The sequence below is a fragment of the Actinoplanes sp. NPDC023714 genome (assembly GCF_040639855.1).
In the GTDB taxonomy this organism is placed as follows: Bacteria; Actinomycetota; Actinomycetes; order Mycobacteriales; family Micromonosporaceae; genus Actinoplanes.
On record NZ_JBFAAR010000001.1, the window covers coordinates 307,267 to 362,862 of the forward strand.

The 55,596-nt window shown below is 72.1% G+C and carries 55 protein-coding genes and 3 pseudogenes (2 of these 58 cut by a window edge); 23 read left to right on the plus strand and 35 right to left on the minus strand.

Annotation, left to right across the window (positions count from 1 at the left end; genetic code table 11):
- A protein-coding gene (locus AB0G10_RS01560; RefSeq protein ID WP_360914837.1) for a (deoxy)nucleoside triphosphate pyrophosphohydrolase crosses the window boundary here: on the plus strand, positions 1–164 show its end. Its footprint begins 259 nt before the window's first position; 164 of the gene's 423 nt are visible here — the last part of the coding sequence; its start codon lies beyond the left edge, outside the window; it ends in the stop codon at positions 162–164.
- Here AB0G10_RS01560 and AB0G10_RS01565 read toward each other — a convergent pair.
- The gene (locus AB0G10_RS01565; protein ID WP_360914840.1) at positions 153–1,694 is read right to left on the minus strand and encodes a long-chain fatty acid--CoA ligase; all 1,542 of its coding nucleotides are present in this window, start codon (positions 1,692–1,694) and stop codon (positions 153–155) included. The two genes, AB0G10_RS01560 and AB0G10_RS01565, sit on opposite strands and share 12 nt — an antisense overlap.
- A gap of 117 nt (positions 1,695–1,811) precedes the next feature.
- Between AB0G10_RS01565 and AB0G10_RS01570 the strand changes: the two genes are divergently transcribed.
- From AB0G10_RS01570 to AB0G10_RS01590, 5 genes are all read left to right on the plus strand, one after another.
- Positions 1,812–2,444 (plus strand): TetR/AcrR family transcriptional regulator, encoded by a 633-nt coding sequence (locus AB0G10_RS01570; protein WP_360914843.1) that lies wholly within the window; start codon positions 1,812–1,814, stop codon positions 2,442–2,444.
- Positions 2,441–3,850 carry an aldehyde dehydrogenase family protein gene (locus tag AB0G10_RS01575; protein ID WP_360914846.1) on the plus strand — a complete coding sequence of 470 codons (1,410 nt, stop codon included), beginning with the start codon at positions 2,441–2,443 and terminating at the stop codon, positions 3,848–3,850. The genes AB0G10_RS01570 and AB0G10_RS01575 overlap by 4 nt, the downstream gene beginning before the upstream one ends.
- Positions 3,847–4,935 carry an alcohol dehydrogenase catalytic domain-containing protein gene (locus AB0G10_RS01580; RefSeq protein WP_360914849.1) on the plus strand — a complete coding sequence of 363 codons (1,089 nt, stop codon included), beginning with the start codon at positions 3,847–3,849 and terminating at the stop codon, positions 4,933–4,935. Before AB0G10_RS01575 ends, AB0G10_RS01580 begins: the two co-directional genes overlap by 4 nt.
- Positions 4,936–5,032: 97 nt before the next feature.
- Positions 5,033–5,278 carry a hypothetical protein gene (locus AB0G10_RS01585; RefSeq protein ID WP_360914852.1) on the plus strand — a complete coding sequence of 82 codons (246 nt, stop codon included), beginning with the start codon at positions 5,033–5,035 and terminating at the stop codon, positions 5,276–5,278.
- Positions 5,278–5,832 carry a DUF6886 family protein gene (locus tag AB0G10_RS01590; protein ID WP_360914855.1) on the plus strand — a complete coding sequence of 185 codons (555 nt, stop codon included), beginning with the start codon at positions 5,278–5,280 and terminating at the stop codon, positions 5,830–5,832. Before AB0G10_RS01585 ends, AB0G10_RS01590 begins: the two co-directional genes overlap by 1 nt.
- A 46-nt stretch (positions 5,833–5,878) precedes the next feature.
- Here AB0G10_RS01590 and AB0G10_RS01595 read toward each other — a convergent pair whose 3' ends face one another.
- The 18 genes from AB0G10_RS01595 to AB0G10_RS01680 form a co-directional block, all read right to left on the minus strand.
- Positions 5,879–6,460: a TetR/AcrR family transcriptional regulator gene (locus AB0G10_RS01595; RefSeq protein WP_360914858.1), complete on the minus strand. Its 582-nt coding sequence runs from the start codon at positions 6,458–6,460 to the stop codon at positions 5,879–5,881.
- The gene (locus AB0G10_RS01600; RefSeq protein WP_360914861.1) at positions 6,457–7,659 is read right to left on the minus strand and encodes an acyl-CoA dehydrogenase family protein; all 1,203 of its coding nucleotides are present in this window, start codon (positions 7,657–7,659) and stop codon (positions 6,457–6,459) included. Before AB0G10_RS01600 ends, AB0G10_RS01595 begins: the two co-directional genes overlap by 4 nt.
- Positions 7,660–7,664: 5 nt before the next feature.
- Positions 7,665–8,645: a phosphotransferase family protein gene (locus tag AB0G10_RS01605; protein ID WP_360914864.1), complete on the minus strand. Its 981-nt coding sequence runs from the start codon at positions 8,643–8,645 to the stop codon at positions 7,665–7,667.
- Positions 8,642–9,415, minus strand: a complete 774-nt coding sequence (locus tag AB0G10_RS01610; protein WP_360914867.1) for an SDR family oxidoreductase — start codon at positions 9,413–9,415, stop codon at positions 8,642–8,644. Before AB0G10_RS01610 ends, AB0G10_RS01605 begins: the two co-directional genes overlap by 4 nt.
- Positions 9,412–10,158: an SDR family oxidoreductase gene (locus tag AB0G10_RS01615; protein ID WP_360914870.1), complete on the minus strand. Its 747-nt coding sequence runs from the start codon at positions 10,156–10,158 to the stop codon at positions 9,412–9,414. Before AB0G10_RS01615 ends, AB0G10_RS01610 begins: the two co-directional genes overlap by 4 nt.
- A gap of 45 nt (positions 10,159–10,203) precedes the next feature.
- On the minus strand, positions 10,204–11,469 hold the full coding sequence (locus AB0G10_RS01620; RefSeq protein WP_360914873.1) for an ABC transporter substrate-binding protein: 1,266 nt from the start codon (positions 11,467–11,469) through the stop codon (positions 10,204–10,206).
- On the minus strand, positions 11,466–12,500 hold the full coding sequence (locus AB0G10_RS01625; protein ID WP_360914875.1) for a branched-chain amino acid ABC transporter permease: 1,035 nt from the start codon (positions 12,498–12,500) through the stop codon (positions 11,466–11,468). The genes AB0G10_RS01620 and AB0G10_RS01625 overlap by 4 nt, the downstream gene beginning before the upstream one ends.
- Positions 12,501–12,522: 22 nt before the next feature.
- Positions 12,523–13,401 (minus strand): branched-chain amino acid ABC transporter permease, encoded by an 879-nt coding sequence (locus tag AB0G10_RS01630; protein ID WP_360914878.1) that lies wholly within the window; start codon positions 13,399–13,401, stop codon positions 12,523–12,525.
- Positions 13,401–14,120, minus strand: a complete 720-nt coding sequence (locus tag AB0G10_RS01635; protein ID WP_360914881.1) for an ABC transporter ATP-binding protein — start codon at positions 14,118–14,120, stop codon at positions 13,401–13,403. The genes AB0G10_RS01630 and AB0G10_RS01635 overlap by 1 nt, the downstream gene beginning before the upstream one ends.
- 92 nt (positions 14,121–14,212) lie before the next feature.
- Positions 14,213–14,914: an ABC transporter ATP-binding protein gene (locus AB0G10_RS01640; protein ID WP_360914884.1), complete on the minus strand. Its 702-nt coding sequence runs from the start codon at positions 14,912–14,914 to the stop codon at positions 14,213–14,215.
- 392 nt (positions 14,915–15,306) lie between these two features.
- Positions 15,307–15,942 carry an alpha-ketoglutarate-dependent dioxygenase AlkB gene (locus AB0G10_RS01645; RefSeq protein WP_360914887.1) on the minus strand — a complete coding sequence of 212 codons (636 nt, stop codon included), beginning with the start codon at positions 15,940–15,942 and terminating at the stop codon, positions 15,307–15,309.
- Entirely contained in the window at positions 15,939–16,937 is a 999-nt protein-coding gene (locus AB0G10_RS01650) for a succinate dehydrogenase/fumarate reductase iron-sulfur subunit (RefSeq protein ID WP_360914890.1), read from the minus strand. The genes AB0G10_RS01645 and AB0G10_RS01650 overlap by 4 nt, the downstream gene beginning before the upstream one ends.
- A complete protein-coding gene (locus AB0G10_RS01655) occupies positions 16,934–18,817 on the minus strand; it encodes a fumarate reductase/succinate dehydrogenase flavoprotein subunit (RefSeq protein WP_360914893.1) in 1,884 nt (627 codons plus the stop codon). The genes AB0G10_RS01650 and AB0G10_RS01655 overlap by 4 nt, the downstream gene beginning before the upstream one ends.
- A 9-nt stretch (positions 18,818–18,826) precedes the next feature.
- On the minus strand, positions 18,827–19,636 hold the full coding sequence (locus tag AB0G10_RS01660; RefSeq protein ID WP_360914896.1) for a hypothetical protein: 810 nt from the start codon (positions 19,634–19,636) through the stop codon (positions 18,827–18,829).
- Positions 19,637–19,835: 199 nt separating this feature from the next.
- Complete coding sequence (locus AB0G10_RS01665; protein WP_360914899.1) at positions 19,836–21,239, minus strand: metallopeptidase TldD-related protein; 1,404 nt, start codon at positions 21,237–21,239, stop codon at positions 19,836–19,838.
- Positions 21,236–22,672, minus strand: coding sequence for a TldD/PmbA family protein (locus tag AB0G10_RS01670; protein WP_360914901.1), 1,437 nt, complete (start codon positions 22,670–22,672; stop codon positions 21,236–21,238). Before AB0G10_RS01670 ends, AB0G10_RS01665 begins: the two co-directional genes overlap by 4 nt.
- 31 nt (positions 22,673–22,703) lie before the next feature.
- The gene (locus tag AB0G10_RS01675) at positions 22,704–23,228 is read right to left on the minus strand and encodes a Uma2 family endonuclease (RefSeq protein ID WP_360914904.1); all 525 of its coding nucleotides are present in this window, start codon (positions 23,226–23,228) and stop codon (positions 22,704–22,706) included.
- A 14-nt stretch (positions 23,229–23,242) separates the two neighbouring features.
- Entirely contained in the window at positions 23,243–25,093 is a 1,851-nt protein-coding gene (locus AB0G10_RS01680) for a prolyl oligopeptidase family serine peptidase (protein ID WP_360914907.1), read from the minus strand.
- 93 nt (positions 25,094–25,186) lie between these two features.
- On the opposite strand from AB0G10_RS01680, the gene mshB reads away from it, so the two are divergent.
- The 3 genes from mshB to AB0G10_RS01695 are packed head-to-tail and all read left to right on the plus strand — an operon-like array spanning position 25,187 to position 27,095.
- Positions 25,187–26,062 carry an N-acetyl-1-D-myo-inositol-2-amino-2-deoxy-alpha-D-glucopyranoside deacetylase gene (gene mshB, locus AB0G10_RS01685; RefSeq protein WP_360914910.1) on the plus strand — a complete coding sequence of 292 codons (876 nt, stop codon included), beginning with the start codon at positions 25,187–25,189 and terminating at the stop codon, positions 26,060–26,062.
- Entirely contained in the window at positions 26,059–26,592 is a 534-nt protein-coding gene (locus AB0G10_RS01690) for a hypothetical protein (protein ID WP_360914913.1), read from the plus strand. The genes mshB and AB0G10_RS01690 overlap by 4 nt, the downstream gene beginning before the upstream one ends.
- Positions 26,593–26,627: 35 nt before the next feature.
- Positions 26,628–27,095 (plus strand): hypothetical protein, encoded by a 468-nt coding sequence (locus AB0G10_RS01695; RefSeq protein WP_360914915.1) that lies wholly within the window; start codon positions 26,628–26,630, stop codon positions 27,093–27,095.
- Here the strand turns inward: AB0G10_RS01695 and AB0G10_RS01700 are convergent.
- Complete coding sequence (locus AB0G10_RS01700) at positions 27,064–28,044, minus strand: GNAT family N-acetyltransferase (RefSeq protein WP_360914917.1); 981 nt, start codon at positions 28,042–28,044, stop codon at positions 27,064–27,066. The genes AB0G10_RS01695 and AB0G10_RS01700 overlap by 32 nt on opposite strands.
- A gap of 82 nt (positions 28,045–28,126) precedes the next feature.
- On the opposite strand from AB0G10_RS01700, the gene fdxA reads away from it, so the two are divergent.
- From fdxA to AB0G10_RS01720, 4 genes are read left to right on the plus strand one after another with little or no spacing between them, the layout of a single operon-like run.
- On the plus strand, positions 28,127–28,453 hold the full coding sequence (fdxA, locus tag AB0G10_RS01705) for a ferredoxin (protein ID WP_360914920.1): 327 nt from the start codon (positions 28,127–28,129) through the stop codon (positions 28,451–28,453).
- Entirely contained in the window at positions 28,450–29,550 is a 1,101-nt protein-coding gene (gene dapC / locus AB0G10_RS01710; protein WP_360917918.1) for a succinyldiaminopimelate transaminase, read from the plus strand. Before fdxA ends, dapC begins: the two co-directional genes overlap by 4 nt.
- Before the next feature lie 8 nt (positions 29,551–29,558).
- On the plus strand, positions 29,559–30,173 hold the full coding sequence (locus AB0G10_RS01715; protein WP_360914923.1) for an SIMPL domain-containing protein: 615 nt from the start codon (positions 29,559–29,561) through the stop codon (positions 30,171–30,173).
- Between the two features lie 34 nt (positions 30,174–30,207).
- Positions 30,208–31,533: a DUF4407 domain-containing protein gene (locus tag AB0G10_RS01720; protein ID WP_360914926.1), complete on the plus strand. Its 1,326-nt coding sequence runs from the start codon at positions 30,208–30,210 to the stop codon at positions 31,531–31,533.
- On the opposite strand, the gene AB0G10_RS01725 is transcribed toward AB0G10_RS01720, so the two are convergent.
- The 7 genes from AB0G10_RS01725 to AB0G10_RS01755 form a co-directional block, all read right to left on the minus strand.
- Positions 31,496–32,176 carry a hypothetical protein gene (locus AB0G10_RS01725; RefSeq protein ID WP_360914929.1) on the minus strand — a complete coding sequence of 227 codons (681 nt, stop codon included), beginning with the start codon at positions 32,174–32,176 and terminating at the stop codon, positions 31,496–31,498. The two genes, AB0G10_RS01720 and AB0G10_RS01725, sit on opposite strands and share 38 nt — an antisense overlap.
- 395 nt (positions 32,177–32,571) lie before the next feature.
- Positions 32,572–33,234: a hypothetical protein gene (locus tag AB0G10_RS01730; RefSeq protein ID WP_360914932.1), complete on the minus strand. Its 663-nt coding sequence runs from the start codon at positions 33,232–33,234 to the stop codon at positions 32,572–32,574.
- Positions 33,231–33,701 (minus strand): hypothetical protein, encoded by a 471-nt coding sequence (locus AB0G10_RS01735; protein ID WP_360914935.1) that lies wholly within the window; start codon positions 33,699–33,701, stop codon positions 33,231–33,233. Before AB0G10_RS01735 ends, AB0G10_RS01730 begins: the two co-directional genes overlap by 4 nt.
- A gap of 25 nt (positions 33,702–33,726) precedes the next feature.
- Positions 33,727–34,203 carry a hypothetical protein gene (locus tag AB0G10_RS01740; RefSeq protein ID WP_360914937.1) on the minus strand — a complete coding sequence of 159 codons (477 nt, stop codon included), beginning with the start codon at positions 34,201–34,203 and terminating at the stop codon, positions 33,727–33,729.
- Between the two features lie 440 nt (positions 34,204–34,643).
- Positions 34,644–35,393: a methyltransferase gene (locus AB0G10_RS01745; protein WP_360914940.1), complete on the minus strand. Its 750-nt coding sequence runs from the start codon at positions 35,391–35,393 to the stop codon at positions 34,644–34,646.
- Between the two features lie 113 nt (positions 35,394–35,506).
- Complete coding sequence (locus AB0G10_RS01750; RefSeq protein ID WP_360914943.1) at positions 35,507–36,562, minus strand: MerR family transcriptional regulator; 1,056 nt, start codon at positions 36,560–36,562, stop codon at positions 35,507–35,509.
- Between the two features lie 197 nt (positions 36,563–36,759).
- Entirely contained in the window at positions 36,760–37,359 is a 600-nt protein-coding gene (locus tag AB0G10_RS01755) for a LysE/ArgO family amino acid transporter (RefSeq protein ID WP_360914946.1), read from the minus strand.
- A 70-nt stretch (positions 37,360–37,429) separates the two neighbouring features.
- Here AB0G10_RS01755 and AB0G10_RS01760 point away from each other — a divergent pair, with 70 nt between their 5' ends.
- Positions 37,430–38,251, plus strand: coding sequence for a LysR family transcriptional regulator ArgP (locus AB0G10_RS01760; protein WP_360914949.1), 822 nt, complete (start codon positions 37,430–37,432; stop codon positions 38,249–38,251).
- Here AB0G10_RS01760 and dapD read toward each other — a convergent pair.
- Positions 38,248–39,195, minus strand: coding sequence for a 2,3,4,5-tetrahydropyridine-2,6-dicarboxylate N-succinyltransferase (gene dapD, locus AB0G10_RS01765; RefSeq protein ID WP_360914952.1), 948 nt, complete (start codon positions 39,193–39,195; stop codon positions 38,248–38,250). The genes AB0G10_RS01760 and dapD overlap by 4 nt on opposite strands.
- A gap of 66 nt (positions 39,196–39,261) precedes the next feature.
- Here dapD and dapE point away from each other — a divergent pair, with 66 nt between their 5' ends.
- Positions 39,262–40,344, plus strand: a complete 1,083-nt coding sequence (dapE, locus tag AB0G10_RS01770; RefSeq protein WP_360914955.1) for a succinyl-diaminopimelate desuccinylase — start codon at positions 39,262–39,264, stop codon at positions 40,342–40,344.
- Here dapE and AB0G10_RS01775 read toward each other — a convergent pair.
- Positions 40,341–40,529 (minus strand): hypothetical protein, encoded by a 189-nt coding sequence (locus AB0G10_RS01775; RefSeq protein WP_360914958.1) that lies wholly within the window; start codon positions 40,527–40,529, stop codon positions 40,341–40,343. The two genes, dapE and AB0G10_RS01775, sit on opposite strands and share 4 nt — an antisense overlap.
- 164 nt (positions 40,530–40,693) lie before the next feature.
- Between AB0G10_RS01775 and AB0G10_RS01780 the strand changes: the two genes are divergently transcribed.
- The 6 genes and pseudogenes from AB0G10_RS01780 to AB0G10_RS01805 all read left to right on the plus strand — a co-directional run bounded on the left by AB0G10_RS01780 (position 40,694) and on the right by AB0G10_RS01805 (position 49,822).
- Entirely contained in the window at positions 40,694–41,461 is a 768-nt protein-coding gene (locus AB0G10_RS01780) for a TIGR00730 family Rossman fold protein (RefSeq protein ID WP_360914961.1), read from the plus strand.
- Position 41,462: 1 nt separating this feature from the next.
- A complete protein-coding gene (locus AB0G10_RS01785; RefSeq protein ID WP_360914964.1) occupies positions 41,463–42,050 on the plus strand; it encodes a TIGR00730 family Rossman fold protein in 588 nt (195 codons plus the stop codon).
- A 117-nt stretch (positions 42,051–42,167) separates the two neighbouring features.
- Positions 42,168–43,340 (plus strand): annotated as a pseudogene (locus tag AB0G10_RS01790) (UvrD-helicase domain-containing protein); the annotation flags it as partial.
- A gap of 270 nt (positions 43,341–43,610) precedes the next feature.
- Positions 43,611–44,759: pseudogene (locus tag AB0G10_RS01795) on the plus strand (ATP-dependent helicase); the annotation flags it as partial.
- Positions 44,760–45,212: 453 nt separating this feature from the next.
- A pseudogene (locus tag AB0G10_RS01800) lies at positions 45,213–46,202 on the plus strand (PD-(D/E)XK nuclease family protein); the annotation flags it as partial.
- Positions 46,199–49,822, plus strand: coding sequence for an ATP-dependent DNA helicase (locus AB0G10_RS01805; protein ID WP_360914967.1), 3,624 nt, complete (start codon positions 46,199–46,201; stop codon positions 49,820–49,822). The pseudogene AB0G10_RS01800 and the gene AB0G10_RS01805, both read left to right, overlap by 4 nt.
- On the opposite strand, the gene AB0G10_RS01810 is transcribed toward AB0G10_RS01805, so the two are convergent.
- Positions 49,814–50,230, minus strand: coding sequence for a pilus assembly protein CpaE (locus tag AB0G10_RS01810; protein WP_360914970.1), 417 nt, complete (start codon positions 50,228–50,230; stop codon positions 49,814–49,816). The two genes, AB0G10_RS01805 and AB0G10_RS01810, sit on opposite strands and share 9 nt — an antisense overlap.
- Before the next feature lie 224 nt (positions 50,231–50,454).
- On the opposite strand from AB0G10_RS01810, the gene AB0G10_RS01815 reads away from it, so the two are divergent.
- Complete coding sequence (locus tag AB0G10_RS01815) at positions 50,455–50,658, plus strand: cold-shock protein (RefSeq protein ID WP_014447450.1); 204 nt, start codon at positions 50,455–50,457, stop codon at positions 50,656–50,658.
- Positions 50,659–50,809: 151 nt separating this feature from the next.
- Here AB0G10_RS01815 and AB0G10_RS01820 read toward each other — a convergent pair whose 3' ends face one another.
- Positions 50,810–51,523 (minus strand): lysophospholipid acyltransferase family protein, encoded by a 714-nt coding sequence (locus AB0G10_RS01820; protein ID WP_360914973.1) that lies wholly within the window; start codon positions 51,521–51,523, stop codon positions 50,810–50,812.
- Between the two features lie 102 nt (positions 51,524–51,625).
- Between AB0G10_RS01820 and AB0G10_RS01825 the strand changes: the two genes are divergently transcribed.
- Positions 51,626–52,498, plus strand: a complete 873-nt coding sequence (locus tag AB0G10_RS01825) for a hypothetical protein (RefSeq protein ID WP_360914976.1) — start codon at positions 51,626–51,628, stop codon at positions 52,496–52,498.
- 78 nt (positions 52,499–52,576) lie between these two features.
- Here AB0G10_RS01825 and AB0G10_RS01830 read toward each other — a convergent pair whose 3' ends face one another.
- The 4 genes in view from AB0G10_RS01830 to AB0G10_RS01845 are tightly spaced (at most 8 nt apart) and all read right to left on the minus strand, a layout consistent with a single transcriptional unit that may run on beyond the window.
- Positions 52,577–53,443 carry an ABC transporter permease gene (locus tag AB0G10_RS01830; protein WP_360914979.1) on the minus strand — a complete coding sequence of 289 codons (867 nt, stop codon included), beginning with the start codon at positions 53,441–53,443 and terminating at the stop codon, positions 52,577–52,579.
- Positions 53,433–54,179, minus strand: coding sequence for an ABC transporter ATP-binding protein (locus AB0G10_RS01835; protein WP_360914982.1), 747 nt, complete (start codon positions 54,177–54,179; stop codon positions 53,433–53,435). Before AB0G10_RS01835 ends, AB0G10_RS01830 begins: the two co-directional genes overlap by 11 nt.
- Positions 54,180–54,183: 4 nt before the next feature.
- Positions 54,184–55,260, minus strand: coding sequence for an ABC transporter substrate-binding protein (locus AB0G10_RS01840; RefSeq protein ID WP_360914985.1), 1,077 nt, complete (start codon positions 55,258–55,260; stop codon positions 54,184–54,186).
- A gap of 8 nt (positions 55,261–55,268) precedes the next feature.
- Positions 55,269–55,596: the 3' portion of an Rrf2 family transcriptional regulator gene (locus AB0G10_RS01845; protein WP_360914988.1), read on the minus strand. It continues 86 nt past the right edge of the window; only the last 328 of its 414 coding nucleotides appear in the window; its start codon lies beyond the right edge, outside the window; it ends in the stop codon at positions 55,269–55,271.

Sequence of the window (55,596 nt, forward strand, 5' to 3'; positions counted from 1 at the left end):
GCGCCGTGCTCCGGGTCTACGCCGCCGACCTCGTCGAGGGGGACGTCCCGGAGGCGCTGGAGCACACCTCCATGCGCTGGCTGGCCGTGGACCAGTTGGACAGCGTGGTGTGGCTGCCCGCCGACAAGCCGATCGTCGCCGAGCTGCCCTCCCTACTGGTCTGAGTACTGCTTGCGCAGCTCCCGCTTGAGCACCTTCATGCTCGGGCCGAGCGGGAGCGACTCGGCGAACCGGATCTGCCGGGGGTACTTGTGCTTGCCGAGGCGCTCCTTCGACCACTCGACCAGCTCGTCGGCGGTGAGGCGCTTGTCCTCGAGCACCACCACGGCGCAGATCTCCTCGCCGAGCGTGGCGTCCGGCACCCCGATCACCGCGACCTGCTGGATGGCCGGGTGCCGGGCCAGCACCTCCTCGACCTCGCGCGGGTAGACGTTGAACCCGCCGCGGATCACCAGGTCCTTGGTCCGGTCGACGATCCGGATGAAGCCGTCGGAGTCCCTGGCGCCCAGGTCGCCGGTGCGGAACCAGCCGTCGACGAGCGCCTCGGCGGTGGCCTCCGGCCGGTTCAGGTAGCCGGCGAAGACGTTGTGGCCGCGGATCACGATCTCGCCGAGCTCGCCGTCCGGCACGAACTCGATGCGCTCCGGGATCTCCGGGCGGGCGATCTCGACGTCGACGCCCCAGATCGGGTGCCCGACCGTGCCCGGCCTGGCGCCGAAGATCGGCTGGTTCGTGGTGGCGGTCGGGGACGTCTCGGAGAGCCCGTACCCCTCCCAGATCGGTGAGCCGAACGCCTCGGCGAACTTCTCCAGCACCGCGACCGGCAGCGACGCGCCGCCGGACACGCAGAGCTTCAGCTTCGGCAGCCGCTCGGCCTTCGGCGCCGCCTCGAGCAGGCCGATGTACATGGTCGGCACGCCGTGGAAGATCGTCACGTTCTCCCGGAGCATCAGCTCGATCGCGGCCTCGCCGGAGAACCGGGGCAGCAGCACGAGCGTGCCGCCGAGCCGGAAGGTCGCGTTCATGCCGACCGTCTGGCCGAACGTGTGGAACAGCGGCAGGCAGCCGAGCACCACGTCGTCGCCGGTGAGCGGGTGCACGTCGAAGACGTTGACGGCCGCGTTCATCACCAGGTTGAGGTGGGTGAGCAGGGCGCCCTTCGGCTTGCCGGTGGTGCCGCTGGTGTAGAGGATCACCGCGACGTCCTCGGCCTCGGTCGTCTCGTACGTGACCAGCGGCTCGACGCCCGCGGCGATCTCCTCGAGCCGGGGCGGCGTGGCCGGCAGGTCGGCCGGCAGCGGGCCCACGTTGACCAGCCGGGTGCCGGTGGCCTGCGCCGCCGCCGCGCCGGCCTGCAGGAACGCCGAGTGGGTGACCAGCAGGTTCGCCTGGCTGTCGGTCAGCACGTAGCCGACCTCCTCCGGCGTGAGCAGCAGCGAGACCGGCACGATCCGGGCGCCGACCGACAGGGCCGCGTAGTACACCCGGGGGAAGTCGGCGACGTTCGGGATCATCACGGCGACCGTGTCGCCCCGCTGGACGCCGAGCTCGCGGAGCCCGGCCGCGTACGCCCGGGTCTGCCGCCAGAGTTCGCGGTAGGTGATCCGGTCACCGCCGGCGTCGACGATCGCCACCTTCTCGGGGTGGCGGCGTGCGGCCTCGGCGAGCACGGTCGCCAGGGACAGCGTCGTCATGCGGAACTCCTTCGGCATCGCGAGTGATGTGCGTCGCAGTTCCGCCTAAACTAGCGGTGTAAGTTTTTACACGTCCAGTGCTGAATCCGTAATTCATTCGTTTCTCAGGGAGTTCCCATGGCCCGGCCCCGGCAGGCGCTGCTCACCCGGGAGCGCATCGTCGAGGCGGCGTCCGCGCTGATCGACGCGGAGGGCCTCGACGCGCTCTCGATGCGGCGGCTCGCGACCGAGCTGGGCGTGCAGGGCCCGTCGCTCTACAACCACTTCGCCACCAAGGCCGAGATCGTCGACGCGGTGGCCGACGCGGTCGTCGCGCAGGTCGACATCGACGTGTTCGGCAGCGGCGACTGGCGCGAGGCGCTGCGGCTCTGGGCGAAGTCGTACCACGCGGTGCTCACCGCGCATCCGAACATCGTGCCGGTGCTGGCCACCGGCCCGGGGCGGCGGCCGGCCGGCCTCGCCATGGCCGAGGCGGTCTACGGCGCGCTGATCGAGGCGGGCTGGTCCCGGGCCCGGGCCACCCACATCGGCGCGCTGATGCGCTACCTGATCACCGGTTCCGCGCTCGGCTCGTTCGCGCTCGGCTTCGAGGCCGACCCCGACCTCTACGACGAGCGCTATCCACATCTGCACCGCGCCCACGAGCTCGCGGCCCACCGTGCCGCGGTCGACGAGGGCGCCTTCGAACTGGGGCTGGACCTGTTGATCGCCGGCCTGACCGATCGCTACGACCAGGGGGTACGCCGATGACGTCGGTATTCCGTGATCAGCTCTACATCGGCGGCCAGTGGGTGCCGCCGGACTCCGCCGAGCGGATCGAGGTGGAGAACCCGTACACCGAGGAGGTCTTCGGGCACGTCCCGGCCGGCACCGCCGAGGACGTGAATCTCGCGGTCTCCGCGGCCCGCCGGGCGTTCGACGGCTGGGCCGGCACGCCCGCCGCCGAGCGGGGCGCGGCGCTCGGCCGCCTGCATCAGGCGCTCGCGGCGCGCGCCGACACGATCGCCGAGACGGTGGGCCGCGAGCTGGGGACCCCCCTCAAGGTCGCGAAGGCGGTGCAGGCCGGGCTGCCCCTCACGGTCCTTTCCGGGTACGCCGAACTCGCCGGGCGCGAGCCGACCCCCGAGACGATCGGGAACTCGCTCGTGGTGCACGAGCCGGCCGGCGTGGTCGGCGCGATCACCCCGTGGAACTACCCGCTGCACCAGGTCGTCGCGAAGGTCGGCGCGGCCCTCGCGGCCGGCTGCACGGTGGTCCTCAAGCCGAGCGAGCTGACGCCGCTGGTGGCCTGCCTGCTGGCCGACGCCGTGCACGAGGCCGGCCTGCCGCCGGGCGTGTTCAACCTGGTCACCGGCACCGGTCCGGTGGTCGGCGCGGCCATCGCCGGGCACCCCGACGTCGACCTGGTCTCGTTCACCGGCTCCACGGCGACCGGCCGGGCCATCGCGCACGCGGCCGCCGACCGGATCGCCCGGGTCTCGCTGGAGCTCGGCGGCAAGTCCGCCAACGTGATCCTCGAGGACGCCGACGTGGTCAAGGCCGTGAAGGTCGGCGTCGGCAACGCGTTCCTCAACTCCGGGCAGACCTGCACGGCGTGGACCCGGATGCTGGTGCACCGCAGCTACTACGACGAGGCCGTGGAGCTGGCCGCCAAGACCGCCGCCGGCTACACCGTGGGCGACCCGTTCGACCCGGCCACCCGGCTCGGCCCGCTGGTCTCGGCCGGGCAGCGCGAGCGGGTCCGCGGATTCGTCGAACGGGCTGGCGCCCGCCTGGTGGCCGGTGGTCTCGACGCGCCGCTGCCGGCGACCGGGCACTTCGTGGCGCCGACCGTCTTCGCCGACGTCGACCCGGCGAGCGAGCTGGCCCAGGAGGAGGTCTTCGGACCGGTCCTGTCGATCATCCCGTTCGGCGACGACGACGAGGCCGTGGCGATCGCCAACGACTCGAAGTACGGCCTGGCTGGCGGGGTCTGGGGCTCCGACGAGCGGGCCCTGGCCGTGGCGCGGCGGATCCGCACCGGCGCCGTCGACGTGAACGGCGGCTCGTTCAACCCGTTCGCGCCGTTCGGCGGTTACAAGCAGTCCGGCTTCGGCCGGGAGCTGGGCGCGTACGGCCTGGCGGAATTCCAGCAGGTGAAGGCCATTCAGCGATGACCCACTACATGTCCGGCCTCGTGGTCCGCGCCGAGGGCGTCCCGGCCGAGATCGCCGAGCTGCGGCTCCCCGAGATCGGCCCCGGCCAGGTGCGGGTCCGTATCCGCGCGGCCGGCGTCTGCCACTCCGACCTCTCGATGATCAACGGCACGCTCCGGCCGCCGCACCCGCTCGTGCTCGGCCACGAGGCGGCCGGCGAGGTCGTCGAGGTGGGTGCGCACGTCACCCGGGCCGCGGTCGGCGACCACGTGGTGCTGAACTGGCAGCCGGCCTGCCGCAACTGCTGGCACTGCGACAACGGCGAGCCGTGGCTCTGCTCCACCTCGCACGGCGTGGCGGCCCTGGAGAACGGCCTCACCCTGGACGGCGCGCCGGTCCACGTGACGCTCGGCGTCGGCGCGTTCGCCGAACAGGTCGTGGTCCCGGAGAACGCCGTCATCGCCGTACCCCCGCAGTTGTCCTTCGATCTGGCGGCGCTGCTCGGATGCGCGGTGCTGACCGGGACCGGCGCGATCCGCCACACCGCACGGGTCAAGCCGGGCGAATCGGTGCTGGTCATCGGCCTCGGCGGGGTCGGCCTCTCGGCGGTCGCGGCAGCCCGCGCGGCCGGCGCGGCCCAGGTCATCGCGGTCGACGTCAACGAGTCGAAGAAGGGCCTCGCCGAGGCGGCCGGCGCGACCGACTTCGTGGTGTCGTCCGACAACCTGTCGAAGGACATCCGCTCCCGCACCGACCGCCAGGGCGCCGACCACGCCATCGAGTGCGTCGGCCGGGCCGCCACGATCCGCGCGGCCTGGCGGGCCACCCGCACCGGAGGCCAGGTCACGGTCGTCGGCATGGGGGCGGCCGACGACATGGTCCAGCTCAGCGCCCTGGAGATCTTCAGCTCGGCCCGGGTGCTGCGCGCGTCCGTCTACGGCCAGGCCGACACCGACGTCGAGGTGCCGGCCCTGGCCCGCGAGATCCTCTCCGGCAACCTGGACCTGGGCTTCCTGGTCACCGACCGGATCACCCTGGCCGACGTCCCGTCCGCCTTCGACCGCATGTCCCGGGGCGAGGGCGCCCGCTCGGTCGTCATCCTCTAGCGCGGGCGCGGGGCGGGAGAAGCCGGCACGGCCCCTCCCGCCCCGCGCCGGTGGCTATCCTGGGGAGGCCGATCCGTCGCGCCCGGTGGAGGTCGCCATGAGCCAGCCCGAACCGCTCATCTCCGGCTATCCGGCCCGGCCGCAGACCACGCGACGGCTCGTCGAACCGTTGGCTGCTCGGCTGATCGGACGCCGGCCGCTGAGAAGCCGTCCTCGCCCCATGAACGACATGTGGATCGCGGCCTGTCGCCTGACCTACGACCTGCCCCTGGCGACCCTGAATCTTAGGGATTACCAGGATTTTCGGGAGCATCACGGTCTGCGGATCCTGGGCACCACCTGATGCGGCCGGTGGCGGGGGAGGTTCTGCACTTCTCGGAGGATCCGGGGATCACCCGGTTCGTGCCGCATGTGGCGGCCACCGCTCAGCAGCCCGAGGCGTACGTCTGGGCGGTCGATCACGAGCAGGCGCCCAGCTACTGGTTTCCGCGGCAGTGTCCGCGGGCGATGGCGTGGGTGGGCGGCGAGACGACGGCCGCCGATCGGGAGCGGATCGTCGGGGCCGGGTGCGGGGAGCGGGTGCACGCCGTCGAGTTCGGGTGGCTGGCGGCGATGCGGACCACGCGGCTGTATGCGTACCGGCTCCCCGCCGGGCCGTTCCGCCCGTTCGGGGAGCCGTATCCGCACGCCATGGTGGCCGTCGAGACGGTGGTGCCGCTCGGGCCGCCGGAACCGGTCGGTGACCTCGTGGACCTGCACGCCGCGGCCGGGATTCAGCTGCGGCTGCTCGGCGACCTGTGGCCGTTCTGGGACGAGGTCGTCGCGAGCTCGCTGCGCTTCAGCGGCATCCGGCTGCGCAACGCCCGGCCCAGAACGGCTGCGCAACGCGCGGCCTAGACCGGCTGCGCAACGCGCGGCCTAGACCGGCGGCGCCACGCCCGGCCTAGGCCGGCGTCAACAGGGCGCTGACGCTGCGCTGCAGGGCGGCCCGGGAGTCGTCCACCGACATCTCCATGACGTCCCGCCACGTCGCCCAGGTCGGCCACTGGCTGATCGACGTGAGGGCGTTCAGCAGTTCCTCGTCCTGACCGATCTCGGTCGCGAACGTGGTGGTCAGCTCGTCGCGGACGCGCGCGACGTGCAGCCTGCGGTAGTGCTGCAGGCCGGCCGAGAAGGGCTCCTTCAGCGCCGAGGCGCGGGCCGCCGGACCGATCTCCTCCAGCAGCCGCGCCCGCTGCTCGCAGTACGCCGCGATCCGCTCGCCGAGCGGCAGGTCGGCCCGGATCGGCCGGTACGAGGTGTCGCGCTGCTCCAGCACCCGCTGACCGCTCGCGGTCATCAGGGCCTCCATATCGGCGAAGTGGCTCCACAGTGCCCGCAGCGACACCCCGGCCAGCTTGGCGATCCGGTCCGCGGTGGGACGCAGATCGCCCTCGCCGATCAGGCGGAGATGGGCGTCGACGATCGCGTTGCGGGTCCTCTCGGACCGGGCGGTACGACCGTCGACGCGGGGCGGTGTCGTCACGAACCACTCCGGTAGCGCTTCAGCTCGCGGTGCGCCAGTGATCGCTTGTGGACCTCGTCCGGGCCGTCGGCGAGGCGCAGCGTGCGGGCGGACACCCAGAGCGCGGCGAGCGGCGTGTCCTGGCTGGTGCCGGCCGCGCCGTACGTCTGGATCGCCTTGTCCACGATCCACTCCACAGCCGACGGCACCACGATCTTGATGGCCTGGATCTCGGTGTGCGCGCCCCTGTTGCCGACCGTGTCCATGAGCCAGGCGGCCTTGAGGACGAGCAGCCGGGCCTGCTCGATGCGGACCCGGGACTCGGCGATCCAGTCCTGGATGACGCCCTGCTCGGCGAGGGGCTTGCCGAACGGGGTGCGGGTCAGCGCCCGGGTGCACATCAGCTCGAGGGCGCGCTCGGCCATGCCGATGAGCCGCATGCAGTGGTGGATGCGTCCCGGGCCGAGGCGGGCCTGCGAGATGGCGAAACCGCCGCCCTCCTCGCCGATCAGGTTCGTGGCCGGCACCCGGACGTTCTCGAAGAGAATCTCGGCGTGCCCGCCGTGGTCGCCGTCGGCGTAGCCGAAGACCGTCATGCCGCGCTTCACGGTGAGGCCCGGGGTGTCCCGGGGCACCAGGATCTGGCTCTGCTGCACGTGCCGCGGCGCGTCCGGGTCGGTCTTGCCCATCACGATGAAGATCCGGCAGTTCGGGTTCATCGCGCCGGTGATGTAGAACTTGCGGCCGTTGATGACGTACTCGTCGCCGTCCCGCTCGATCCGGGTGCCGATGTTGGTGGCGTCCGAGGAGGCGACCTGCGGCTCGGTCATCGCGAACGCCGACCGGATCTCGCCGGCCAGCAGCGGCTTCAGCCACTTCTCCTGCTGCTCGGGGGTGCCGAACTCGGCGAGCACCTCCATGTTGCCGGTGTCCGGCGCGGCGCAGTTCAGCGCGGCCGGGGCGATCGCCGGGCTGCGGCCGGTGATCTCGGCGAGCGGCGCGTACTGAAGGTTGGTCAGGCCGGCGCCGTGCTCGCCCGGGAGGAAGAGGTTCCAGAGGCCGGCCTCCTTGGCGGCGGCTTGCAGAGAGGAGAGGATCGCCGGCGGTTCCCAGCCGCCGTCGGCGTGGAAGGAGCCTTCGGCGGGGTAAACGTGCTCATCCATGAAGGCGAGCAGCCGCTTGCGGTAGTCCTCGGTCTTCGCGTCGAACTCGAAGTCCATGGGGTTCAGTGTCCTTCCAGCGCTCGGTGGCCCTGCTCGATCAGTGCGGGCACCATCGCGCCGACGGTGTCGAAACCGGCGCCGACGGTCTGCCCCTGGGTGTAGCGGTAGTGCACGCCCTCGAGGATGACGGCGAGCTTGAACGCGGCGAAGCCGACGTACCAGTGCAGGTCGCCGACGTCCCGGCCGCTGCGCTCGGCGTACCGGGCGGCCATCGCGTCGAGCGACGGGTGCCCGGGCAGGTCGATCGGCGCGACCGGCGTGCCGTCCCGGACGAGCAGCGGGCGCCCGGCGTAGACCAGCATCAGGGCGAGGTCGCTCAGCGGGTCGCCCAGCGTGGACATCTCCCAGTCGAGGACGGCCTTGACCTCGAGCGAGGAGCCGATCAGCACGTTGTCGAGGCGGTAGTCGCCGTGCACGACCGCGCCGGGCCCGCCGGCCGGGATGTCGGTGGCGAGCCGGGCGTGCAGCTCCTCGATGCCGGAGAGCTCCCGGCTGCGGGACGCGTCGAGCTGCTTCTTCCAGCGGCGGACCTGGCGCTCGTTGAAGCCCTCGGGCTTGCCGAAGTCGCCGAGCCCGATCGCAACCGGATCCAGGGCGTGCAGGTCAGCAAGGGTGTCGACGAGCCGAAGCGTCAACTCTCCGAGATCCACGCGCTCCAACGAGGAGGCGTCTCGATAGATCTGTCCGTCGACGTGCTCCATGAGATAGAACGGGGCACCGATGACCGAGACATCCGTGCACAGCCGGACCGGCTCGGGCACCGGGAATCCCGCCGCGGACAGCGCGGCCAGCACCTTGTGCTCCCGCTCCATGTCGTGAGCGGTCGGCAGCACGTGTCCCAGGGGCGGGCGACGCAGCACCCACCGGTGGGTCCCGTCGGTGACGGCGTAGGTCAGGTTCGACCGCCCGCCGGCGAACATCGTCGCGGTCAGGGGCGGGCTGTCCAGATAGGCCTGGAGGGCGTCCAGGTCGAGCCCCTTCACCGGGCGGCCTCGAATCCACGCTGCATCTTGTTCATGCCACCCAGCCAACGGTCCGGATCGCTCGCGCGCAAGCGGTAGTAGTCGGCGACCTCGGGATGCGGGAGGATCAGGAACTCGCCGCCGTCCAGCGACGCGGCCACCCGGTCGGCCACCGCCTCGGGCGCGAGCGCGCCCTCGGCCAGGAGTGCGGCGCTGCCGCTGCCCGCGTCGTTGCCGCGGGTCAGCATGTCGGTGCGCACGCCCTGCGGGCAGAGCGCCTGCACGATGAGACCCCGATGCGCGTACGTGGCGCGCAGCCACTCGGCGTACGCGAGCGCGGCGTGCTTCGTCACCGAGTAGGTGGCGCTGCCGAGCAGGGTCAGCAGGCCGGCCGCGCTCACCGTGACGAGCAGGCGCTTCGGGGTGTCGCCGTCGAGCCAGCGGGGGAGCAGCGCCCGGGTCACGTAGACGTGCGACATCACGTTGACCCCGAAGTCGCGCTGCCACTGCGCGTCCGGGGTGGTCTCGTCGCCGGAGGAGAGGACGCCGGCGTTGGAGCAGAACAGGTCGATCCCGCCGAGCTCGGCGAACGCCGTGCCGACCAGGGCGCGGACGTCCTGCTCGCTGGCCGCGTCGCCGGGCACGGCGATCCCGCCGATCTCCGCGGCGACCGTGCGGGCGGCGTCCGGGTCGAGGTCGTTCACCACGACCGTGGCCCCGTCCGCCGCGAACCTGCGGGCCAGGGCGGCGCCGATGCCGCCGCCCGCGCCGGTGACGACGACCCGCTTCACTGCACGCTCCCGGTGAGGGTGACCCCTCCGTCGAGGACGATGGTCTGCCCGGTGATCCAGGAGGCGTCCGCCGAGCAGAGGAACGCCACGGTGCCGGCCACGTCGTCGGTGTTCCCGAGCCTGCCCAGGGGGTACGTGGCCGCCACCTCCGCCTCGCGTCCCTCGTAGAGCGCGGTGGCGAACCGGGTCTTCACGACGGCCGGTGCGACCGCGTTGACCCGGATCTTCGGCGCCAGCTCGACGGCGAGCTCCTCGGTGAGGTGGATGAGCGCCGCCTTCGTGGTGCCGTAGAACGCGATGCCCGGCGCCGGGCGCACGCCGGAGACCGACGAGATGTTGACGATCGAGCCGCCCGACTCGGCGAGGCCGCCGCGCAGCGCCTCCTGCACCCAGCCGAGCGTGCCGATCAGGTTGACCTCGGCCATCTTGCGGGCGGCGCCGAGGTCGAGCTTCGCGAGCGGCCCGTACGCCGGGTTGATCCCGATGTTGTTGATCAGCGTGGTGACCGGCCCGAACCGGGCGGTGACCGCGTCGACCACGGCGGCCCGGTGCTCCGGGTCGTCGCCCTTGCCGGCCACGCCGATCGCCACGTCGGCCCCGCCGAGCTCCTTCACGGCGGCCGCGAGCGCGTCGGCGTCCCGGCCGGTCACGGCCACCTTCGCCCCCTGTGAGACGAAGCGTTGCGCGATGGCCAACCCGATTCCCCGGCTGGCTCCGGTCACGATCGCTACCTGGTCGGCCATCGCTCACTCCTCAAGAATTCAGTATTTGCAGACAGGGTGCAGATATTACGCGGCCGGGACGCCGTTGGAAGGCGGTGTCACGGCCTGGGCGGTGTGCGGGGTGACCGCGCCGTCGGCGTCGTCGGTGGTGTACGCCGTCCCGAAGAAGACGGCCTTGCCACTTTCGATCTTCGTGAGCTGCGTTCCCCCGTACCCGGAATGATCGGTGGCCGAGAAGCGCAGCGGAACCAGAGCCGGGCCCTGGAAGCCGTTCTTCTTGACCGCCTCGACGATGCCGTCGCGGGTCAGGTCCTTGCCGGCCGCCTGGAGCGACTGGACGAACAGGTACGCCACCGACATGCCGTAGACGACGTTGTTGTCGAACTCGGCGTTGTTGTTGTACTCGGTGTTGACCTTCTTGAAGAGCTGGATCCACGGGTTCGCGTCGTCGCTGCTCAGCGGCAGGTAGTTGGCCGCCACGACGCCCTCGAGCAGCGGTGCGGCGGCGCCCAGGGCCTTGCTCACGGTGTCCGGGTCGGCGCCCACGTTGCTCACCACGAACTGCGGCTTGAAGCCGATCTTCGCGGCCGTCCCGATGGAGAGCGCGGTGAACCCGGGGATGGTCGCCAGCACCACGACCTCGCAGCCGGCCGCCTTGAACTGGCCCATCTGCGGGCCGACGTTCGGGTTGCTGGTCACGTAGCTGCCCTTGGACGCGACGGCGCCGACGACCTTCTCCAGGCCGACCAGGGCGTCCCGGCCGAAGTCGTCGTCCTGGCCGAGGAAGCAGACCTTCTTGCCGGCCTGCTGCTCCTTCACGTACGTGCCGAGGATCTTGCCCTCGACCGTGTAGTCCGGGTTGAAGCCGAACGTGCCCGGATACTTGTCGGGCTGGTTCCAGCTGCGGCTGCCGCTCGCCACGAACAGGTCGGGCACCCGGTTGGTCTTGAGGAAGTCCAGCACGCCGGTGTGCGTCGGGGTGCCGAGGCCGTTGATGATCGCGAAGACCTTGTCCTGCAGCACCAGCTCCCGCACCACCTGCTGGGTGGTCGCCGGGTTGTAGCCGTCGTCCTTGACCTTGTACGTGATCTTCCGGCCGTGCACGCCGCCGTTCGCGTTGACGAAGTCGAAGTACGCCTTCGTCGCCGGCGAGATGCTCGCGTACCCGGCGGCGGCCGGCCCGGTGAGCGGCTGGTGGCTGCCGACCACGACCTCGGTGTCGGTCACGCCCGGCACGTCGGCGCCGCCGCTGCCACTGCCCCCGCCGTCGTCGCTGCAGCCCGCGGCCAGTAGAACAGCGGCGGCGACGAACATCGTCGCGATGCGTTTCATCGAACCCTCCTGAATCTGCGGATGAAGGTGAAGCGGATGGAAGCGAGGCCGCCCGGGGCGGCGAGCATGACGACGATGAGCACCACGCCGAAGACGACCAGGGCGAGGTTGCCCTCGAGACGGTGCGATCCGGTCTGCTCGGCGATCGACTGCGCGAACGCCGGCAGGGCGACCAGCAGGACGGCGCCCCAGAGCGCGCCGAACAGGCTGCCCAGGCCGCCGATCACGATCGCCATGACCAGGAAGAGGGAGAGGGTCAGCGGGAACGCGCCGGGCGAGACGCTCTGCGCCAGCAGCGCGAACAGGCTGCCGGCAAGCCCGGCGCAGACCGCGCTCACCACGAACGCGAGGACCTGAGTCCGGGCGATGTTGACGCCGGCCAGCTTCGCGGCGGTCTCGTCGTCGCGGACCGCGCGCAGCCGCCTGCCGAACCGGCCCCGGACGAGCGTCGCCAGCACCAGAACGGTGATCAGCGCGCCGGCCCAGCAGAGCCACACCTGCCAGCGCTCCATCGGGATGGTGCCGGGCGGCGGGTCGAGGACCACCGACAGGCCCTGGTCGCTGTTGAAGACCTCGTCGAACGTGCTGGTCACCGACGGGACCACGATCGCGACGGCGAGGGTGAGGCCGGCCAGGTAGGGCCCGCGCAGCCGGGCCGCCGCGAGCCCGATCACCGCGCCGGCCGCGGTGGTCACCGCGATCGCCACGACGAAGCTGACCGGCATGCTCAGCCACTTGTTCTGGGCCAGCGCGAACGCGTAGGCGCCGGTCGCCATGAGCGCGCCGTGCCCGAGGCTGAGCTGGCCGTTGAGTCCGGTGAGGACGGTCAGCCCGGCGGTCACGCAGAGATAGGCGCCGACCGTCGCGAGCTGGTAGTTCCGGAACGGCGGCAGCGTGTAGCTGAGGATCAGGATCACGACCGCGCCGGCCAGGACGATCAGGAGCGGAGCGAGGCGGCTTCCGCCTCTGCGTTTCGGCACGCTCTTCTCCGGTACGTCGTGAGCGGCCGTCTTCTGCTTCATGTCCGTCATGCCACCCTCGCCTTCGAGTCCGTCATGCCACCCTCGCCTTCGAGCTGGAGAACAGTCCGCCCGGCCGGCCGAGGAGCACCACCACGAGCAGCAGCAGGACGGCCATCGGGGCGACGGTCGGCTCCACGTAGCCGCTCACGTAGGAGAGCAGGAGCCCGACGATCAGCCCGCCGGTGACCGCGCCGATCGGGCTGTCCAGGCCGCCGACGACCGCCGCCGTGAACGCGGAGATGAAGACGACGTCCATGGCGGTCGGGTGCAGGCCCAGCTCGGTCGGGACGACGAGCATCCCGGCCAGCGAGCCCACGGCGGCGGCCAGCGCCCAGCCGAGCGTGAGCATGCCGCCGACCGAGACGCCGAGCAGCCGGGAGACGTCCGGCGCGAACGCGGCGGCCCGCATCCGCAGTCCTACGGCCGTACGCGTGAAGAGGAGCGTGAGCGCGACGACCACCGCGCCCACCGCGGCGAACACGAACAGGTCGTACCGGGAGAGCAGGGCGACGTCGCCGATCTGGAAGGCGTCCCGGCTGAACGGCGTCTCGACCGGCTGGAACTCGTTGCCGTAGATCATCCCGAGCACGCCCTGGATCACCAGGACCAGGCCGAGCGCCACGACCACGCCGTTGAGCGGCGACGAGTGGTCGACGAACCGCATCACCACCCGCTCGACGACGACGCCGAGGATCAGGCCGGCCACCAGTGCCGTGACGAATCCGAGCCAGTACGACCCGGTCGCGTTGGTGACCGAGTAGCCGGCGTAGACGGCCGCGACCGCCATGGCGCCCTGCGCGAAGTTGACGATCCGGGCGGCCCGCCAGATCAGCACGAGGGCCAGCGCGAACGCCGCGTAGACCGCGCCCCGGCTCAACCCGTCGAAGGTCAGATAGACGAATTGGCTCATCAGAACCCCAGGTAGGCGTGACGGAGATCGGCGTCGTCGCGCAACGCCGACGCCCGGTTGCGGGTGACCACCCGGCCGAGGGCGAGCACCACGCCCTCGTCGGCGATGGAGAGCGCGCTACGGACGTTCTGCTCGACGAGGAGGACGGCGAGGCCGGTCCTCTTCTGCAGATCCCGCAGGAGCGCCATGATCTGCGCGGTGATCTTCGGGGCGAGCCCGAGCGACGGCTCGTCGAGCAGCAGCAGCCGCGGCCGGCCGATCAGCGCGCGGCCCAGCGCCAGCATCTGCCGCTCACCGCCGGAGAGCTGGTGCCCGGCGAAGGCACGTCGTTGTGCCAGCGCCGGGAACAGCTCGTACACCTCGTCGAGGGCACGTTTCGCGTCGGCCTGGTCGCGCCGCCACAGGCCGCCGAGCCGCAGGTTCTCGTCGACGGTGAGCTCGGTGACCACGCCACGCCCCTCCGGGACGTGCGCGATCCCGCGCCGGACCATCTGCTCCACCTTGGTGCTCCGGAGATCGGCGCCGTCGAAGACGACGCTGCCGCGGCTGCTGCGGACCAGGCCGGAGAGGGTGCGCAGGAGCGTCGTCTTGCCGGCTCCGTTCGCGCCGAGGACGGCGACGATCTCTCCCGGTTGGACGGTGAGGTTCACGTCGTGCAGGACGGGTGCGGCGCCGTACCCGGCGGTGAGCCCCTCGACCTGCAGCAGTGGGCTGGTCATGCCGTGCGGCACCTCCGGTCTTTTCACGAAATTTCGGGTATGGCGGAGCAGGCCCGTGCCGTAGGCATGGCCTGCTTCTCTTCTGAGGTGCTCTAGGCGGGGGTGCCGAGGTATGCCTCGGTGACCCTCTCGTTCGTGCTGATCTCGCCCGGGGTGCCGAGCGCGATCGGCTTGCCGAAGTCGAGGACGAGGATCTCGTCGCAGATCGACATGACCAGGTCCATGTGGTGCTCCACCAGCAGAACGGTGGTGCCGGCGTTCTTGATCAGCTCACCGAGCCAGTGGATCTCGTCGGTGTCCAGGCCGCCGGCCGGCTCGTCGAGCATGAGGATGCGCGGCCGGGACGCGAGCGCCCGGGCCAGCTCGACCCGTTTCCGGATCGCGTAGGGCAGCGCCCCCGGCCGCGCCGCCGCGTAGTCCGCGACACCGCACCGGTCCAGCGCCTCGAACGCCTCGGTCTCGGCCCTGGCGCGCCGGCCGCGCACCCCGACCATCACGTTCTCCAGGACGCTCATGCCGCCGAACTGCCCGACGCCCTGCAGCGTCCGGGCGATCCCGAGACCGTTGAGCTGATGAGGCCGGGGCCGCCACGGCCGTCCGTCGAGGGTCAGCGATCCCTCGGTGGGCGGCACGAACCCGCAGATGACGTTGAAAAGGGTGGTCTTGCCCGCCCCGTTGGGTCCGATGACTCCGACGACCTTGCCGGGTGCCACACGCAGCGACACGTCGTCGAGAGCGACCAGCCCGCCGAAGCGAACGGTTATGTGATGAAGGGCGAGCTCATTTGTTGCCATAGCCACCTCCCTGGACCGGCGTCGGTCCCGTATGGAGTGATGGTCAACTATTTACACTTGGAGTGTAACTTTCTCGCGCTGCTCGTCAACCACTTGCAATGCCCCTGTTACAAGAAGATGTCCCACCAGCTAGACCCCCACTCCACCCGCCGCCGCCCGCAGCCGCCCACCTCGCCTTGCCGCCACCCGCTCCGCCGCCGCCACCGGCCCGCCTCGCCGGCCGCAGCCGAGCCGGCGCCCACCGAAACCTGCGGCGGGCGCGTGACGCGGCGGGCGAGGCGGCGGGCGGGCGAGGCGGCGGCGCGCGCGGTGGCGGGCGCGTGACGCGGCGGGCGGGCGAGGCGGCGGCGCGAGGCGGCGGGCGGCGCGCGCGGGAGAGAGGTGGGAGCGGCTCAGGCGACGCCGCGCGGGCGGAACTGCACGCTCACCCGAGGGCCGACCGCGCGGGCCGTCTTGGGGATGGCGTGCTCCCAGGTCCGCTGGCAGGAGCCGCCCATCACGATGAGATCGCCGTGGCCGAGCGGGAACCGCAGCGTCTCGTGGTTGCCGGCGCGCGGGCGCAGCAGCAGGTTGCGGGGCGATCCGAAGGAGACGATGGCGACCATCGTGTCGTGCTCGGCCGAGCGGCCGTGGGTGTCGCCGTGCCAGGCGACGCTGTCCCGGCCGTCGCGGTAGAGGCACATGCCGGCGGTCACGAACTCTTCGCCGAGCTCGGCCGCGTAGTGCGCGTTGAGCAGCGACTTCGCCGTCTCCAGGGCGGGGTGAGGGAGGGTCTCGCCGCCGCCGAACCAGCGGAGCAGGCGGGGCACGTCGACGACGTCGTCATACATCTTCCGGCGCTCGGCCCGCCAGTCGATGCCGAGCAGCGTCTCGAAGACCTCGTCGGAGCCGCTCATCCAGCCGGGCAGCACGTCGGCCCAGGCGCCCGCCGTGAGGTGGTGACGTGTCAGGCCGGCCAGCGGCGCGAAGGCGCCGGCCGGCCCGGACGTCATGAGGTCGAGCATCGAGGGCTGGTAACTGCTGCTCACTCCGCCATGTTAGTACGCGTGTTCGACGGATGGTGATAGGTCACCTGCTCGGGCGGCAGCGGGAACTCGATGTCCTCGCCGAACGGCGACAGCCCGCCCTGCAGCGGGGCCGCGAGCTCGGCGATGTCCATGTGCCCGTCCGGCCCGACCGGCGGCCCCTCCGGCAGCCGGAAGCTGGAGAGCGGCACCGAGACGGTGGACGCGGTCGTGCCCGCCGTCGGCGCCGTCAGCTGATCGTCAACGGAGAGCTCGTCGCGGCGGCGGATCTTGCGGCCCAGCCAGACGAGCGGGTCGAAGCGGCGATCCACCACGCGCTCCTTCATCGGGATGATCGCGTTGTCCGTGATCTTGATGTGCTCCGGGCAGACCTCGGTGCAGCACTTCGTGATGTTGCAGTACCCGAGGCCCTGGGCCGCCTGCGCGTATTCCTTGCGGTCGCCGCGCGCGTCGAGCGGGTGCATGTCGAGCTCGGCGGCCCGGATGAAGTAGCGCGGGCCGGCGAACGCCTCCTTGTTGTCCTCGTGGTCGCGCACCACGTGGCAGGTGTTCTGGCAGAGGAAGCACTCGATGCACTTGCGGAACTCCTGGCTGCGTTCCACGTCGACCTGCTGCATCCGGTATTCGCCCGGGGCCACGCCGACCGGCGGCGCGAACGCCGGCGTCTCCCGGGCCTTCTCGTAGTTGAAGGAGACGTCGGTGACCAGGTCGCGGATGACCGGGAAGGTGCGCAGCGGCGTGATCGTGATGGTCTCGTCCGGGGTGAACGTCGACATCCGGGTCATGCAGCCGAGCCGCGGCTTGCCGTTGATCTCCATGGAGCAGGAGCCGCACTTGCCGGCCTTGCAGTTCCACCGGCAGGCGAGGTCGGGCGCCTGGGTGGCCTGGAGCCGGTGGATGATGTCGAGCACGACCTCGCCCTCGTTGACCTCGACCTCGAAGTCGCGCAGGTCGCCGCCGGTCTCGTCGCCGCGCCAGACCCGGAATCGACGTTTCATTCAGCCATCTCCTCGTCGGTCAGGTATTTGGCCAGCTCCGAGCGCTCGAAGAGGCCGAGCAGCTCGTCGCGCATCCGCGGCACCGGCTTACGTTCCAGGTGGACGTCGCCGGACTCGTCGAGCGAGCAGATCAGGTTGATCCGGCGCCACTCGGGGCTCATCTTCGGGAAGTCCTCCCGGGTGTGCCCGCCGCGCGACTCCTCGCGCTCCAGCGCCGCTTTCGCCGTGCACTCCGAGACGACGAGCATGTTGCGCAGGTCGAGGGCGAGGTGCCAGCCGGGGTTGTAGCGCCGGCCGCCGTCGGACGCCACGTTGGCGACGCGCACCCGCAGTTCGTGCAGGCGTTTCAGGGCGTCGGTGAGTTCGCCCGCGCGCCGGATGATGCCCACGAGATCGCCCATCACCGCTTGAAGATCCTGTTGCAATGTGTACGGGTTCTCACCCGCGTCCCGGACCAGAGGCGCGAGCGCCACCTCGACGGCCGCGGCGACGTCCACCTTCGACGGCTTCGGCCGCTTGCCCAGGGAGTCGACGTAGGCCGAGGCGTGCTCGCCGGCCCGCTTGCCGAAGACCAGCAGGTCGGAGAGGGAGTTGCCGCCGAGCCGGTTCGACCCGTGCATGCCGCCGGACACCTCGCCGGCCGCGAAGAGGCCCTGCACCCGGCCGGACGCGGCGCCCGAGTCGGGGTCGACCTCGACGCCGCCCATCACGTAGTGGCAGGTCGGCCCGACCTCCATCGGCTCCTTGGTGATGTCGACGTCGGCCAGCTCCTTGAACTGGTGGTGCATCGACGGCAGTCGCCGGATGATCGTCTCGGCCGGCATCCGGGTGGAGACGTCCAGGAAGACGCCGCCGGCCGGGCTGCCCCGGCCCGCCTTCACCTCGCTGTTGATGGCGCGGGCCACCTCGTCACGGGGGAGCAGCTCGGGGGGCCGGCGGTTGTTGTCGGGATCGGTGTACCACCGGTCGGCCTCCTCCTCGGTCTCCGCGTACTGCTTGCGGAAGACGTCGGGGACGTAGTCGAACATGAAGCGCTTCTGCTCGGAGTTGCGCAGCACGCCACCGTCGCCGCGGACCGACTCGGTGACCAGGATGCCCTTCACGCTGGGCGGCCAGACCATGCCGGTCGGGTGGAACTGGAGGAACTCCATGTTGATCAGGGTGGCCCCGGCGCGCAGCGCGAGCGCGTGCCCGTCGCCGGTGTATTCCCAGCTGTTCGAGGTGACCTTGTAGCTCCGGCCGACCCCGCCGGTCGCCAGCACCACGGCCGGCGCCTCGAAGAGCAGGAACTCGCCGGACTCGCGGTAGTAGCCGAACGCGCCGGCCACCCGGTCGCCGTCGAGCAGCAGCTCGGTGACGGTGGTCTCCTGGAAGACCCGGATGCGCGACTCGTAGTTGCCGGTCTCGGCGTAGTCCTCCTGCTGCAACGAGACGATCTTCTGTTGCAGGGTGCGGATCAGTTCCAGGCCGGTGCGGTCGCCGACGTGCGCGAGCCGCGGGTACTCGTGGCCGCCGAAGTTGCGCTGCGAGATCCTGCCGTCCTTCGTCCGGTCGAAGAGCGCGCCGTACGTCTCCAGCTCCCAGATCCGCTCCGGCGCCTCCTTGGCGTGCAGCTCGGCCATCCGGAAGTTGTTGAGGAACTTCCCGCCGCGCATGGTGTCGCGGAAGTGCACCATCCAGTTGTCGCGGGAGTTCGCGTTGCCCATCGCGGCGGCCGCGCCGCCCTCGGCCATCACGGTGTGCGCCTTGCCGAAGAGCGACTTCGAGATGATCGCGGTGCGTTTGCCGGCCAGCCGGGCCTCGATCGCCGCGCGCAGGCCGGCCCCGCCGGCTCCGATCACGACGACGTCGTAGAGGTGTCGTTCGATCGCGGTGGTCATGCGGGCCCCTCAGTCGATGATGCGCAGGTCGGAGTACCACCCGGCGGCGAGACCCATGATGTAGAAGTCGGTCAGCGCCAGCGTGGCGAGCGTGATCCAGGCCAGCTGCATGTGCCGGGTGTTGAGCTTCGAGACGAAGGTCCAGAAGCGGTAGCGCACCGGGTGCTGGGAGAAGTGCTTCAGGCGGCCGCCGGCGATGTGCCGGCAGGAGTGACAGGACAGCGTGTACGCCCACAGCATGATCACGTTGACCCAGAGGATCACGTTGCCGAGGCCGAGGCCGGTGGTCTGCGCCAGCACCGCGTCCCAGGTGTTGATCACCGAGATGATCACGGCGGCGTAGAACGCGTAGCGGTGCGCGTTCTGGAAGATCAGCGGGAAGCGGGTCTCGCCGGTGTAGCGCTGGTGCCCGTCGGGGACCGCGCAGGCCGGCGGCGACAGCCAGAACGAGCGGTAGTACGCCTTCCGGTAGTAGTAGCAGGTGAGCCGGAAGAGCAGCAGGAACGGCAGCGAGAAGGCCGCCTCCGGGATCAGCCAGAAGCTGGGCAGCGGCGTGCCGAACTCGGCCGCGGCGCCGCACCGGTCGGTGATGCACGGTGAGTAGAACGGTGTGAGGTAGTGGAACTCCTCCACAAAGAACCATTTGTGCATGAAGACCCGGACCGTCGCGTACGCGACCCAGGCGCTCAGGCCGATGAAAGTGATCAGTGGAGCGAACCACCAGCGGTCGGTCCGCAACGTGCGGGCCGTGATCGCGGCGCGGGGCCGCCCGCCACCGCCCGGCGTCACACCGCCCGGCCTCGATGCCGTCGTCGTCATGCCATCTCCTGAATGTGCCGTTCAGGCGCGCACGACCGAAAGTGGACAGACGTGTGCCCCACGATCAGCCGTCGCGAAGCGACAGTGATGTGGGGCACACGTTACGCCGAAGGTCCGACACTTCGCTGCGCGGGGATGCGAAGTGGACCACAAAATCCCCATCCCGGATCACAACGGCGATCATGGATGGGGTAATGGATCATCCCGAGGCGTTCCCGGTGACGTTCCATCCGGCGAGGTGCAGGGCCGGGGCGGCGTACCGGGCGCGGCCCCACGACTCGGGCAGCAGCACCGGCTCGCTGCCGATGCCGAGCACCCGGCCCGGCGCGAGGGCCTGCGGGTACGACTGGGTGAACCGCACGTTGCCCACGGCCGCGACGATCTCCCCGTTCTCGATCAGCCAGACGCCGTTCCGGGTCAGCCCGGTGATCACGAGGCTCTTCGGGTCGAGCACGCGGGTGTACCAGAGGTCGCTGATCAGCAGCCCGCGCGTGACCCGCGGGACGAGCGGCGCGGCCGACGCGGTGACGTGCGGGTGGCCGGACGCGCCGGCCGGGCCGGCCTCCGCCGCCTCCAGCCGCAGGTGGGTGGCGAGCGGTCCCCACGAGCGGGAGACCGCCGACGCGTGGCCGGTCGACGCGGCCCCGGCCTGCGCGGCCGAGGTGCGGTCGTGCGTCACGGCGCTGGTCACCCCGTCCCGGACCAGGACCAGCGACCGGCGCGGCGTGCCCTCGTCGTCGAAGGGCAGGCCGGGCCCGGCGTCGAGCCGGCCGCCCAGCGGCTCGTCCACGATGGTCACCGCCGGGTCGAACTGGCGGTGGCCGAGCTCGGCGAAGCTCTGCCGCTGCACGAACGCCTTGCCGTTGAACCCGAACGTCGCGAGGTTCTGCAGCAGGTCGGTGACCGCGTCCGGCTCGAGGACCACCTCGTAGTCGCCGGGCGGCAGCTCGACCGGCGAGCGGGCGGCGCGGGCCTTCGCGGCGGCCAGCGCGCCGAGCGCCGCGCCGTCGATCGAGGAGAGCCGGCCGGAGGCGAGCCGGGCGACGCCGTCCGCGCCGTCGAGGCGGGCGACCCCGTCCATGGCGGCCTCCACGGCCCGGCCCTCGACGGCCTGGCCCGCGGTGTTCGCGAACGCGGCCGCGACGTGCGCGGTCCGGCAGTAACCGGCCGTCTCCAGCCCGCCGGCCGCGTCCACGAACGCGCGGACCCGCGCGGCCCGGTCGGCCGGGTCGGCGTGCGCGGTCGCCTCGTCGAACCGGGGTGCCAGGCCGGACGGGACGGCCAGCGCGGACGGCGGGGTGAGCCCGGGCCAGGAGGCGTCCGGCGGGCTGACCCGGGCGGCCGCCAGCGTCCGCTCGACGAGCGCGCGCAGCCCCGCCGCGTCGGTGACCGTGGTGGCGCCGCCGGTGGTGCGCCCCTCGGCGTGCAGCCGCAGCCGCACCCCGATCGTGTCGTCGGCGACGTTCTGGTGGATCGCCGAGTTCGCGAACCGGGTCAGTGCCGGCGCGTCGTGGCGGACCACCACCTCGGCCTCGGCCGCCGGGCCCGCGATCTCCCGGACGAGCTCGACGATCCGCGCCGCCACCTGCATCTCCGCACTCATCCGCGCACCCCCACCCGCACGTTGGTGAACCGGGCCGGCGCCGCCGGATGACCGGTGTGGCCGATCTGGCCGGGCTGTCCCTTGCCGCAGTTCGGCGTGCCCCAGGCGACCGTCTCCGAGGAGAGCATGTCCATCGACTGCCAGAACCGGGGGCCGATGCCGGTGTAGGTCGGGTTGCGCAGCATCCGCCCCAGCCTGCCGTTCTTGATCTCGTACCCGATCTCGCACCCGAATTGGAAGTTGAGCCGCCGGTCGTCGATCGACCATGATCGGTTGACGTCCATGAACACCCCGTCGGCGGTGTTCGCGATGATCTCGTCGAGGGTGTGCGGCCCGGGCTCCAGGCCGACGTTCGTCATCCGGACCATCGGGAGCCGGGACCAGCCGTCGGAGCGGACGCTGCCGGCGTAGTCGAGCCCGGCCACCGCTGCCGAATCGCGTCCGGCCAGCACGCCCACCCAGATCCCGTCGCGCACCGCGTGCCGCTTCACCGCGGGCGTGCCCTCGTCGTCGAAGCCGAAACTGCCGAGCGCGCCGGGGAACCCCGGGTCGATGGTGATGTTCATGAGCTCGGAGCCGTAGCGCAGCGAGCCGAGCCGGCTCAGGTCGAGCCAGCTGGTCCCGGCGAACGCGGCCTCCCAGCCGAGGATCCGGTCCAGCTCGATGGCGTGCCCGACCGACTCGTGGATCTGCAGGGCGAGCTGCTCGCCGCCGAGCACCAGGGTGGTCTCGCCGGACGGGCAGAGCGGCGCGGTCAGCAGCTGCCGGGCCTCCTCGGCCATCCGCGGGGCGTTGCCGACCAGGTCGAGCTCCTCGACGAGCTCCCACCCCCGGGTGCCGAACTGCCCGCGCCAGGACGGCCAGGACCGGCGCTGGATCTCCCCGTCGCCGATCGCGCTGGCCTCCACGCCGGCGCCGCACTCGCGGATGTGCTGGTCGATCCGGTGGCCCTCGCTCGAGACGAACCACTTGCGGGTGTCCCAGATCGAGTAGCTCGCCTCGGCCATGTCGGCGCCCGCGTCCTTCGCCGCGGCGGTGGCCCGGACCAGCAGATCACCCTTGTCGGCGAGGGACACGCCGAGCGGATCGATCACGCAATCGCTCTGCCAGCTCGCGGTGACCGCGCCGGACGGGACGAGATCGACCGGCCGGCCGGCGACCGAGGCACTGGCGGTGGCGATCTGCGCGGCCCGGCGTCCGGCCGCGCAGGCCGCGGGCTCCGAGAGATCGGGTACGGCGTAGAAGCCCCACCCGGATCCGACCAGCGCCCGCACACCGATGCCCGCGCTCTCGTCGAAGCCGACGTCCTCGACGGCGCCGTCCCGCGCCGACATCGTCTCACTGCGCCGCACCATGACACGAGCGTCGGCATAGCGCGCGCCCGCCTCGAGCGCGGCCTGTACCGCCGCGCCCGCCTCATCGAAGTGGGTCATGACTCGACCCTAGGCCGCGGGTGCGACGACGTCAGCGAGGCGGCAGCAACCGCTCCGGATCGATGGTCACGGCCACCGGGTCGCCGAGCCGCAGGGGATCGCCGGGCGCGCCGGCCGCATGCTCCCGGTAGGTCGAGCCGTCGAGCGCGAACAGCTGCAGAGTGCCCTCGTGAGGATCGACCAGCAGGTACCACGGGATGCCGGCCGCAGCGTAGTAGTGCATCTTGAGCACCCGGTCGGTGGTCCCGTTGGTCGGCGAGAGAATCTCGCAGACCAGGCGGACCGCGGAGGCGTCGACGACGAGCTCGTCGAAGTCGATCTCGCCGGTGATGACCAGGTCAGGAATGGGAATCCGGTCAGGTCCGACGCGCACGTTCACGGCGTCGAGGACGTAAAGCCCGGCGCGGTGCGCCGCGGATTTCAGGACGGCGTGAAGCTCGCTGGAAATGTATTGATGTCGCGGAGTAGGGGCTGGAGTCACATGAAGGCTCCCGTCGAAGAGCTCGATGCGCTCGGGCGTATCGCCTATCGACAGGAACTCCGTCTCCGTCACCATGACGAACCCTCCGGCTACTTTCGAGTGACCTCCGCGCCGTGACCGCTACACAGGAAGGCTAGCTCTTCGGGCAGGGTCGCGGCGGGCGTCGAGGGGCAGCCCGGCAGCTCGGCGCCGACCAGCAGGAGCGCGTCCGAGGCGCCGGCCGTGCGCAGGCTGTGGTGGGCGTAGACGTCGGCCGCGTCGGACCGGTCGCCCAGGTAGCGCTCGGCGATCGGGGCCGGCAGGTCGCACCAGTCGATCACCGGGTCGCGGGCGACGGCCCGGTGGAAGTCGTCCGGCCGGCGCAGCACGGCCATCGCCGCGAGCCAGCCGCCCAGGCCGTGGCCGCGCACCGCGATCCGGCCGAGGTCCAGGTCGGGGTGCTTGCCGAGCAGGATCTGCAGGGCGTCGGTCAGGTCGGTCAGGATCACGTCGGCGAGGCGCCGGTGCACGGCCTTCTCGAAGCTGGGCGCGACTCCCGGCGTACCCCTGGGGTCGATCGAGACGACGGCGAAGCCGGCGTCCGCCCACCACTGCCGCTCCTGCCACGCCGCGGGGTCCGCACGCACCTGCTGGTGTCCCGGCCCGGCGCCGAGCGTGAGCAGCACCGGGAGGCGCGCGCCCGCCACGTACCCGGTGGGGTAGAGCACCGCGGCGGGGAGCCGCCGGTCGGTGACCCGCTCGAGCACCGGCTCCGGGTGGTAGGGCGGTTCGGCCGCCGACGACCCGAGCGTGGCCACCACGGTGTCCCCGCTGCTCACCCGGACCCCGGCGACGATCAGGTCGCCGCCCGCCACGACCCCGTCGTGGCCGGTGAGCCCGGCGATCCGGGTCACCTCGGGACCGCCGCCGCCGAGGGCGGTGCGGACCCGGAACACCTCGCGCACCGCCGGGTCGCCGAGGGTGCCCTCGACCACGAGGTCGGGTGAGCCGGCCGGGCCGCCGTCGCGGGGCAGCGTGCCGGCGACCCGCCACACGTAGAGCCCGGGCGGGGTGAGCAGGCTGCCGTCGGCGAAGAGGCAGCGGGCGTCGAAGCCGTCGTGCGCGAGCTCCCCGCCGACCAGCACCCGGCCGTCCGGCAGGTGGCGCGGGGTGCCGGGCACCGGCTCGACCCAGCGCGCGTCGGCGAGCTCGGCGTGCACCTGGGTCTCGCCGGTGCGCGGGTCGACCGAGAGCACCAGGCCGTGCTGCTGCATCCGGCGCAGCACGGTGATCAGCGGGCCGCCGGACTCCCAGCGGACCTGCGCGAGGTAGGGATAGGTCTCCCGGTCCCAGTGCACGTCCACCCAGCCGCCGTCGAGGTCGAGCAGATGCAGGCTGGCGGCCCCGGCGGTGCGCACCGCGAGGATCTGGCCGCCTTCCGGCGACCACCACCACCCCCGGGTACGCCGGAACGCGGCCGCCGCCGCGCCGGCCATGCCCCACGAGATCGTCCCGCCGTGCTCGCGCCACGCGTTGCCCGGTTCGCCGGCGAGCAGCCGGTCGCCGTCCGGGCCGGTGACCCGCAGCGTCGCGGACCCCTGGCAGTCGGTGACGTAGCCGATGTCCCGGCCGGACGGGGAGGGCCGCGGGTCGTGGACCGGGCCGGGCGTCGGCACGGCGCCGACCGTCCCCCCGGTCAGGTCGGCGCGGAACAGCTCGCCGTCCCGGGCGAACGCCGCCACCAGGGCGTCCCGGTCGGTCGCGTACGAGGTGATCGGCCCCTCGGCGATCAGGCGTTCCGCGCCGCTGTCCCGGTCCAGGACCCAGAGCGCGGCGTCCGGGTCGTCCGGTCCGGCCGAGCGCAGGAAGACGACGCGGGCCGCGCCGGCGCCGATCGTCACGGCGTGCGGCGCGCCGTAGCTGAAGCCGCCGGTGCGCGCGGCGAGTCCCGGGTACTCCACGATCACAGCATCGCTGATCGGGCGGGTCTCGCGCGGGTCAAACCGCGGGCTCGTGCCGCGAGTTCGTCGGTGGTCGCGCGTACAGTAGCGGCCGTGACTGATGAGTCCCTGCCCGCACGCCGCCTGCTGCTGGTGCACGCGCACCCCGACGACGAGGTCATCGGCACCGGGGCGACGATGGCCCACTATGTCTCCCAGGGCGCCCACGTGACGCTGGTGACCTGCACCCTCGGCGAGGAGGGCGAGATCCACGTGCCGGAGCTCGCGCAGCTCGGCGCCGGGCAGGCCGACCAGCTCGGCGGCTACCGGCTCGTGGAGTGGGAGCGGGCCTGCGCCGCGCTCGGCGTGACCGACCACCGGATGCTCGGCGGCGCCGGGCGCTACCGCGACTCCGGGATGATGGGGCTCGACACCAACAAGCACCCGCGGGCGTTCTGGGGCGCCGACCTGGACGAGGCCGCCGAGTTCCTCGTGGAGATCATCCGCGAGGTGCGGCCGCAGGTCATGATCGCGTACGACCCGAACGGCTTCTACGGCCATCCCGACCACATCCAGGCCCACCGGGTCGCGATGCGCGCGGCCGAGCTGGCCGGCGACGACGGTCCGCAGAAGATCTACTGGAGCGCCATGCCGCTCAGCGTCATGCAGGACGGCATGGAGGCGTTCCGGGAGTCCGAGGGCAACCCGTTCTCCGAGGTGGAGAGGGTGGAGGATCTGCCGTTCGGCACGCCCGACGCGGAGATCGCGGCCCGGATCGACGGCACCGACCACTCGGCGAAGAAGACGGCCGCCATGCGCGCCCACGCCACCCAGATCCCGGACAACTCCTGGCTCTACGGCATCGCCGGCGACTTCGGCGGCGAGTTCATGGGCTTGGAATACTTCACGTTGGTGAAGGGCGAGCGCGGTCCCGGCTCGGGGCCGTACCAGTGGGAGGACGACCTCTTCGCCGGGCTGGACATCCGATGACCGCGCCGACCACCGATCCCGAGCCCGGGGTCGCGCCGGTCCCGCCGCGGCGGGAGCCCCGGCCCGGGCTGGAGACCACGATCAGGGTCGGCGGCGTGCTGGTCGCGGTCCTCGCCACGCTGGTCACCGCGCTGATCGAGCTGGAGCTGACCACGCTGCGCACGGGCGGTGTCGCGAACCTCTTCACCGGCGGCTCGCCCTGGGAGGGCGGTGGCGCGCTCCTGCCGATCGCCATCCCGGTCGCGGTCGGCGCCAACCTCGCGATCGCCTGGTTCGCGGTGACGAGCACCGGCCGCCGGTGGGCGCTGGGCCCGCCGTGGGCGCTCTGGACGCTGATCATGCTGGCCGCCGCGGGTACCCGGACCGCCGAGGGCGACTATCTGCTCAGCGGGGACAACTGGGTGGCGCTCGTCATGATCCTGGTGGGCAGCCTGACCTTCGCCGTCTACTCGTACCGGATGATCTTGAAACCGATAAAGTCAGCGAACTCTCAGCCGGCGTCTAGGAATCCACGCGCCCCATCCGTTTAGATGTCCCCGGAGAGGCATTCACCGGGGAGGATGAGATGAGGGAGCAGCGCTGGTTCCGGATCGCGGTGCTGGCGGCCGGACTGTTCGTGGTCAACGCGGTCGCCCGGCTGGTGGTCCGATTCGGCTTCGACGGGTCCGACTCGGCGCAGACGCGGGCCTCGATCGTGATGTTCGCGCTCATCGCGCTGATCCTGGGCGTGCTCACCTTCCTGCGGTCGCAGCGCGTGAAGCCGTCGGCCTGGCTGCCCGAGATCGGGTTCGGCGCGCTTGGCGGCATGCTGCTGACCGTCCTGGTCGGACCGTTCCTGAGCGGCAGCGGCCCGTTCGCGAACGGCTCGGGTGACTTCTTCGCCCAAGTCTGGATCTACGCGGGCTGCGCGATCGTGGGCAGCGCCCTCGGCTACGCCGTCGCCGTGCTGCTCGGCCGGGACTACCGGTCGAAGTCGCTCAAGGCGTTCACCCAGGCGCGCACTACCCGTCCGCGCCGCGTGGTGGGTCGCTGAGCTCCCGCGTCAGATAGGTGTGATGAGTGGTGAACCCGAGCCGGCCGTAGAGCGTCACGGCCGGCGTGTTCCGCTCCTCCACCTGCAGATAGGCGCGGGCCGAGCCGTGCTGCGACGCCCACTGGGCCAGCGCGCGCACCACGTGCGCGCCGAGGCCCCGGCGGCGCGCGGCGGGGGCGGTCTGCAGCAGCGAGACGCCGAGCCAGCGGTCCCTGCCGGTGATCGCGCCCCGGGCCACCGCGAGCAGTTCGCCGTCGGTGTCCCGGACATGGGCGAAGACCTTTTCCGGTACGCCGTTGAGAATGCGCAGCGCCGTTCCGGGTAGTGCACCCTTGTGCTCGGCGACCATGGCGTACCAGTCGTCTCCGGCGGTGTCGGCGAGGTCGACCACCGGGAGATCGGCGCGCGCCGGCGCGGCCAGCAGCGGCGCGAGCGGCGACGTCTGCACCAGGGTGAGCGGCCGGGCGGTCCAGCCGCGCTCGTCGAGGGCCGCGTTCACCGGCGCCGCCAGCGGCATCGGCGCGTTGATCAGCGGTCGCTGGCCGCGCTCGGTGTACCACTTGACCACCGCGTCGATGGCCTCCTCGAGCGTCCGGTCCGGATCGCCGACGGCGAGCGCCGAGTTGGCGCGCCCGGTCCAGTTGTCCGCGGCGCGCAGGATCCACCCGCCGAGGCGCGACTTCACCGGCGCCGGCCAGGCCTCGTCGGCCGCGAGCTCGAGGGCGATCACGTCGGCGGCGGCCGGGCGCCGCGCGGGCGGAACACGCTTGGCACGGTGCACTTCGCGCAGCGGAACGCGGACCGTTCCCTTGGCGGTCGCGAGTGTGAGATCGGTCTCCGTCAGGTCGACGAGCTCACCGAGCGCATCCGTGAAGAGCGTGCGGTCTCCGGTTACGCCTACAATTCGGCGTACCACCACCCGGTGTCCCACATCCTGTTGTCGGAGCACGCATTACCTCCCTCGGCGGGAATACTAGGCTCTGCAATTCGTCGTCGGCGGTTCTCGCGGCGTGGCTTTGAAGGGAAGACCCGTGACCTACATCATCGCTGAGCCCTGCGTCGATGTTCTCGACAAGGCGTGCATCGAGGAATGCCCGGTCGACTGCATCTACGAGGGCAACCGGATGCTCTACATCCACCCCGATGAGTGCGTCGACTGCGGGGCCTGCGAGCCGGTCTGCCCGGTCGAGGCGATCTTCTACGAGGACGACGTCCCGGACCAGTGGAAGGACTACACGAACGCGAACTACGAGTTCTTCGAGGATCTCGGCTCGCCCGGTGGCGCCTCCAAGGTCGGCAAGATCGACAAGGACGCCGCGTTCGTGATCTCGCAGCCTCCGCGCGGAGAAGGGCACTGAGCGCGCCTCTGTCGTCGGCCCTGCCGGACTTCCCCTGGGACCTGCTGGAGCCGGCCAAGGCGATCGCCGCGGCGCATCCGGACGGCATCGTGGACCTGTCGGTCGGCACCCCCGTCGACCCGGTTCCGCCGGCCGTCCGGCAGGCCCTCGCGGACGCGTCGGACGCCCCCGGCTACCCGCTGACGGCCGGCACCCCGCGGCTGCGCGCCGCGATCGCCGGCTGGCTGGCCCGTGCCTGCGGCGCGAGCGGTGAGCTGGGCGTGCTGCCGACGATCGGCTCGAAGGAGCTGGTCGCCTGGCTGCCCACGCTGCTCGGGGTCGGCCCCGGCGACGTCGTGGTGATCCCGTCGGTCTGCTATCCGACGTACGAGGTGGGCGCGCGCCTGGCCGGCGCCGAGGTGATCCGCTCCGACTCGCTGACAGCGCTCGGACCGGACCGTCGCGTCAAGCTCATCTGGATCAACTCGCCGTCCAATCCGACCGGCCGGGTGCTCCCGGCCGAGCACCTGCGCAAGGTGGTCTCCTGGGCGCGCGAGCGCGGCGTGGTCGTGGTCAGCGACGAGTGCTACGTCTCGCTGGGCTGGGAGACCGAGCCGGTCTCGGTGCTGTCCGACGCGGTGACCGGCGGCGACTACACCGGCGTCATCGCGGTGCACTCGCTCTCCAAGCGCTCCAACCTGGCCGGTTACCGCGCCGGGTTCCTCGGCGGCGACCCGGCCCTGATCGGCGAGCTGCTGGCGGTCCGCAAGCACGCCGGCATGATCGTCCCGGCGCCGGTGCAGGCCGCCATGGTCGCGGCGCTCGACGACGAGGAGCACGTGGCCGCTCAGCGCGCCCGCTACGCGTCCCGGCGCGACATGCTGCGGGCGGCGCTCACCAAGGCGGGCTTCGAGATCAGCCACTCGGAGGCCGGCCTCTACCTCTGGGCGACCCGCGGCGAGGACTGCTGGCAGACCGTCGACGCGCTGGCCCGGCGGGGCATCCTCGCCGCTCCGGGCGCGTTCTACGGCCCGGCGGCGGCCCAGCACGTGCGCATCGCGCTGACCGCCACCGACGAGCGGGTGGCGGCCGCGGCCGGCCGGCTCGCGGACTGGTAGGAGACGGCATGGACCCCGGTCGCGCCCCGCTCGTCATCGTGCAGGGCGAGGCGCACCGGGAGGTCCCGCCGGAGCTGGCGGTCTTCTCGGTGGCGGTGTCCGCGACCGATCGGGACAGGGCCGCGCTGATCACCCGGCTCACCGAGCGGGCGGCCGCGGTCTCCGGGATCCTGGACGCCCACGCCGCCGCGATCGAGCGGCGGGAGACGGCGGGGGTTCAGGTCCACCCGGGCCGCAGGAAGCACGAGTACTCCGGAAACATCGAGACGTCGGTCGTGCTGCACGACTTCGGCGATCTCGGAGTGCTGCTGGCCGCGCTCGCCGGCCTCGACCTGACGTCCGTCGCCGGGCCCTGGTGGCAGCTGAAGCCCGGAAATCGGGCCGGTTCCGACGTACGGAAAAAGGCTGTTGAAGATGCCCTTGATCGTGCCCGGGACTATGCGGCGGCGGTCGGCGCCACCATCGAGCGGATCGTCGAGATCGCCGATGAGGAGGGCGGCGGCATGCACCGGATGATGCGATCGGAGGCCTTCGATCAGGCTTTCGACCTGACCCCGCAGGTACAGACCGTGACGGCCCGGGTCCGGCTCAAGGTCGTCATCACCGATCCCGTCGTTTCCTGAACGGCCGCACGGCACTTCGGCAAGACTCGGCACCATGCGCAAGGGCCTCGGGCACCTGTTGCTGCGGGTGGCGAACGTGAATCCACTCAGTGTGACGACACACTCGGATCGCGTCCTGTACCGCTCGATCGGCGTCTTCATCCTGCTGTACTTCGTCTATGCCACGATCGGCGGCGCCGCGTTCATCGACGCCAGCTCCGGTTACACGCACCCCTGGTACCAGTGGATCGCCGGCCCGCTCGTGGCGATCGGCGTGGTCGCGTACGACCGGACCGTGGTCGGCCGGGTGGCGGTGAACTACGAACAGCTCGACTCGGCCGATCCCCGGCACCTGCTGAAGCCGCCGACGGCCGGCCTCTATCTTGGCCGGATCGGCCTGGCGCTGCTCTTCGCCGTGGTGGTGACCGAGCCGCTGATGCTGGCCCGCTATCGGGGCGAGATCGACGCCCGGCTCGCCGCGGTGCACGGCGCCCAGGTCGCCGAGCTCGACGCGCAGGGCCCGGTCGCCGCGTTCACGGCCCGCCTGGCCGAGCTGCGCCGGGACACCGCGCGCGAGGACGCCGAGGTACGAAAGCTGACCGACCGGGCCCAGCGCCGGCGCGACGACGCCCGGCAGCTCTACCGGCAGGCGCTCGCCGACTCGGCCGGCCGCGGGGTGAGCCGCAGCCGCGGCTGCCCGCGCGGCGGGTACTGCGACAGCCTGGTGCGGCAGTCCCGGACGCTGACCGCCGAGGCCGCGACGCTGGACCGGCAGGCCGCGACGCTCCAGCGGGACCAGCGGGCGGCGCGCGCCGAGCGGGCCGCCGAGCAGGCCCGGATCGGCGAGCGGATCACCGCGGAGCAGGCCGCGAACACCGCGGTGGTGCGCGCCGACTCCGGCTTCGGCGCCCGCACGGCCGCGATGTGGCACCTGATCAAGGCGGACTTCGCCGGCGTCGGCGTCTTCTACCTGGGTATCGCGCTGCTGCTGGTGGCGCTCGACTGCGCCGCGATCGCGCTGAAGTTCGTGTCCCGGGGCAACGCCTACGAGCGGACCGAGGCGCGGGCCGCCCGGCTGCGCGAGCACGAGGCGTCCCTCATCCACGAGCGGGAGATCCACGACGCCCGCACCTACGGCGACGCGACCGCCAAGGTGATCGCCGACGGGATCGAGGCGGCCAGCCACGACCATCGGCTCGTCGAGGTCGCCACCGAGCACGCCCGGGCGGTCCTGCACACGGCCGTCGTGGTCGACCCAGCCACGCTGGAAAGCCCGCGCCCGGCGGTCCCGCGCACGGCCGTCGTGGTCGACCCGGCCACGCTGGAAAGCCCGCGCCCGGCGGTCAGGGACGGACAGCCTCAGCACGCATCGGCACGGTGAACGTCGCGCCGCGGCACGCGGCCGGCCCGCCCGCCCGCATCGACAGCGCCCCGGGCAGCACGAACGCGCCGACGGTGTTCTTCGGCACCTCCCAGGAGACCGCGAAGACCTTCCGGCTCACCTCGACCCGGGTCGCGGCGCAGCCGGCCGCCCGGTGCTCGTCGTCGGCCACCGCGGTGCCGGCCAGCGGCTCGACCGAGGTGATCCGGATCGGCACCGGATGCTGGTTCGTCACGGTGACCGTGAGGTTCCCGGCACTGCCGGCCGTGAGCGAGTGCTCGGGGTCGGAGGAGCCGCTCAGCGCCATCGCGAACGTGGTGCCGGTGGTGACCGCGGCGGCCGGCGGCTGCCGCTCCTCGTCCGGCCCGTTGAACCGCCAGTACGCCCAGGCCGCCCCGGCGTTCGCGAGCAGCGCCCCGAGCGCCGCCGCGGTGAGGATGGTCCGCGCCCGCTTGTCGAACCGCCGTCGCGGCGCACCGGGCCGGTGCACCTCCCAGGTCGGCTCCTCGTGATCGGCCGGGTCGAGCTCGATCTCCGCGGCCGGCGGCTTCGCGCCGGGCCGGTCGGTACGTCCCATGCCCGGGCCGCGGTTCTGCCGCGCGCCGCCCTCCCGGAAGTTCGTCAGCACGTCCCGCCGGTTCACGGGACGGCCCTGGCGGCGGAGACCGCCGGTGGTCTGTCCAGGTGGGGCATGGCGGCTCGCTCCTCCTCGAAGGCCGGTGGGAATGCCGTGTTCGGCGCTCATACAACGTTCCCCGATAGAGATGTCCGATGTGATCGGTTTTCCGTACGCCCTTCCAGTGCATAAATCGGACAGGTGTGCCCATACGGTTTAACCCGCCTGAGTGATGACATCGTGCTACGCCGCTGCGCCCGGCCCGGCCGGCGACCGGCTCGCGGCCGCGCCTTCCTGCCCGGACACCGGCGTAGCGCGTGACCTGCCGGAACACCAAATCAGCGCTGGTCTAGAAGCACCTGGTCGCCCGGCAACGGGTTCGAGCCCCCGGTTGTCGCCGGGGGCTCGAACTCGCCGGGCGCCTACCCGGCCGGTGCCGGGACGGCCGGCTCCTCCGGCGGCGTCGCGGACTCGACCGGCGGCGCCGCCGGCGGTGTCTCCGGCTCCGGCTCGGCGGCCGGTGACGCCGAGGTCCGTTCCGGAGCCGGAGACGGTGCGGGCGCGGTCGTCGTCGCCGGGGACCGCGGCGGCGTGACCGTGACCTGGGCGGCCGGCGCCGTCTCCCGACCTTTCTCCTTGGTGGCGGGAGCGGCCGGGAAGGTGAGCCGCCGGCTGAGCCTGCTCTGCTCGCCCGTCCAGCCGAGGTACCGCGGGGTGACGGACCAGCGCCACGTGCCGCCGGCCACCTCCGCCACGGTGAAGGTGACCGACTCGGTGGCGCCGCCGTCCGCCGCCACGGTGTGCGTGACCGCGGGCGCCGGCGGATCGCTCACGCTGTGCGCGGTCACCGTGTAGTGGTCCATCAGCACGCCCGGGACGATCTCCTGGGCGCTCCAGCTCACCACGGCCCGCCGGCTCTGCGCGGCGACGCTCGGTTCGGCGCCGCGCGGCATCTTCGCCACCTTCGCGGTGACGCCGAGCCGGCCGTCGACCGTCCAGCCGCCGGCGTAGGCGTACACGGTGCCCGCTGCCCCGAGCACCGTGACGACCCCGCCGACGAGGAGGGCCCTCCCGGCGCGCCTCATCGCGCCACCCGGTAGCCGACCCCGGAGATCGCGATGGTGAACCGCACCCCGGCGCACTTCTCCGGCGCGCCGAGCGGCATCGCGACCGGGATGGCGCCGCCCAGGTCGGTGCGCCCACCCGCGGCCACGATCGCCGGCAGTCGGCCGGTGTACTCCTTGACCTGCAGGTTCGCCGGCGTGGCCGGGCAGCCGCGCCGCGATGACGACGAGGTCACCGTGGCGCTCAGCCGCTGCACGCTCAGCCGGTAACCGAGCGGGTTGTCCACCGTGATGCGCATCTGCTTGACCGCCCCGGGGTAGAGCCCCCGTACCGGCTTCCCCTTCAGCTCGAAGGCGAGCGGGCCGCCGCCCGGCTCACCGCCACCCCGTCCGACCAGGACGAACGTCTCGTCCTCCGGCGCCTCGGGCCCGGTCACCACGACCACGAGGGCGGTGGCGAGGGCCGCGGCCGCCGCCACCGCTGCCAACCAGCTCCTCACCATCGGTTGCGGATCAGGCCTGGCTCACGCTGTTGAATTCGTAGCTGATCGTGATCTTCTTGCCGGCGCAGGCCTGCGGCAGGTCGCCGACCGTGAGGTTCGACGAGACCACCTGGCCCTGCGCGCCGGCGTTGATCACGGGGGTGCCGGGGAAGTTCGTGACGAAGACGCCCTGGGCGCCGAGCCCGCTCAGGCAGTCGTTGTTCGCCGGCTCGACCACGGCGTTGGTCGGCTGGATGGAACCGGTGAGCTTGACCTTGAACTCGTTCGGGTTCGTGATCGCGGTGGAGATGGTGGTGGTCTTGCCCGGGAAGATGTTGCCGGCGACGGTCGCCGTGGCGGTGAGCGGCGTGATGGTCGCGGCGTTCGCCTCGGCCGTGCCGGTACCGCCGATGGTCCAGCCGTTGGCGGCGAAGGCGGCGCCCCCACCGATGACGACGACGGCGATGCCGGCGGCGACGGCAGCGGAACGCTTGGTGAACTTGGCCATGGGGATGTTCCTCCTGGAACGGGCTCGGAACCCGAAGTGGGTGAGCGTCGTTGATTCGAGTGTCCCGGGAGCCGCGGAGGCGTCCCGGTGCTGCGACAAAGATGGCGGAAAGCCTCGCCAGCATCGATAGGCCGTAAAGCCCGCCTCTTGCGTGCAAATCGCCGACCGGGTCCGCCCGAACCGTTTACCTCGCAGGTGTGACCCACCCCGTCGCGGAGATCATCACCGCGGGTGCGGGTGATCGTCGGAATCGTGCACTGCCAGCACCGGCGCGGTCATGCACGACGACGCGGGCGACTCAAGCCCGAAAAGCGCTCGCATGCGCCGGAGGGCCCGCGGACAAGCTTGAGACGTGAAGTTTCGAAGAGGCCGGAGCGGATATTTCCCCGACGGCAAACACCAACGGGTTAACCGCCGTTCCCCTGAAAGAGGCTTGCGCCTTATGCCTCTGTCGGCCGCTCGGCCTGGAGGAGGAACCGGTGCGCCCGCGCCGTGAACACCCCGCGGGCCCGGATCGTCGCGGCGAGGCGGGCCAGGGCGCGCTCGTAGCGCTGCGGGCTGAAGTCGCGGATCTGCCACGGCACGGTGCGCAGCTGGTGGACGACAGCGGTGATGTCGTGGAAGGCGACCAGCGGGTGCTCTTCCCGTACGTCCGTGACGCGCAACCCGGCAGCGCACAGCGACGCGACCGCCACCTCGGCGTCCCACCGCCGCGGATGCGGCGGCGGGGCGTCCAGAGCGATGTTGAGATCGGCGAGGTCGTCGCTGCCGACCTGCTGGGTGAGCAGGACGCCGCCCGGCTTCAGCAGGCGGGCGATGTCCGGCGCGGGCAGCCTGCCGTGCCGGCTCAGCACCAGGTCGAACTCGTCCTCCCCGGAGGGCAGCTCGGCGTGCACCGGGACGCCGAACGGGCCGAGCCGGGCGGCCGCGGCCGGGGTGTTGCGCGACCAGCTCTCCACGGCGACGGTGTGCGCCGGCAGCGGGGCCAGCTCGGCGAGCAGCTCGCCGCCGCCGGTGTCGAGGTCGAGCACCGCCGCCGACCGGCGGACCAGGGGACGGGCCAGCTCGGGGTATGACCACGAGGGCTCGGACGCCACGGCCAGGCCGTCCAGCCAGGCGAATTCCCACCCGGTCATGGAGGCGCCGGTAGCCGCGGCGTTGAGTTCGTCCTCCTGCCGGTTGCTGCGCACCACGGAAAATTAGCCGGGCCCCCGGCGGAACAGCGACTCGATCACGCGTTCCATGCGGTACCGGTGCCGGACTGTGTCGAAACGGTTACCAGAACGGCCGTACCGGAAAGGAACTAGGGACGGACCGGCATCAGCAGGGAGAAACGGGTGTCGTCCCCGGGGATCCGCACGGCGAGCGGCTTCAGCGGCCCGTCCAGTTCCAGCACGAGCTGGCCCGGTCCACCGGCGTCGATCGCTTCCAGCAGGAACTCCCTGTTCACCGCGACGTGCGCGCCGGCGTCCGCCTCCCACTCACCCTGGGTGCCCAGGCGCAGGCCTCCCGCCTGGTCCAGGCCGAGGACGAGACATGGGTACGGGTGACCGTCGTGCTCCTTCGGGATCACCGGCGCCGCCGCGAGCCGCTCCCGGAGCGCGGCCGTGTCGACCGGCACCCGCCGGGTCTCCGCGCCCGGCACCGGCAGCAGCCGCCGGTAGTCGGGGAAGTCCAGGTCGAGCGGCTTCCCCTCGGCGACGGCCGAGCCGGACTGCCCGCGCGCCCGCTCGGCGGTGACGTCCAGGGTGACCGGCCCGGCGGGCAGGCCGCGCAGATCGTCCGTGAGGCCGAGCGGCAGGAACCGCCGGACCGGCGGCCCCTCCACCTCGGCCGGCACCGAGGCGGCGGCGAGCCGGTAGCGGTCGGTGGCGACGAGCGTCAGCAGCCCGTCGCCGGTCTCGAAGAGCACGCCGGCCGGGATCGGCCCGGTGGCCGCGGCCGCGGCGAAACGGACCGCGTCGAGCGCGGCGAAGAGGCCGGTCGAGCTCACGGTGACTCGGGTCATCAGGTTCTCCTCCAGGTCGAGCAGGGCGTGCATGCGGAGGAGCTCACGCCGGGCATCGGCGAGGCCGGCTTCCAGACGGGCCAGGTGATCGTCCAGCTTCCGGCGTACGGAAGAAGGCTCCTCACCCAGGTCTCGCACCACCTGCGCGATCTCCGCGACCGGCATGCCCACCCGCCTCAGCCCGGCGATCAGCCGGGCCGCCTTGATCTGATCGGCGGAGTACCGGCGATAGCCGGTCGCCGGGTCCACGACGGCCGGGACCAGCACGCCCGCGCCGTCGTAGTACCGCAGCGCGCTGACGCTCAGGCCGCTCGCCCGCGCCGCCTCGCCGATGCCTCGTGTGTCGCTCACGCCCCGACCCTGCCGTCTCGACCTGCTGGAGAGTCAAGCCTGCACCAGCCTGCCTCAAGGCCGATTTCAGCGCTTCTCGCGGCCGCACGCAGCCTTTCTCAAGGGCGGCTGGAGCCTTTCTCAAGGCCGCCCGCAGCCTTCCTCAAGGGCGGCTGGAGCCTTTCTCAAGGCCGCCTATAGCCGGAATCAAGGGCGGCTCAAGCCTGCGCGAGCAGCATGATGCCGAGGGTCGCCATGACCGCGGCGATCAGGCCGTCGAGCACCCGCCAGGCGCCGGGGCGGGCGAGGAGGGGAGCGAGTCGCTGGGCGCCCACGCCGAGGACGGCGAACCAGCCGAGGCTCGCGGCGGCGGCGCCCAGGCCGAAGAGCCAGCGGTGCGGGTGCTGCTGGGCGATCGAGCCGAGCAGCAGCACGGTGTCGAGATAGACGTGGGGGTTGAGATAGGTGAGGGCCAGACAGGTGAGCAGGGTGGCCCGCAGCGTGGCCGGGGCCTGGCCGGCCGCCTCGAGCCGCTGCGGGCGCACGGCGCGGCGGGCGGCGAGCAGCGCATACCCGAGGAGGAACGCGGCGCCGACCCAGCGGATCGCGGTGACCAGGCCGGGCCGGGCGCTGATCACCGCGCCGAGGCCGGCGATGCCCGCCGAGATCAGGGCGAGGTCGGAGACGGCGCAGAGCAGCACGACCGGGAGCACGTGTTCCCGGCGCAGACCCTGGCGCAGCACGAACGCGTTCTGCGCGCCGATGGCGACGATGAGCACGGCGGACGCGGCGAAACCGGCCAGTGCGGAGGTGAGCATGTCCCGACGCTAAGGCCCACGCCGTCTTCACTCCAGCTAAGGATTCTGATGATGGATTAGATTTCCTTACGTGGACCAGGTGCAGCTCGCCACTTTCCAGGCGGTCGTGGAGCTCGGCAGCTTCGAGGCGGCGGCGCGTGCGCTGCACGTCACGCCGTCGGCGGTCAGCCAGCGGATCAAGGCGCTCGAGCAGTCCGTCGGCCAGGTGCTGGTGCGCCGGGGCAAGCCGTGCGCCGCGACGACGGCCGGGCAGGCGCTGGTCCGGTTCGCCGGTCAGGTCGCCCTGCTCGAACGGGAGGCGCTGGCCCAGGCCCGGGACGACACCCGGCTCGCGGTCGTGGTGAACGCGGACTCGCTGAACACCTGGTTCCTGCCGGTCCTCACGGCGGTGCCGGACGTCCGGTTCGAGCTGCACGTCGACGATCAGGACCACTCGGCCGAGCTGCTGCGCACCGGGCAGGCGATGGCGGCGGTCACCGCGGACCGGGTGGCGGTGCAGGGCTGCCGGGTGGAGAGGCTCGGGGTGATGCGCTACCTGGCGGTCTCGTCCACCGAGGTCGCGGATCCGGGCACCGCGCCGGTGGTGGTCTACAACCGCAAGGACGAGCTGCAGCAGCGCTTTCTCGGTGAGCGGCCCCTGCCGCCGGCCCACTACGTGCCGGCCGCGGCGTCGTTCGAGGAGGCCATCCGGCAGGGACTCGGCTGGGGCATGATGCCCGAGCAGCACGCGCGGCCCGACCTCGCGGCCGGCCGGCTCGTGGAGGTCGTCCCGGGGCGATTCCTCGACGTGCCGCTCTACTGGCAGTGCTGGAAGATCCGGTCGTCGGTGCTGGAGACGCTGACGGCCGCCGTTCGCACGGCGGCCGCCTCGTCACTCAGGTCCTGGTCCTAGTCGTTCGCGTGCAGGGCGCTGTTCAGCTCGATGCCGGTGCCCTTGCGCGGCTTGGCCTCCAGAGCGCCGGAGACCGAGTTGCGCCAGAAGAGGAGATTGTTCACACCGGACAGCTCGATGGCCTTCACCACACGGCCATCGGGCAGCGAGATCTTCGACGCGGCGGTGATGTAGGTGCCGGCCTCGACCACGCAGTCGTCGCCGAGCGAGATGCCGACACCGGCGTTCGCGCCGAGCAGGCTGCGCTCGCCGATGCGGATCTTCTCCTTGCCGCCGCCGGAGAGCGTGCCCATGATCGACGAGCCGCCGCCGATGTCCGAGCCGTCGCCGACCACGACCCCCTGCACGATCCGGCCCTCGACCATCGAGGTGCCGAGCGTGCCGGCGTTGAAGTTGACGAATCCCTCCTGCATGATCGTCGTGCCGGAGGCCAGGTGGGCGCCGAGGCGCACCCGGTCGGCGTCGGCGATCCGGACGCCGGCGGGCACCACGTAGTCGGTCATCCGCGGGAACTTGTCGACGCCGTACACGGCGAGGTGCCGGCCCGCGGCGCGCTCCAGCAGGCGCAGCTCGTCGACCCGCTCCGGCGGGCACGGGCCGGCCGAGGTCCAGGCCACGTTCGCGAGCTTGCCGAACACGCCGTCCAGGTTGAGGGCGTTCGGCCGGACGAGCCGGTGCGACAGCAGGTGCAGGCGGAGGTAGGCGTCCGAGGCGTCGGCGATCGGGTCGGTCAGCGACTTGATCACCGTGCGGACCTCGACCGTCGAGAGTCCGGGCAGCAGCTTCGGGCCGGTCAGCCCGGCCGGCAGCGCCGGCAGGTCGGCGGGCTCCTCGCCGAGACCCAGGAAGCCCGAGGGGTACCAGGTGTCGAGCACCTGCCCCTCGGCGGTCACGGTGGCGAGGCCGATGCCCCAGGCGGGCGAAGTCGAGAGCGCGGTTTCCACGACCCGAACCCTACCGGACCGTAATGAGGCGGCGGCCGCGTCACGGACCCCCGGTATGGTGCGCACATGGCCAACCCGCTTACCCCGGACGTGCTGCTGGACCCGGTCGAGCTCACCCGCGCTCTGGTCGACGTCGAGTCCGTCTCCCGCGACGAGAAGGTGATCGCCGACTGCGTCGAGGACGCCCTCCGCCGGGTCGGCCACCTCACCGTCAAGCGGCTGGGCAACACGGTGATGGCGCGCACGAAGCTGGGTCGGGGGCAGCGGGTCATCCTGGCCGGCCACCTCGACACCGTGCCGATCAACGACAACTGGCCGTCCACTGTCGTCGACGACCTGATCTACGGCTGCGGCACCTCCGACATGAAGTCCGGGGTCGCCCTCGCCCTGCACCTGGCGACCACCCTGCCCGACCCGGCGTACGACATCACCTACCTCTTCTACGAGGCCGAGGAGATCGAGTCCGAGTTCAACGGCCTCAACCTGGTCGCCGAGGCGCACCCGAAGTGGCTCCAGGCCGACTTCGCGGTGCTGCTCGAGCCGACGTTCGGCGCGGTCGAGGCCGGCTGCCAGGGGACCATGCGGGTCCGGGTGCACACCCGCGGCCGCCGGGCGCACACGGCGCGGGCCTGGCGCGGGGTCAACGCGATCCACGCCATGGGCGACGCGCTGCGCCGGCTGGAGAAGTACCAGGCCCGGACCGTGACGATCGGCGGCTGCACCTACCGCGAGGGCCTCAGCGCCGTACGGATCTCCGGTGGCATCGCCGGCAACGTGGTGCCCGACGAGTGCTGGCTCGACGTGAACCTGCGGTTCGCCCCGGACCGGTCCGAGGAGCAGGCCCTCGCCCACCTGCGGGAGGTCTTCGAGGGGTACGAGCTCGAGGTGACCGACTCGGCGCCGGGCGCGCTGCCCGGGCTCGACGCCGCGCCGGCCCGCGACTTCCTGGGCGCGGTCGGCATCGAGCCGGCCGCGAAGCTGGGCTGGACCGACGTGGCCCGGTTCGCGGCCCTCGGGATCCCGGCCCTCAACTACGGCCCGGGCGACCCGGCCCTGGCGCACGCTCCCGACGAGCACGTCGAGATCGGCAAGATCCGGGACGGGGCGGCGACCCTCTATCGCTGGCTGGCCCCGGCCTCGGACATCTAGAGATTCTGGATCGCCGCCCGCCCGATAGCGCGCTGCGCCGGAGGCGGTATCTCCATGGTGGCTTCGAGGTCCACCGTCGGTTCGTTGTTGCGCGCCGCGAAGGCCATCCGCCGTTCCTCCACCACCAGGCGGATCCGGCGCTGCATCCGGCGCTGCATCTTGAGGCGCTCGTATCGGTTCGTCACGGTGGCTGCTCCTGCCTGCCGTGGATGGGTCGGTAACTGTACAGACGTCGCGGGGCTACGGTCGGTTGCTTCAATCTGGCAAAAAGGTCTCCCGGTCGCAATCCTCTTACCGAAACGCACCCGGTTATTCACCGGGTACTGACCGTCCGCACTACCTTGGACGCATGACGGAGAGCACCAACGGGCGACCGCAACCAGGCCCGGAGCGTCATCGCGGCGCCGTCACCCTGCGACGCGATTCCATCCCGCCGAGCACCGCCGACCAGAAACTGCTCGACTCCCACCATCGCGGCGAGTGGAAGACCAAGGACGCCTGGCGGGCGCTGCGCATCCTCTCGGAGTTCGTCGAGGGCTTCGACACCCTGGCCGACCTGCCGCCGGCCGTGAGCGTCTTCGGCTCGGCCCGCAGCGGCCCCGACAGCTTCGAGTGCGAGCTGGCCGAGAGCCTCGGCGCGGCCCTCGCCGAGGCCGGCTACGCCGTGATCACCGGCGGCGGGCCGGGCGTCATGGAAGCGGCGAACCGCGGCGCCACCGAGGCCGGCGGGATGTCCGTGGGCCTCGGCATCGAGCTGCCGTTCGAGCAGGGCCTCAACGACTGGGTCGACGTCGGCATCGACTTCCGCTACTTCTTCGTCCGCAAGACCATGTTCGTGAAGTACGCGCAGGCCTTCGTGGTGCTGCCGGGCGGCTTCGGCACGCTCGACGAGCTCTTCGAGGCGATCACGCTGGTGCAGACGAAGAAGGTCACCCGCTTCCCGGTGATCCTCATGGGCGTCGAGTACTGGGGCGGCCTGCTCGACTGGATGAAGCGCCGGATGCTCGACGAAGGCAAGATCAGCGCCATGGATCTCGAACTGATACAGGTCACCGACGACGTCGCCGAAGCGGTCCGGATCATCGTGGACGCCGACGCGGCCCTCGGGAAGTCCTGACATGGCGAACGTCTGCGTCTTCTGCGCCTCGTCCACCACGATCGAGCAGCGCTGGCTCGACCTCGCCGAGGAGACCGGCCGGGTCCTCGCCGAGCGCGGCCACGTCCTGGTCTCCGGCGGCGGCTGCGTCGGCATGATGGGCGCGGTCGGCGACGGCGCCCGGGCCGGTGGCGGGCAGACCCTCGGGATCATCCCGCAGTGCCTCATGGACCTCGAGGTCGCCGACCTGTCCTCGGACGAGCTCGTGGTGACCGACGACATGAGCTCCCGGAAGAACCTCATGATCGACCGCTCGGACGCGTTCATCACGCTGCCCGGCGGCCTCGGCACGCTGGACGAGCTCTTCGAGGTCTGGACCACCGCGACCCTCGGCGTGCACCGCAAGCCGATCGTCCTGCTCGACCCGGACGGCTTCTACGACGGCCTGATGAGCTGGCTCGGCGGCCTCGTCGACGACAAGTTCGTCCGGCCCGCCGCGATGGAGATGATCCTCACGGCGCGGTCCGTGCCGGAGGCCGTCGACATCGTCGAGCGAGCGCTCGCGGCGGGCCCGGCCGGCGCCGGCACCGCGTCCCCGGCGGACGGCTGAGGAATAACGTCGTACCGGCGTGCTCTCATAGATGCCGTGAGCACGCCGGCCCCCCAGACTCCGGTGCGCCCGCCGGCCTACCGTCTGGTCCGGCGCCCGCGCCCGGCCGCGCCCGAGCTGCTGCCCGACGAGGTGCAGAGCCGGGTGATCGCGCATGCCGCCGGTCCGCTGCTGGTGGTCGGCGGTCCCGGCACGGGCAAGACCACGGTCCTGGTCGAGTCGGTGGCCGCGCGGATCGCCGAGGGCGCCGACCCGGAGCGCATCCTGGTGCTGACGTTCGGCCGCCGCGGCGCCTCGGCCCTGCGCGACCGGATCGAGGCACGGATCGCCGGTGACGCCGGGCGGATCGTGCACGAGCCGTTGGTGCGGACCTTCCATGCGTACGCCTTCGGCCTGCTCCGCCGGGCCGCGGCCGAGCGCGGTGAGCCCTCGCCCCGGCTCCTCACCGGTCCCGAGCAGGACCTCATCATCCGGGAGCTGCTGTCGGTAGTCGGCGAGTCCGCCGCCGCCTCCGCTGGCTCCGCCGCCTCCGCCTCCTCCGCTGCCTCCTCCGCTGACTCCGCCGCTGGCTCCGCCTCCTCCGCTGGCTCCCCCGCCGCCTCCTCCTCCTCCTCCGCCTCGGACGGGACCGCCTCGGACGGGACCGGCGCGGACGGGACCGGCGCGGACGGGATCGGCGCGGATGGGATCGGCTGGCCCGAGTCGCTGCGGCCGGCCCTTGCCACCCGGGCCTTCGCCCAGCAGCTGCGCGACCTCATGCAGCGCGCGGCCGAGCGAGGCATCGGCCCGGCCCGGCTGGCCCGGCTCGGCGAGCAGCTCGGCCGCGACGACTGGCCGGCCGCCGCCCGTTTCCTCCGCGAATACGTCGCGGTCCTCGCCCTGCGTGACGTCACCACCAGGGGCTCCACGGCGTACGATCCGGCCGAGCTGGTCCGCGCCGCCTCCGGCCTCCTCGCCGACGAGCCCGACCTGCTCGCCGCCGAAAGGCGGCGCCTCACCCACATCTACGTCGACGAGCTGGCCGAGGCCGACCCGGCCCAGATCGAGCTCCTCGAACAGGTCGCCGGCGGCGGCAAGCCACTGGTCGCGTTCGCCGACCCCGACTCCTCGGTCTACGGCTTCCGCGGCGCCGACCCGTCGCTGGTCGGATCCTTCCCGGCCACCTTCCGCACCCCTTCCGGAGCGCCGGCCCCCACCCTCACCCTGCACACGAACTACCGCGTCGAGGCCCCCCTGCTGGCCGCGACGAGCCGCGTCTCCCGCCGCATGCGGGGCCCGATCAGCCACCGGGCGATGTTCCCCCCGCAGCCGTCCCCGGCCGCGGCTCCTCTCCCCGCCTCGACTTCGGCCGCGGCTCCTCTCCCCGCCTCGACTTCGGCCGCGGCTCCGGATTCCACCTCGCCCGATCAGGCCGGCACGGGCGCTGCCGCCTCGCCGGGTCCGGGCGATGCCGTCCCTGCGAGCGCTTCTTCCCCTGCGAGCGCTTCTTCCCCTGCGGACGCTTCTTCCTCTGCGGGTGATTCCTCCTCGGCCGGCGAGGAGGGGGTGCTGGTTCCCGAGGCGGTGGTGCGGACGTTCCGGTCGCCCGCCGCCGAGACGGCCTTCATCGCTCATGCGCTGCGGGAGGCTCATCTGCTGCACGGGGTTCCGTGGTCGCGGATGGCCGTGGTGATGCGGTCCACCGCGTTGCAGCAGCCGTCGGTGCAGCGGGCGCTCGCCGCGGCCGGGGTGCCCACCGTGACGCTCGCCGAGGATCTGCCGCTGCACCTTCAGCCGGCGGTAGCGCCGTTCCTGCTTCTCCTGCGGTGCGCGCTCGATCCGGCGGTGCTCGACGAGGAGGCGGCCGTCGCCCTTCTGCACTCGCCCCTCGGCGGCGCCGACCCGCTGGCCGAGCGGCGGCTGCGGCAGGGGCTGCGGGCGCTCGCGCTCGCGGCCGGCGACCGGCGTCCGTCCGGGGAGTTGCTGGTCGACGCGGTACGTGACCCGGCCGGGCTGGACATGGTCGAGCGCCGCTGGGCGCGTCCGGCGAAGGCCGTGGCCCACCTGATCGACGTGGCGCGCAAGGCCGCGGCCGAGCCGGGCGCCGGCGCCGAGGACGTGCTCTGGGCCGTGTGGCGGGCGAGCGGGCTGGCCGACCGGTGGTACGCCATGAGCACCGGCTCCGCACCCCTACCCGATCACCGCGAGGCGGGCCGGGCCCGGCGCTGGCGTGCCGAGGCGGCCGACCGCGACCTCGACGCCATGGTGGTGCTCTTCGACGCGGCGGCGCGATTCGTCGACCGGCTGCCGGGCGCGCGCACCGAGGTGTTCCTCGAGCACGTGCTCGGCCAGGACCTGCCGGCCGACTCGATCGCCCCGAGCGCCGACCGGGGCGATGCCGTCCGGCTGCTCACCGCCCACGCCGCGAAGGGTCTGGAGTGGGACGTGGTGGTGCTGGCCGGCGTACAGGAGGGCATCTGGCCCGACCTGCGCCTGCGCGGCAGCCTGCTCGGTTCGGAACGCCTCGTCGACGTGCTCGCCGGCCGCCCCGCCTCCGGCCCGGCAGCGATCGCCGGCGAGACGTCCGCGCTGCTCGACGAGGAACGGCGCCTCTTCTACGTGGCGATCACCCGCGCCCGCCGCCGCCTCGTGGTCACGGCGGTGGCGTCGGCGAGCACCGGCGGCGGCGTCGGCGGTGAGGAACAACCGAGCCGCTTCCTGTCCGAACTCGCCACCACCCTCCCCGGCCCCGGTGACGCGGGCCCGGCCCCGGGCGGCCCGGCCCCCGGCGGCCCAAAACCCGGCGGCCCGGAACCCGGCGGCCCAAAACCCGGCGGCCCGAACATCGGCGGCCCGATCATCGGCGGCCCGAACCCCGAGGGCCCAGATTCCGGCGACCCGAATCCTGACGACTCAAATCCCGACGGTTCCGGGCCGGATCCCGATGGGCCTGAGCTGGATCCCTGGGATGCCGGTCCGCCCGAGGATGTCGACCTCGATGCGATCGTGACCGACAAATCCGGATATTTCCTCGGCGAGGTGAAGGGGGAGCCCCCGTTCGGGGACGCCGAGCCCAGCGATGCCGAGCCGGCCGATGCCGAGCCGGGCGACGACGATCCTGCGGGCGACGAATCCGGAAGGGCGATCGGGGAGGGCGGGGGCGAAGACTCCGGCGATGTCGAGCTTGAGGTCGGGCGGGCTCCCCGGGCGCTGACTCTGGCGTCGCTCGTGGCGGAGCTGCGTACCGTTGTGGTGTCGGAAGGGGAAACGCCCGGCCGGCGGCGCGCGGCGGCGGCTGAGCTCGCGAAGCTTGCCGCCGAGGGTGTGCCGGGGGCTCATCCGGACGAGTGGTGGGGGCTGCGGCCGCTCTCCGACGAACGGCCGCTCGTGGACGAGGGCGACCTGGTGAAGGTGACGCCGTCGTCGATGGAGAGCGCGCTCCGGTGCAGCCTGCGCTGGCTGCTGGAACGCCACGGCGGGGCGGCGCCGGCCGGTCCCGCGCAGGGCATCGGCAACCTGGTGCACGCGGCCGCGATGCTCGCCGAGGACGCGAACGCCGACCGGGAGAAGCTGGTGGAATACGTGTCGGCGCGGTTCGACTCGATCGAGCTGGCGGCGCGCTGGCTGGCCGGGCCGGAGCACGAGCGGGCGCAGGGCATGGTCGACAAGCTGCTGCGCTGGCTCGCGGCCAACCCGCGGCGGCTGCTGGCGATCGAGCACGAGTTCACGGTGCGGCTGGAGGACGAGAAGCGGCCGATCCAGCTGACCGGCCGGGTCGACCGGCTGGAGATCGACGAAGAGGGCCGGCTCGTGGTGATCGACCTGAAGACCGGCAAGTCGACGGCGGTCTCGGCCGCCGACGTGGCGGAGAACCCGCAGCTCGGCGGCTATCAGGCGGCGGTCGACGCGGGCGCGTTCGCGGATTTCGGCTCCGACAGCGGCGGCGCGGCCCTGGTGCAGCTCGGTCCGGGCAAGGAGGCCCGCGAGCAGATGCAGGTGCCGCTCGCCGACGCCACCGACCCGCAGTGGGCGTACGCGATGGTCCGCCGCACCGCCGAGACGATGGCGGCCTCGACGTTCTCGGCCGTGGCGAACAGCAGGTGCCGGGTCTGCCCGGTCCGGACGAGCTGCCCGATCTCGGGCAAGGGGCGGCAGGTAGTCGAACCGCGATGAGCCAGCCCACCCTCTTCGGCGAACCGCCCCGGCCGCGCCGCCGCGCCGACTCCGGCCCGCGCTACACCCCGCGTGAGCTGGCCAGACTGCTGCGCCTGCCGCCGCCGACCGCCGAACAGGAGGCGATCATCGCGGCCCCGGTGGCGCCGCTGCTGGTGGTCGCCGGCGCCGGGTCGGGCAAGACCGAGACGATGGCGTCCCGGGTGGTGTGGCTGGTCGCGAACGGATACGCGCACCCCGGCGAGATCCTCGGTCTCACGTTCACCCGGAAGGCGGCCGGCGAGCTGGCGCACCGGGTGCGCACCCGGGTGGGCCAGCTGATCCGGCGGCTGGGCCGGGACGACGCATTCGCCGGCGAAGCCACGATTTCGACCTATCATGCGTACGCCGCCAGGGTCGTCACCGAGCACGGCCTCCGCGCCGGCTACGAGCCTTCGGCCCGGCTGCTCACCGAGGCCGCCCGCTGGCAGATCGTCGACTCGCTGGTGCGGGCGTACACCGGCGAGATGACCGGCCTGAACCGGGCGCCCGGCACGGTCACCGACGACGTGCTGGCGCTCTCCGGCGAGCTCGCCGAGCACCTCGTCACCGCCGACGACCTGGCCGCCTGGACCGGCCGGTTCTACGCGGAGATCACCGAGTTCCCGGGCCGGGTCTACAAAGACGTCGCCGACGTGCTGCGCCGGCAGCAGCAGAGGCTCGCCCTGCTGCCCCTGGTCCGGGCGTACGAGAAGCGCAAACTCGACCTCGAGGCGATGGACTTCGGCGACCAGATGGCCCGCGCCGCCCGGGTGGCCCGGGACCACCCGGAGGTCGGCGCGATCGAGCGCGGCCGGTTCCGGATCGTGCTGCTCGACGAATACCAGGACACCAGCCACGCCCAGGTCACCATGCTGAACAACCTCTTCGGGGGCGGGCATCCGGTGACCGCGGTCGGCGACCCCTCGCAGTCGATCTACGGCTGGCGGGGGGCCTCGGCCGGCACGCTGGAGCGGTTCGCCACCGAGTTCCCCGACCGGGAGGGGCATCCGGCCTGGATCCGGACGCTCTCCAAGAGCTGGCGGAACCGCCCGGAGATCCTCGCGGTGGCGAACGCCGTGTCGGCGCCGCTGCGGGCCGGTGCGGCGGTGACCGAGCTGACCTCGGCCGAGCGGGTGGCCCAGGCGGTCGGCGGGCGGACCGTCGCCTGCGCGCTGCTGCCGACGTACGCGGACGAGGCCGGCTGGATCGCCGACTCGATGCTGACGGCGTGGCGTCTCGCCGCCGGGATGCCGGACGCGCCGGCCGCCGAGATCCCCCTGGAGCGCCGCCCCACCAGCGCGGTCCTGGTCCGGGTCCGCAGCCAGATCGCCGTGATCGAGGAGGCGTTGCGGTCCCGTGGCCTTCCGGTCGAGGTGGTCGGCCTGGGCGGCCTCCTCGACACCCCCGAGGTACGGGACGTCGTCTGCACCCTGCGCGTGCTGGCCGACCCGACCGACGGCGCCTCGCTGCTACGGCTCCTCACCGGCGCCCGCTGGCGGATCGGTCCCCGCGACCTGGTGGCGCTGCACCGGCGGTCCCGGGCCATCGCGGCGTCCCGGGCCCAGGAGCAGGAGGAGGACGAGGACGAGATCGCCTCGGACCGCCTCGACGACGCCACCCTGGTCGAGGCGATGGCCGACCTCGGCATCCCGGTGCAGTACTCGGCGGAGGGCTACGCGCGGCTCCGGCAGTTCGGTCAGGAGCTCGGCGCGCTCCGGCAGCGCCTCGACCAGCCGCTGCCGGACCTGCTCGCCGACATCGAGCGGACCAGCGGCCTCGACGTCGAGGTGGCGGTCCGCGGCTGGGCGGCCGGTGACGCCGGTCTGGCCCGGGCCCACCTGGACGCGCTCGGCGAGGCGGCGACCCGGTACAGCAGCGAGAACGAGAGCGGCACCCTCGCCGGGTTCCTCGCCTTCCTGGCCGCGGCCGAGGAGGAGGAGCGCGGCCTCGAGCCGGGCCAGGTGGACGTGGTCGAGGGCGCGGTGCAGATCCTCACGGCGCACGCCGCGAAGGGCCTGGAGTGGGACGTCGTCTCGGTGGCCGGCCTCGGCAAGGGGGTCTGGCCGGGGCAGGTCCGGGCGTCCGACCACTACCTGGGCGGCATCGGGGTGCTGCCGTTCCCGCTGCGCGGTGACGCCTCCGGGCTGCCCGACATCGATCTCACCGACGCGGTCGAGCAGAAGGACGTGGCGGGTGCGCTCACCACGTTCGGGCGCCACTGGCGGGAGCACGACGAGAAGGAGGAACGGCGTCTTGCGTACGTGGCGGTGACCCGCCCGCGGCGGCTGCTGCTCTGCTCCGCCTACTGGTGGGGCGAGGGCGTGAAGCGTCCCCGCGGCCCGTCCGTCTTCCTCGACGAGATCCGCGCGGTCTGCGCCGCCGGCGCCGGCGTGGTGGACCGCTGGACGCCCGAGCCGGCCCCCGGCGAGTCCAACCCGAGCGAACAGGCCGTCGCGAACGCCGAATGGCCCGCCGACCCGCTCGGCCTCCGCCGGCCCGCCATGGCGGCGGCCGCCGACCTGATCCGCCGGATGATCGCCGATCCGGACGCCGCGGTCGCCGAGCAGTTCGCGGCCCTCGCCGAGAGCGACCCCGAGGTGGCAGCCCGGGCCGGCCTGGCCGCCGACGCGGTGGGCCTAGCGGAGGCGCTGCCGGTTAAAGGCGACAAATCCGAAAAGTCGGCGGGTGCGGCGGAAGGGAGCGCTGAGGCCGCGACCGCTGAGGCCGCGACCGCTGAGGCCGCGACCGCTGAGGCCGCGACCGCTGAGGCCGCGGGGGAGCCCGGCGGCGCTGCGAGGGCCGGCGACGCGGGGAGGGGCGAGGCTGCCGCGAAGGATGGCGGCGCTGTGGAGGGCGGCGGCGCTGTGGAGGGCGGCGGCGCTGCGGCGGGCGGGGACGGCGGGGATCCGGACATCGCTCGGTGGCGGCGGGAGGCGAGGCTGCTTCTTGCCGAGCGCCGGGAGCGGGTCGAGCAGGGTGGGCCGATCGCTGTTGCTCTGCCTCCTCATCTCTCGGTGTCTCAGCTCGTCGTGCTGCGTCGTGATCCGCAGTCGCTGGCGCGGTCGCTCCGGCGTCCGCTGCCGCATCGGCCGGCGCCGCAGGCGAGGCGGGGGACGGCGTTCCACGCCTGGCTGGAGCAGCGGTTCGGGACGGCTCGGCTGATCGACATCGACGAGTTGCCGGGGGCCGCGGACGACGGCGCTGCGGGGGATGAGGAGCTGGCCGCGCTGCAGGAGGCGTTCCTGACCGGCGAGTGGGCGGGCCGGACCCCGGTCGAGGTGGAGGTGCCGTTCGCGACGACGGTGGCCGGGGTGGTGGTGCGCGGCCGGATGGACGCCGTCTTCGCCGACCCGGACGGCCGCTTCGACGTGATCGACTGGAAGACCGGCAGGCGGCCCGCCGGCGCCGAGGCCGAGGCCGCCGCGGTGCAGCTCTCGGCGTACCGGCTGGCCTGGGCGACGCTGGCCGGGGTGCCGGTGAACCGGGTCCGCGCCGGGTTCCACTACGTCCGCGAGCAGGTCACGGTCCGGCCGGCCGATCTCATGGACGCCGCCGAGCTGGCCGCGCTGATCCGGGAGATCCCGGAGGAGTCACTCTGACGGATGAATGGCCGCGGCCAGGAGATGGATCAAGGCTTTCGCGTACGCCTCCTCGGGGCTGGACGCGACGAACTCCTCCTCGACCGCGAGCAGTTCCATCCGTACGAAATAATCGCCTCCCTCGCGCCGCAGGTGCCGGAACGTGCCCCCGAGGAGCTCCCGAAGCTGATCCTCGCGGGGCAGCCACAGCGCCTCCTCGAGATCGACATCGTCGAGGGCCCACTCCGTGGTGCCGTTGAAACCGATGATCCGCCCCTCCGGCCGGTCATGCACCTGGATCGTCATGTTGCTGAGCACGAACAACTCGTCGTCGAGATCACGATCGGGCACGGCGAACCGGTCGCCGGGTGCGGGTTTCCAGGTCAATCCGGCGGCTTTGAGCTGCCGCGCCGCTTCTACGCCGAGCACGTTGCGGCCCCCTTCGTCGTGCTACGCTCGCTTGCGTTGTCAGTTTGGTTCCCAAGTACTCAGGAGCGCCTGTGGGGAAGTCTGCCCCAGGCGCTCTTTGTCGTAACCCGGGTTTCTCCGGTACGGGCGATCAGTACGGCGACACGAGCCCCGCAGAGTGCGGGACTTACCACCTCGTTCCCGTCCATAATGGCCGGGAACGATCGACCGTCGAGGAGACGAGCATGGTTACCGGCGTTGTGAAGTGGTTCAACGCGGACAAGGGCTTCGGGTTCATCACCCCGGACGACGGCGGCGCCGACGTCTTCGCCCACTTCTCCGCTATCCAGATGTCGGGCTACCGCAGCCTGGAGGAGAACCAGCGGGTGGAGTTCGAGGTGACCCAGGGCCAGAAGGGCCCGCAGGCCGCCAACATCCGCTCTGTCTGATTGAGCCCTATGTTCGGCTGCCTCGTGCAGCCGTGATAGTCGCCTGAGTACTTCGGCGTCGTGCCCACCCGGGTGCGACGCCGTTGTCGTTTCACGACGAGAAAGAGCGAAGGCCCCCGGACACGCCGAGGGCCTTGGCGATCGGAAACGGTCAGACAGCCGCGGACTGCGGCAGCGGCGCGGTGCCGCCGAGGTGGGCCGGCAGCCACCAGCGGTCGTCGTCGCCGGCCGGCTTGTCCGGGTAGGCCCTCTGCACCGCGTCGAGCAGCGTGCTGAGGCGTTCCTTCAGCAGCGCGGTGACCGCCTCGGGGGTGGCGCCCTCCGGCATGTGCAGCGCCTCGCCGATCTTGATGAGCACCGGGACGTGGCGCTTCGTGAGCTCCTTCTTGCGTCCCTTGGTCCAGAGCCGGTGCGGGCCCCAGACGGCCATCGGGATGAGCGGGACGCCGGCCTCCTGCGCCATCCGCGCGGCGCCGGACTTGAGTGCCTTCACCGTGAACGACTCGGAGATCGTCGCCTCCGGGAAGACGCCGACGATCTCGCCGTCGCGCAGCGCCTGGGTCGCCTCGCGGAACGCGCCGGTGCCGGCCTTGCGGTCGACCGGGATGTGCTTCATGCCGCGCATGAGCGGGCCGCTGATCTTGTGGTCGAAGACCGACTTCTTCGCCATGAAACGAACGAGCCGCTGGGAGGGCTGAGCGCCGAGGCCGCAGAAGATGAAGTCGAGGTAGCTCGAGTGGTTGCTGGCAAGCACCGCCCCGCCGCTGGTCGGGATGTGCTCGCCGCCTTCGACCTCGATCTTGAGGTCGAGGACGCGAAACATGGTCTTCGCGAGACCGACAACCGGGGGATACACCAGTTCCATGGCAGCACGGTAGCGGAATATCCTGGGAAAGGCCCGGTACGGGTGGACAATGCCGGCGGGCGTACCGGCCGGTGAGACGTCCCGTGGTGTTCACTGGTAGGCATGTCGGAACCGAGCGCGTGGACCCGGCCGTCCGGAGCATGGTCGTCGGGCATGGTCACCGTTTCCGGCGTACCCCCGCAGTCGCCGGAGGCGCCGGAGGAGCCACCGCCGCCTCCGCCGGATGGACCACGACGGCGCCGGCGGCAGTTGATGATCTTCGGTGGGGTGGCCGGCGGGATCCTGGCGACCGGGCTCGTGGTGCTGCTGATCGTGATCTTCGGGGGCGAGACCAACCCGTTCGCGGACAGGGCGTCGGCGCCCGCCGATCTGCGGCCGCCGCTCGCGCAGGCCTGCCCCGCGCCGACCGGATCGCCGAGCGAGGCGCCGACCCGCCGGCCCTCCGCACCACCGGCGACCGGGGAGCGGACCGTCGACGAGGAGGCCGGCATCTCCTACCGGAAGTTCGGCGCACCGTGGGTGACCTGGACCGACGTGTGGAAGGCGGGGACGCTGGAGGTGCCGTACCGGGTCGGCCAGCACTTCGTCACCGAGTTCTACAGCGGCGGTGAGTACCACGCCTCGATCCTCTCGGCCGCGGTGCCGGCCGCCGACAACGACGCCGTCTCGCTCGACCTCGAATGCGTGGGCCGGCAGGTGGCGGCGGACGTGCGCGCCGAGTACTACCCGCAGCCCAACACGCTGGAGCCGCTCCGCGACGAGGTCACCTCGCTGGGCGGGCTGCCGGCGTTCGTGAGCGAGTTCCGGCTGCGGTTCAGCTCGCCCGGCCTGACCGCCACCGAGGAGCTGTCCGCGGTGGCGGTCATCGACGTCGGCAAGCCCACGGCGGCCGTCCTCTACGTGTCCATCCCCGGCACCCACAAGCAGCTGAACAACGTGGTGGGGGAGGTCCTCGAGTCGGTGCGCCCGCTCTGAAGTCCGTGGCCCCTCTTCCGCGATCTTGATGATCTGTACGGGAACGGGGCGGCACCGATCAACAAGATCGGGGAGGGGTCAGCTCCCGGTCAGGCCCCAGCGCTTGCGGAGGGCGTTGTCGGCCGCGTTGAAGAACTGGTCGATCAGGATGCCGATGATCAGGACCACGATGATGTAGCTGATCACCAGGGCGCTGTCGGACAGATCGCGCGCGTTCTGCATCCGCACGCCGACGGAGACCGTCCCCGGCACGATGACCAGCAGCTCACCGGCCATCAGGCTGCGCCAGGAGAACGCCCAGCCCTGCTTGAGACCGGAGACGAAGGACGGCAGCGAGGCCGGCAGGATCAGGTGCCGGTACTGCGCCAGCCCCTTCATGCCCATCACCTTGCCGACCCGCAGCCAGGTCCGGGGCACGTAGTCGATGCCACTGATCAGGCCGTTCGCCACCGACGGCGCGGCGCCCAGGACGACCACGAACATGATGGCGCTCTCGCCGAGCTGGAAGAGCAGGATGGCGAGCGGGAACCACATGATCGACGGCATGGTCTGCAGGCCGGTGATCAGCGAGCCGATCGCGGCGCGCAGCGGCGCGAACCGGGAGACCGCCGCGCCGATGACCGTGCCGATCAGCACGGCCAGGAAGAAGCCGGTGATCGCCCGGGTCATGGTGAGGCGCACGCCGTCCCAGAAGTCGGCCGTGGTGACCAGGTCCTTCAGGACCGTGAAGACGTCGAGCGGGGCGGGCAGCACGTAGACCGGCTTCCACTCGGCCAGCACGGCCGCCTGCCAGATCGCGACGACGATCGCGACGGCGAGCAGCTTCGGCCAGGTGCCGTGCCAGATCCGCCGGCCGAGCCGGCCCTTCTGCTTCGCGGGGCCGAGTTCCAGGGCGTCGAGTCCGCTGACCTCGTCCGCGGAGCGGCTGATGACCTCAGTTGGCATGGCGGGCGACCTCCGCGCGGAGCCGATCGGTGATCTCGGCGGCCTGGCCGGAGACCTCGGGGGAGTCGATGCGCCGCGGGCGCGGGTGACCGATCTCGTAGTCCTCGATGACCCGGCCCGGGCGGCTGCTGAGCAGGACCACCCGGTCGCCGAGCCGGACCGCCTCGCGCACGTTGTGGGTGACGAAGAGGACGGTGAGCTCCTGCTCGCGCCAGATCCGCTCCAGCTCGTCGTGCAGGATGTCCCGGGTCATCGCGTCGAGCGCGCCGAACGGCTCGTCCATCAGCAGCACGTCGGCGTTCTGGGCGAGGGCCCGGGCCAGGGCGACACGCTGCCGCATGCCGCCGGAGAGCTCGTGCGGGCGCTTGTCCCCGAAACCGCCCAGCCGGACGATCTCGAGCAGCTCCTGCGCCCGCTTGCGGCGCTCGGCCCGGCCCAGGCCCGCGAGCCGCAGCGGCAGCTCGACGTTGCCGGCCACCGAGAGCCAGGGGAAGAGGGCGGCCTCCTGGAACATCAGCGCGACGTGCCGCCCGCCGATGTCCAGGGTGCCGGTGGTGATCTCGTCGAGCCCGGCGACCAGCGAGAGCAGCGTGCTCTTGCCGCAGCCGGAGGCGCCGAGCAGGCAGACGAACTCCCCCTGCTCGACGTCGAGCGAGACGTGGTCAAGGGCGAGCAGAGCGCCGCCGCCGGTGCCGTACTGCTTGGAGACGTTGTCGATCTTGACCACGGTGCTCATCGGGTCAGGCCGCCGCGTCGCTGACCTCGGGCTGACCGTCCGCCTTGAGCAGCTCGTTCAGCGGGCCGAGGTCGTAGATGCCGTTCAGGTCGACCGGCTTGAGCAGTCCGACCTCCTCGGCGTGCTTCGCGCTGGTGTAGAGCGAGGCCGCGATCGGGTCGTACGTGAACTTCAGGTTCTGGAACGCGGCCGACAGGATCTCCGGCTTCAGCGGCTTGCCGGAGAGCGCCTCGATCTGGGCGTTCGCCGCGGTCTGCGCGCCGGCGCCGTCGTTCTTGATGTACTCGACCGCGTCGATGTGGCCCTGCAACAGCTTCTTGACCGTGCCGGGGTACTCCTTCAGGAACTTCTGGCCGACGATCAGGTGGGTGGTCACGAACTCCTCGTTCGGCCACAGGGTCTTCTCGTCGACCAGGACCTTCGCCTTGGACTCCAGGATCAGCTTGCTGTAGTTCGGCTCCGGCACCCAGGCGCCGTCGATGCTGCCCTGCGCGAAGGCCTGCACCGCGGTCGCGTTGTCCTGCGGCAGCACCGAGACGTCGCCGCCGCCGTTGGTGTCGGCGTTGAGGCCGTTCTCCTTCAGCCAGGCGCGCAGCGCGACGTCCTGGGTGTTGCCGAGCTGCGGGGTGGCGATCTTCTTGCCCTTGAGGTCGGCCGGGGAGTCGATGCCCTCCCTGACCACCAGGCCGGCGCCGCCCGAGGTGCTGCCCGCGATGATCTTCAGCGCGGTGCCCTTGGAGGTGGACCAGCCGTTGATCGCGGGGTTCGGGCCGATGTACGTGGCGTCGATCGCGCCGGACAGCAGCGCCTCGATCGCGGCCGGGCCGGCGTTGAACGTCTTGGTCTCCAGCGTGGTGGCGCTGCCGAGCGCCTTGGAGAACAGACCCTTGTTCACGCCGACCAGGGCGGGCGCGTGGGTGATGTTCGGGAAGTAGCCGAGGTTGAGGGTCTTGGCCTCGGCGGCGGCGCCGCTGGTTCCCTCGGCGGTGTTGTCGTCGTCGGATCCGCAAGCGGCCAGCGCGGTGGAGGCCACGACCGCGGCCGAGACAAGGGCAAACGCACGTATGGTGCGGGAGCTCATGCTCACTCCTAGTTCTGTTTCACGGAAATCTGAGAGAGTTCGGCCAGGGTCTTGTGGTCGACCACACCCTCGATGGCCGCCTCGACGGCGATCCACACGTCGTGCAGCGCCGTCGCCGCACCGTGGTAGGTCGCCGTGGACGTGGGGAGCCCCCGGACCGTGGTGAGGGCACCCCCGACGGCGCGGACCACGTCGCCGACGGTGATCTCCTCGGCCGGGCGGGCCAGGGCGTACCCGCCGTCCACGCCGCGGTGGCTGTGCAGCAGCCCGGCGCGGCGCAGATCGAGCAGGATTCCCTGCAGGAAGCTGAGCGGGATCTCCTGGGCGGCCGCCAGG

Coding starts and splice junctions, on each gene's coding strand:
- AB0G10_RS01565 (WP_360914840.1), bottom strand. CDS start 1,694: ATGACGACGCTGTCCCTGGCGACCGTGCTCGCCGAGGCCGCACGCCGC.
- AB0G10_RS01570 (WP_360914843.1), top strand. CDS start 1,812: ATGGCCCGGCCCCGGCAGGCGCTGCTCACCCGGGAGCGCATCGTCGAG.
- AB0G10_RS01575 (WP_360914846.1), top strand. CDS start 2,441: ATGACGTCGGTATTCCGTGATCAGCTCTACATCGGCGGCCAGTGGGTG.
- AB0G10_RS01580 (WP_360914849.1), top strand. CDS start 3,847: ATGACCCACTACATGTCCGGCCTCGTGGTCCGCGCCGAGGGCGTCCCG.
- AB0G10_RS01585 (WP_360914852.1), top strand. CDS start 5,033: ATGAGCCAGCCCGAACCGCTCATCTCCGGCTATCCGGCCCGGCCGCAG.
- AB0G10_RS01590 (WP_360914855.1), top strand. CDS start 5,278: ATGCGGCCGGTGGCGGGGGAGGTTCTGCACTTCTCGGAGGATCCGGGG.
- AB0G10_RS01600 (WP_360914861.1), bottom strand. CDS start 7,659: ATGGACTTCGAGTTCGACGCGAAGACCGAGGACTACCGCAAGCGGCTG.
- AB0G10_RS01615 (WP_360914870.1), bottom strand. CDS start 10,158: ATGGCCGACCAGGTAGCGATCGTGACCGGAGCCAGCCGGGGAATCGGG.
- AB0G10_RS01620 (WP_360914873.1), bottom strand. CDS start 11,469: ATGAAACGCATCGCGACGATGTTCGTCGCCGCCGCTGTTCTACTGGCC.
- AB0G10_RS01625 (WP_360914875.1), bottom strand. CDS start 12,500: ATGACGGACATGAAGCAGAAGACGGCCGCTCACGACGTACCGGAGAAG.
- AB0G10_RS01630 (WP_360914878.1), bottom strand. CDS start 13,401: ATGAGCCAATTCGTCTATCTGACCTTCGACGGGTTGAGCCGGGGCGCG.
- AB0G10_RS01635 (WP_360914881.1), bottom strand. CDS start 14,120: ATGACCAGCCCACTGCTGCAGGTCGAGGGGCTCACCGCCGGGTACGGC.
- AB0G10_RS01640 (WP_360914884.1), bottom strand. CDS start 14,914: ATGGCAACAAATGAGCTCGCCCTTCATCACATAACCGTTCGCTTCGGC.
- AB0G10_RS01650 (WP_360914890.1), bottom strand. CDS start 16,937: ATGAAACGTCGATTCCGGGTCTGGCGCGGCGACGAGACCGGCGGCGAC.
- AB0G10_RS01655 (WP_360914893.1), bottom strand. CDS start 18,817: ATGACCACCGCGATCGAACGACACCTCTACGACGTCGTCGTGATCGGA.
- AB0G10_RS01660 (WP_360914896.1), bottom strand. CDS start 19,636: ATGACGACGACGGCATCGAGGCCGGGCGGTGTGACGCCGGGCGGTGGC.
- AB0G10_RS01665 (WP_360914899.1), bottom strand. CDS start 21,239: ATGAGTGCGGAGATGCAGGTGGCGGCGCGGATCGTCGAGCTCGTCCGG.
- AB0G10_RS01670 (WP_360914901.1), bottom strand. CDS start 22,672: ATGACCCACTTCGATGAGGCGGGCGCGGCGGTACAGGCCGCGCTCGAG.
- AB0G10_RS01675 (WP_360914904.1), bottom strand. CDS start 23,228: ATGGTGACGGAGACGGAGTTCCTGTCGATAGGCGATACGCCCGAGCGC.
- AB0G10_RS01690 (WP_360914913.1), top strand. CDS start 26,059: ATGACCGCGCCGACCACCGATCCCGAGCCCGGGGTCGCGCCGGTCCCG.
- AB0G10_RS01695 (WP_360914915.1), top strand. CDS start 26,628: ATGAGGGAGCAGCGCTGGTTCCGGATCGCGGTGCTGGCGGCCGGACTG.
- AB0G10_RS01715 (WP_360914923.1), top strand. CDS start 29,559: ATGGACCCCGGTCGCGCCCCGCTCGTCATCGTGCAGGGCGAGGCGCAC.
- AB0G10_RS01720 (WP_360914926.1), top strand. CDS start 30,208: ATGCGCAAGGGCCTCGGGCACCTGTTGCTGCGGGTGGCGAACGTGAAT.
- AB0G10_RS01730 (WP_360914932.1), bottom strand. CDS start 33,234: ATGAGGCGCGCCGGGAGGGCCCTCCTCGTCGGCGGGGTCGTCACGGTG.
- AB0G10_RS01740 (WP_360914937.1), bottom strand. CDS start 34,203: ATGGCCAAGTTCACCAAGCGTTCCGCTGCCGTCGCCGCCGGCATCGCC.
- AB0G10_RS01755 (WP_360914946.1), bottom strand. CDS start 37,359: ATGCTCACCTCCGCACTGGCCGGTTTCGCCGCGTCCGCCGTGCTCATC.
- dapE (WP_360914955.1), top strand. CDS start 39,262: ATGGCCAACCCGCTTACCCCGGACGTGCTGCTGGACCCGGTCGAGCTC.
- AB0G10_RS01780 (WP_360914961.1), top strand. CDS start 40,694: ATGACGGAGAGCACCAACGGGCGACCGCAACCAGGCCCGGAGCGTCAT.
- AB0G10_RS01785 (WP_360914964.1), top strand. CDS start 41,463: ATGGCGAACGTCTGCGTCTTCTGCGCCTCGTCCACCACGATCGAGCAG.
- AB0G10_RS01805 (WP_360914967.1), top strand. CDS start 46,199: ATGAGCCAGCCCACCCTCTTCGGCGAACCGCCCCGGCCGCGCCGCCGC.
- AB0G10_RS01815 (WP_014447450.1), top strand. CDS start 50,455: ATGGTTACCGGCGTTGTGAAGTGGTTCAACGCGGACAAGGGCTTCGGG.
- AB0G10_RS01820 (WP_360914973.1), bottom strand. CDS start 51,523: ATGGAACTGGTGTATCCCCCGGTTGTCGGTCTCGCGAAGACCATGTTT.
- AB0G10_RS01825 (WP_360914976.1), top strand. CDS start 51,626: ATGTCGGAACCGAGCGCGTGGACCCGGCCGTCCGGAGCATGGTCGTCG.
- AB0G10_RS01830 (WP_360914979.1), bottom strand. CDS start 53,443: ATGCCAACTGAGGTCATCAGCCGCTCCGCGGACGAGGTCAGCGGACTC.
- AB0G10_RS01835 (WP_360914982.1), bottom strand. CDS start 54,179: ATGAGCACCGTGGTCAAGATCGACAACGTCTCCAAGCAGTACGGCACC.
- AB0G10_RS01840 (WP_360914985.1), bottom strand. CDS start 55,260: ATGAGCTCCCGCACCATACGTGCGTTTGCCCTTGTCTCGGCCGCGGTC.